The sequence below is a fragment of the SAR324 cluster bacterium genome, from assembly GCA_015232315.1.
GTDB lineage: Bacteria > SAR324 > SAR324 > SAR324 > NAC60-12 > JADFZZ01.
Genome location: JADFZZ010000003.1, coordinates 173,015 through 230,685, shown reverse-complemented (window position 1 = coordinate 230,685; position 57,671 = coordinate 173,015). Strand labels below are relative to the sequence as shown.

45 protein-coding genes (2 of these 45 running past the window's edge) are annotated in these 57,671 nt (G+C 45.3%); 7 read left to right on the top strand and 38 right to left on the bottom strand.

Going from position 1 to position 57,671, the window contains the following annotated elements; genetic code table 11:
- Both HQM11_03925 and odhB read left to right on the top strand, forming a co-directional pair.
- Nucleotides 1–2,561, top strand: partial view of a 2-oxoglutarate dehydrogenase E1 component gene (locus HQM11_03925; GenBank protein ID MBF0350150.1) — the 3' portion only. 160 nt of this gene lie to the left of the window's left edge; the window shows 2,561 of its 2,721 coding nt (coding positions 161–2,721); its start codon lies beyond the left edge, outside the window; the stop codon is at nucleotides 2,559–2,561.
- 26 nt (nucleotides 2,562–2,587) lie between these two features.
- On the top strand, nucleotides 2,588–3,808 hold the full coding sequence (odhB, locus tag HQM11_03920) for a 2-oxoglutarate dehydrogenase complex dihydrolipoyllysine-residue succinyltransferase (protein ID MBF0350149.1): 1,221 nt from the start codon (nucleotides 2,588–2,590) through the stop codon (nucleotides 3,806–3,808).
- Between the two features lie 302 nt (nucleotides 3,809–4,110).
- Here the strand turns inward: odhB and HQM11_03915 are convergent, their stop codons facing one another.
- The 10 genes from HQM11_03915 to HQM11_03870 all read right to left on the bottom strand — a co-directional run bounded on the left by HQM11_03915 (nucleotide 4,111) and on the right by HQM11_03870 (nucleotide 15,469).
- Complete coding sequence (locus HQM11_03915) at nucleotides 4,111–5,130, bottom strand: ABC transporter ATP-binding protein (protein ID MBF0350148.1); 1,020 nt, start codon at nucleotides 5,128–5,130, stop codon at nucleotides 4,111–4,113.
- Nucleotides 5,130–6,161 (bottom strand): iron ABC transporter permease, encoded by a 1,032-nt coding sequence (locus HQM11_03910; protein ID MBF0350147.1) that lies wholly within the window; start codon nucleotides 6,159–6,161, stop codon nucleotides 5,130–5,132. The genes HQM11_03915 and HQM11_03910 overlap by 1 nt, the downstream gene beginning before the upstream one ends.
- A complete protein-coding gene (locus HQM11_03905; protein ID MBF0350146.1) occupies nucleotides 6,148–7,011 on the bottom strand; it encodes a ferritin-like domain-containing protein in 864 nt (287 codons plus the stop codon). Before HQM11_03905 ends, HQM11_03910 begins: the two co-directional genes overlap by 14 nt.
- A 27-nt stretch (nucleotides 7,012–7,038) precedes the next feature.
- Entirely contained in the window at nucleotides 7,039–9,519 is a 2,481-nt protein-coding gene (locus tag HQM11_03900; protein ID MBF0350145.1) for a phenylalanine--tRNA ligase subunit beta, read from the bottom strand.
- A gap of 273 nt (nucleotides 9,520–9,792) precedes the next feature.
- The gene (locus HQM11_03895; protein MBF0350144.1) at nucleotides 9,793–11,034 is read right to left on the bottom strand and encodes an MFS transporter; all 1,242 of its coding nucleotides are present in this window, start codon (nucleotides 11,032–11,034) and stop codon (nucleotides 9,793–9,795) included.
- 28 nt (nucleotides 11,035–11,062) lie between these two features.
- A complete protein-coding gene (gene cmoA / locus HQM11_03890) occupies nucleotides 11,063–11,797 on the bottom strand; it encodes a carboxy-S-adenosyl-L-methionine synthase CmoA (GenBank protein MBF0350143.1) in 735 nt (244 codons plus the stop codon).
- Nucleotides 11,798–11,805: 8 nt separating this feature from the next.
- A complete protein-coding gene (gene cobD / locus HQM11_03885; GenBank protein ID MBF0350142.1) occupies nucleotides 11,806–12,765 on the bottom strand; it encodes a cobalamin biosynthesis protein CobD in 960 nt (319 codons plus the stop codon).
- Entirely contained in the window at nucleotides 12,762–13,913 is a 1,152-nt protein-coding gene (locus HQM11_03880; protein ID MBF0350141.1) for an adenosylcobinamide amidohydrolase, read from the bottom strand. The genes cobD and HQM11_03880 overlap by 4 nt, the downstream gene beginning before the upstream one ends.
- An 89-nt stretch (nucleotides 13,914–14,002) precedes the next feature.
- Entirely contained in the window at nucleotides 14,003–14,197 is a 195-nt protein-coding gene (locus HQM11_03875; GenBank protein ID MBF0350140.1) for a hypothetical protein, read from the bottom strand.
- Between the two features lie 117 nt (nucleotides 14,198–14,314).
- On the bottom strand, nucleotides 14,315–15,469 hold the full coding sequence (locus HQM11_03870; protein MBF0350139.1) for a cation transporter: 1,155 nt from the start codon (nucleotides 15,467–15,469) through the stop codon (nucleotides 14,315–14,317).
- On the opposite strand from HQM11_03870, the gene HQM11_03865 reads away from it, so the two are divergent.
- Nucleotides 15,460–15,678, top strand: coding sequence for a hypothetical protein (locus HQM11_03865; protein ID MBF0350138.1), 219 nt, complete (start codon nucleotides 15,460–15,462; stop codon nucleotides 15,676–15,678). The genes HQM11_03870 and HQM11_03865 overlap by 10 nt on opposite strands.
- A 226-nt stretch (nucleotides 15,679–15,904) precedes the next feature.
- Here the strand turns inward: HQM11_03865 and HQM11_03860 are convergent, their stop codons facing one another.
- From HQM11_03860 to HQM11_03815, 10 genes are all read right to left on the bottom strand, one after another.
- Nucleotides 15,905–17,029, bottom strand: coding sequence for a response regulator (locus HQM11_03860; GenBank protein ID MBF0350137.1), 1,125 nt, complete (start codon nucleotides 17,027–17,029; stop codon nucleotides 15,905–15,907).
- Nucleotides 17,030–17,312: 283 nt separating this feature from the next.
- Nucleotides 17,313–18,539: a HEAT repeat domain-containing protein gene (locus tag HQM11_03855; GenBank protein MBF0350136.1), complete on the bottom strand. Its 1,227-nt coding sequence runs from the start codon at nucleotides 18,537–18,539 to the stop codon at nucleotides 17,313–17,315.
- Between the two features lie 40 nt (nucleotides 18,540–18,579).
- The gene (locus HQM11_03850; GenBank protein MBF0350135.1) at nucleotides 18,580–19,083 is read right to left on the bottom strand and encodes a GNAT family N-acetyltransferase; all 504 of its coding nucleotides are present in this window, start codon (nucleotides 19,081–19,083) and stop codon (nucleotides 18,580–18,582) included.
- Nucleotides 19,064–19,363, bottom strand: a complete 300-nt coding sequence (locus tag HQM11_03845; GenBank protein ID MBF0350134.1) for a DUF1778 domain-containing protein — start codon at nucleotides 19,361–19,363, stop codon at nucleotides 19,064–19,066. The genes HQM11_03850 and HQM11_03845 overlap by 20 nt, the downstream gene beginning before the upstream one ends.
- 165 nt (nucleotides 19,364–19,528) lie before the next feature.
- Nucleotides 19,529–23,377 (bottom strand): HEAT repeat domain-containing protein, encoded by a 3,849-nt coding sequence (locus HQM11_03840; protein ID MBF0350133.1) that lies wholly within the window; start codon nucleotides 23,375–23,377, stop codon nucleotides 19,529–19,531.
- Between the two features lie 392 nt (nucleotides 23,378–23,769).
- Nucleotides 23,770–24,135, bottom strand: a complete 366-nt coding sequence (locus HQM11_03835) for a response regulator (protein ID MBF0350132.1) — start codon at nucleotides 24,133–24,135, stop codon at nucleotides 23,770–23,772.
- A 311-nt stretch (nucleotides 24,136–24,446) separates the two neighbouring features.
- Nucleotides 24,447–27,326 carry a hypothetical protein gene (locus HQM11_03830; protein MBF0350131.1) on the bottom strand — a complete coding sequence of 960 codons (2,880 nt, stop codon included), beginning with the start codon at nucleotides 27,324–27,326 and terminating at the stop codon, nucleotides 24,447–24,449.
- 597 nt (nucleotides 27,327–27,923) lie between these two features.
- Nucleotides 27,924–30,251: a response regulator gene (locus HQM11_03825; protein MBF0350130.1), complete on the bottom strand. Its 2,328-nt coding sequence runs from the start codon at nucleotides 30,249–30,251 to the stop codon at nucleotides 27,924–27,926.
- Nucleotides 30,252–30,261: 10 nt separating this feature from the next.
- On the bottom strand, nucleotides 30,262–32,529 hold the full coding sequence (locus HQM11_03820; protein ID MBF0350129.1) for a response regulator: 2,268 nt from the start codon (nucleotides 32,527–32,529) through the stop codon (nucleotides 30,262–30,264).
- A gap of 264 nt (nucleotides 32,530–32,793) precedes the next feature.
- Complete coding sequence (locus HQM11_03815) at nucleotides 32,794–34,203, bottom strand: response regulator (GenBank protein MBF0350128.1); 1,410 nt, start codon at nucleotides 34,201–34,203, stop codon at nucleotides 32,794–32,796.
- A gap of 235 nt (nucleotides 34,204–34,438) precedes the next feature.
- Between HQM11_03815 and HQM11_03810 the strand changes: the two genes are divergently transcribed.
- Nucleotides 34,439–35,275 carry a CZB domain-containing protein gene (locus tag HQM11_03810; protein ID MBF0350127.1) on the top strand — a complete coding sequence of 279 codons (837 nt, stop codon included), beginning with the start codon at nucleotides 34,439–34,441 and terminating at the stop codon, nucleotides 35,273–35,275.
- A gap of 423 nt (nucleotides 35,276–35,698) precedes the next feature.
- On the opposite strand, the gene HQM11_03805 is transcribed toward HQM11_03810, so the two are convergent.
- From HQM11_03805 to HQM11_03760, 10 genes are all read right to left on the bottom strand, one after another.
- Complete coding sequence (locus tag HQM11_03805; protein ID MBF0350126.1) at nucleotides 35,699–36,250, bottom strand: hypothetical protein; 552 nt, start codon at nucleotides 36,248–36,250, stop codon at nucleotides 35,699–35,701.
- 28 nt (nucleotides 36,251–36,278) lie between these two features.
- Entirely contained in the window at nucleotides 36,279–37,145 is an 867-nt protein-coding gene (mamB, locus tag HQM11_03800) for a magnetosome biogenesis CDF transporter MamB (GenBank protein MBF0350125.1), read from the bottom strand.
- Nucleotides 37,142–37,885, bottom strand: a complete 744-nt coding sequence (locus tag HQM11_03795; GenBank protein MBF0350124.1) for a LemA family protein — start codon at nucleotides 37,883–37,885, stop codon at nucleotides 37,142–37,144. Before HQM11_03795 ends, mamB begins: the two co-directional genes overlap by 4 nt.
- Before the next feature lie 6 nt (nucleotides 37,886–37,891).
- Nucleotides 37,892–38,554, bottom strand: a complete 663-nt coding sequence (locus tag HQM11_03790) for a tetratricopeptide repeat protein (GenBank protein ID MBF0350123.1) — start codon at nucleotides 38,552–38,554, stop codon at nucleotides 37,892–37,894.
- 328 nt (nucleotides 38,555–38,882) lie between these two features.
- A complete protein-coding gene (locus HQM11_03785) occupies nucleotides 38,883–40,730 on the bottom strand; it encodes a TSUP family transporter (protein ID MBF0350122.1) in 1,848 nt (615 codons plus the stop codon).
- Between the two features lie 2 nt (nucleotides 40,731–40,732).
- The gene (gene mamM / locus HQM11_03780) at nucleotides 40,733–41,635 is read right to left on the bottom strand and encodes a magnetosome biogenesis CDF transporter MamM (protein MBF0350121.1); all 903 of its coding nucleotides are present in this window, start codon (nucleotides 41,633–41,635) and stop codon (nucleotides 40,733–40,735) included.
- A 20-nt stretch (nucleotides 41,636–41,655) separates the two neighbouring features.
- On the bottom strand, nucleotides 41,656–41,883 hold the full coding sequence (locus HQM11_03775) for a DUF1049 domain-containing protein (protein ID MBF0350120.1): 228 nt from the start codon (nucleotides 41,881–41,883) through the stop codon (nucleotides 41,656–41,658).
- Nucleotides 41,884–41,887: 4 nt separating this feature from the next.
- A complete protein-coding gene (locus HQM11_03770) occupies nucleotides 41,888–42,925 on the bottom strand; it encodes a rod shape-determining protein (GenBank protein ID MBF0350119.1) in 1,038 nt (345 codons plus the stop codon).
- A 213-nt stretch (nucleotides 42,926–43,138) separates the two neighbouring features.
- Nucleotides 43,139–45,106, bottom strand: coding sequence for a hypothetical protein (locus HQM11_03765; GenBank protein ID MBF0350118.1), 1,968 nt, complete (start codon nucleotides 45,104–45,106; stop codon nucleotides 43,139–43,141).
- A 169-nt stretch (nucleotides 45,107–45,275) separates the two neighbouring features.
- Nucleotides 45,276–47,603: a trypsin-like peptidase domain-containing protein gene (locus tag HQM11_03760; GenBank protein ID MBF0350117.1), complete on the bottom strand. Its 2,328-nt coding sequence runs from the start codon at nucleotides 47,601–47,603 to the stop codon at nucleotides 45,276–45,278.
- A 104-nt stretch (nucleotides 47,604–47,707) separates the two neighbouring features.
- Here HQM11_03760 and HQM11_03755 point away from each other — a divergent pair, with 104 nt between their 5' ends.
- Nucleotides 47,708–47,902, top strand: coding sequence for a hypothetical protein (locus HQM11_03755; GenBank protein MBF0350116.1), 195 nt, complete (start codon nucleotides 47,708–47,710; stop codon nucleotides 47,900–47,902).
- A 1,045-nt stretch (nucleotides 47,903–48,947) separates the two neighbouring features.
- Here HQM11_03755 and HQM11_03750 read toward each other — a convergent pair.
- The 8 genes from HQM11_03750 to HQM11_03715 all read right to left on the bottom strand — a co-directional run bounded on the left by HQM11_03750 (nucleotide 48,948) and on the right by HQM11_03715 (nucleotide 55,656).
- Nucleotides 48,948–49,274 (bottom strand): hypothetical protein, encoded by a 327-nt coding sequence (locus HQM11_03750; protein MBF0350115.1) that lies wholly within the window; start codon nucleotides 49,272–49,274, stop codon nucleotides 48,948–48,950.
- A gap of 152 nt (nucleotides 49,275–49,426) precedes the next feature.
- Complete coding sequence (locus tag HQM11_03745) at nucleotides 49,427–49,669, bottom strand: hypothetical protein (protein ID MBF0350114.1); 243 nt, start codon at nucleotides 49,667–49,669, stop codon at nucleotides 49,427–49,429.
- Nucleotides 49,670–50,085: 416 nt separating this feature from the next.
- Nucleotides 50,086–51,411 carry a sodium:alanine symporter family protein gene (locus tag HQM11_03740; GenBank protein ID MBF0350113.1) on the bottom strand — a complete coding sequence of 442 codons (1,326 nt, stop codon included), beginning with the start codon at nucleotides 51,409–51,411 and terminating at the stop codon, nucleotides 50,086–50,088.
- A gap of 71 nt (nucleotides 51,412–51,482) precedes the next feature.
- Complete coding sequence (locus HQM11_03735) at nucleotides 51,483–51,950, bottom strand: hypothetical protein (protein MBF0350112.1); 468 nt, start codon at nucleotides 51,948–51,950, stop codon at nucleotides 51,483–51,485.
- A gap of 17 nt (nucleotides 51,951–51,967) precedes the next feature.
- On the bottom strand, nucleotides 51,968–52,738 hold the full coding sequence (locus HQM11_03730; protein MBF0350111.1) for a LemA family protein: 771 nt from the start codon (nucleotides 52,736–52,738) through the stop codon (nucleotides 51,968–51,970).
- 98 nt (nucleotides 52,739–52,836) lie between these two features.
- Entirely contained in the window at nucleotides 52,837–53,592 is a 756-nt protein-coding gene (locus tag HQM11_03725) for a magnetochrome domain-containing protein (protein ID MBF0350110.1), read from the bottom strand.
- A 271-nt stretch (nucleotides 53,593–53,863) separates the two neighbouring features.
- Nucleotides 53,864–55,396, bottom strand: coding sequence for a trypsin-like peptidase domain-containing protein (locus HQM11_03720; GenBank protein ID MBF0350109.1), 1,533 nt, complete (start codon nucleotides 55,394–55,396; stop codon nucleotides 53,864–53,866).
- 11 nt (nucleotides 55,397–55,407) lie between these two features.
- Nucleotides 55,408–55,656 (bottom strand): hypothetical protein, encoded by a 249-nt coding sequence (locus tag HQM11_03715; GenBank protein ID MBF0350108.1) that lies wholly within the window; start codon nucleotides 55,654–55,656, stop codon nucleotides 55,408–55,410.
- A gap of 327 nt (nucleotides 55,657–55,983) precedes the next feature.
- On the opposite strand from HQM11_03715, the gene HQM11_03710 reads away from it, so the two are divergent.
- Together HQM11_03710 and HQM11_03705 are read left to right on the top strand one after the other, a co-directional pair.
- Nucleotides 55,984–56,721, top strand: coding sequence for a ParA family protein (locus HQM11_03710; protein ID MBF0350107.1), 738 nt, complete (start codon nucleotides 55,984–55,986; stop codon nucleotides 56,719–56,721).
- A gap of 487 nt (nucleotides 56,722–57,208) precedes the next feature.
- Nucleotides 57,209–57,671, top strand: the start of a protein-coding gene (locus HQM11_03705) for a rod shape-determining protein (protein ID MBF0350106.1). It continues 575 nt past the right edge of the window; the window shows 463 of its 1,038 coding nt (coding positions 1–463); its start codon is at nucleotides 57,209–57,211; the stop codon falls past the right edge of the window.

The window sequence follows — 57,671 nt, the reverse complement described above, 5'->3', positions numbered from 1 at the left end:
ATCCAGAAAAACTGGATAAGGAATTTTGTGTGATCAACCTGATCAATGGATACCGCCAGCGAGGACATTTGTGGTCCAAAACCAATCCGATACGCCCCAGACGTGTGCATCCCGGATCTCTTGCGCTGGAAACTTATGGCTTGAGTGCCTCAGATCTGGACACTGTGTTTCAGGCGGGTAACAGAATTCCAGGATGTGGACCAGGCACACTGCGAAAAATCATTGATTGGCTGGATCAGACTTATTGCGGCTCTATTGGGGTTGAATACAAATTTGTGCGTGTTCCGAACATGATTGAATGGCTCGAAGAAAAGATGGAACGTTGCAAGAACACGCCTGAGTTGACCATCAGTCAAAAAAAACGTATTTTCCAGAAACTGAATCAGGCCACCGTCTTTGAAAATTTTCTGCATACGAAATATGTGGGACAAAAACGCTTTTCACTGGAAGGCTCTGAAACCATCATTCCCGCATTGGATGCCATTCTGGAATTTGGAGCGGAACTTGGTATCAGCGAATTTGTGTTTGGTATGGCACACCGTGGACGTTTGAATGTGCTGGCCAACATTTTGGGAAAAACCTACGACAGCATTTTTACCGAGTTTGAAGGGAAAGCCTTTGCTAACTCCTTGTTTGAAGGCGATGTCAAATACCATATGGGCTATTCCAGCACCCAATCCACGTCTACAGGAAAAAGCGTCAAACTGAACCTGCTCCCCAATCCTTCACATCTGGAAGCTGTCAATCCGGTGGTCGAGGGTTTGGTGCGTAGCAAACTGGATTTGCGCTACAAAAATGATGAAAACAAGATCTGCCCGATTCTGATTCATGGCGATGCTTCTGTCGCAGGACAGGGCATTGTGTATGAAGTCCTGCAAATGTCGCTACTGGATGGCTATCGGACTGGAGGCACCGTGCATGTGGTGCTCAACAATCAGATCGGCTTCACCACCAACTATCATGACGCACGATCCAGTACCTATTGTACTGATGTTGCCAAAACGACCCTGTCGCCGGTGTTTCATGTCAATGGCGATGATGTGGAAGCTGTCGTGTATGTCATTCAACTGGCACTATCCTTCCGGCAGACATTTCATCGGGATGTGTTTGTTGATATTTTGTCTTACCGTAAACATGGTCATAACGAAGGCGATGAGCCGCGATTCACGCAACCCCTGCTTTATAAATTGATTGCCAACCATCCCAACCCCAGGGAAGTTTATAATCAGAAATTGATTTCCAAAGGGAGTGTGGAAGCAAGTCTTGCTCTTGAAATGGAACAGGAATTCAAAAGCATGCTTCAGGAGCGACTGGAGGAAGCACGCCAGCGAGAAACATCTCAGGTGACATCATTTCTGCAAGGCAACTGGTCTGGACTTCGTCTGGCAACCCCAGAAGATTTTGAATTGTCGCCTGAAACAGGAGTTCCTCGTGAATTATTCCATGAATTGGGGGATCGAATCACGAACATTCCTGAAGATAAAAAGTTTTTTGACAAGACACGGAAATTGTATCAGGACCGCAAAAAGATGATTGGCGATGCCGGAAAACTGGATTGGGGGATGGGAGAAACCATGGCCTATGCCACATTGCTGCATCAGGGAAATCCTATTCGACTCAGCGGCGAAGATGTTGAACGGGGAACCTTTTCTCATCGTCATGCGGTATTGCTGGTGGAAGATTCTGAAGAGAAATATGTCCCGTTGAGAAATGTCAGTGAACATCAGGCAAGATTTGAAATTTATAATTCACTGTTGTCTGAGTATGGTGTGCTGGGATTCGAGTTTGGCTACGCCCTTTATTCACCACGAGTCCTGACGATCTGGGAAGCGCAGTTTGGCGATTTTGCCAATGGCGCGCAAATCATCATTGATCAGTTCATTTCATGCGCTGAAACCAAATGGCAACGAATGAACGGTTTGGTCATGCTCTTGCCTCATGGTTATGAAGGCCAGGGTCCTGAACATTCTTCAGCTCGCCCTGAACGCTTTCTCGCCTTGTGCGCTGACAACAACATGATTGTGGCCAACTGCACCACTCCAGCCAGTTTATTTCATCTTCTGCGTCGGCAAATGATCTGGCCGATTCGTAAACCTCTGGTGATTTTCACTCCGAAAAGTTTGCTGCGACATCCGGCCTGTGTCAGCCCGATTGACGATTTTATCGAAGGAACCCGATTCCATGAGGTGCTGGATGATTCTTATGTGGATGCGGACAAGGTGGGTCGGGTGTTGTTCTGCACCGGAAAAATTTATTATGAACTTCTCGAACGCCAGCAATCAACCGAACGAAAAGATGTCGCGATCGTGAGACTGGAGCAGTTGAATCCATTGCCGTCCAGGCAGATTCAACAGGTTCTTGATCGCTATTCTGCCGCAAAACAATGGCTCTGGGTTCAGGAAGAGCCTGAGAATATGGGATACCTGAACTTCATGTTGCGCCGTTTCAAATTTCGTCCGCTGGAAACCATTTCCCGCAAGGAAAACGCCACTCCCGCGACTGGTTTTTATAAAATTCACAATGCCCAGCAAAAAGAACTGATTGACCGGGCCTTTGCCTGATTATTAACCTTCAAGAGAAATGAAATATGCCTGTAGAAATTAAAATTCCTAGTCCTGGAGAATCCATCACTGAAGTTGAAATTGCCAACTGGCTCAAACAGGATGGCGAGATGGTGGCCGTTGATGAGGTGCTGTGTGAAATTGAAACTGAAAAGGCGACCTTGCCACTCATCACTGAACATGCTGGAAAACTAAAAATCATGATCCCGTCAGGCACACCTGCGAAAGTGGGCGATATCGCCGCGGTGATTGACACTGAAGCCTCTGGTTCTGTCACGTCACCACCTGTGGTTCCAGTCAGTGCCGCAGTTGGTGAGACACTGACGCCTGTTGAAAAATCAACCTATGCGACCGGACATCCCTCCGTGGCCGCTCAGAAAATTCTTGCGGAAAAAGGCCTAGCGCCTGAAGCGATACAGGGTTCCGGAAAAGATGGCAGAATCACCAAAGCGGATGCCCAAAACGCTTCGACTCCAGTGATTGCGCCTCCACAAGTTTCACCGACTGTAGCCACTCCAAAAACAGCAACGCCATCCACATCTGAAATTCTTAGAGAAAGCCGGAAACGAATGTCGCCCTTACGCCGGAAAATCGCAGAGCGGCTGGTGTCTGTCAAAAATGAAACAGCCATGCTGACCACCTTCAATGAAGTGGATATGAGCCAGATCATGCGTTTGCGTAAAACCCACAATGAAGCGTTTCAGAAACGGCATGGAATCAAACTGGGGTTCATGGGATTTTTTGTCAAGGCTGTGACCGAAGGTTTGAAGGAGTTTCCTGATGTGAACGCCATGATTGATGGTGATGATGTTGTCTATCACAATTATGTGGACATGGGCATTGCGGTCAGTGGCCCCAAAGGGCTGGTTGTCCCTGTCATCAGAAACGCGGACACCATGACAATCGCGGAAATTGAGCAGAAAATTGTGGAACTCGGACAAAAAGCGCGTGACAACCGCTTGAGTCTGGATGAAATGACCGGTGGAACCTTTTCCATTACGAATGGCGGCATTTTTGGTTCCATGTTGTCAACACCCATCATCAATCCACCACAAAGCGCCATTCTTGGCATGCACAATATTGTGGATCGGCCTGTCGCGATCAATGGAAATGTTGAGATACGCCCCATCATGTATGTTGCGTTGTCCTATGATCACCGTGTGATTGACGGACGTGAATCCGTGAGTTTTCTATACAGGGTAAAATCTTATCTGGAAGACCCTTCACGCCTGTTGCTTGGTGTCTGAATCAGAAATAAAACAGAAATTGGCACCTTTCAGAAATTGTGCGTAGAGACGGGTTTCAAACCCGTCTCTACAAATTGGATCAGATATGAAACCCGTCTCTACAAACCCAATGTAGTCAACTTAAGGCGTTTTTCGCCGGGGAATCCCCCTTTTCAAAGGGGGCATGGGGGATTTAACGCTCAGAATTACATCCCCCTAACCCCCTTGAACCAAGGGGGAATTAATACTCAGCACCATTCATAATGCTTAAGTTGATGACATTGTCTACAAACCGGATCAGAAGAGACAGGATCGCAACATTTTTATTTATGGATGGAAAGAATCCATTTCATGAGTTGCTCAATGGAATCAAATTCCTGCTCGTTGTCATGCAGGATAACTTTCCACGCAGGAACTGGCTGTTCGATAACGGTGATACAGGGAAATGTATGGTCATCCGAAGGTTGCAGATGCTCAACATGAAATCTGTTTCTTTCCAACGCGCGAGTCGTCCATAGTGCCGCAAGTCCTTCACCAACCAGACCGATTTTTTGCCGATCCTGATCAATGACCCTAAAATTTCCAGACCATGGATCAAAACGCATGTAGTCTCTGTCAAACACGGCCTGAATCCGGTTTTGCAGAATTAAATCCTCCGGTGTTCCCGATACACAATTTCCTGTTGAATCCATCAACCAGATACGATTGGCCAGATGAATGGCCAGCTCCAGATCATGTATGGAAAGCAGCACTGCCTTGTTTTGCTCATAAGCGAGTTCCCGCAACAATTGAAGAATCTCAATCCGATGCGGTAGATCGAGAAACGCCGTTGGTTCATCCAGAATAATAAGTTCAGGTGTTTGAGCCAGCGCACGGGCAATCATCACCCGTTGTTTTTCCCCATCGCTCAGTTCCTGAATGTCTTTTTTGCGCAGATGCTCAATACTGGTGACCTTTAAGGCCCATTCGATCTGTTGTTTGTCTTCAGCCGCGAGTGTCCCCCAACGGTTGGTATACGGAGTTCGTCCCAGTTCCACCAGTTTTTCCACAGAAAACGGGCCACCCTGCCAGGAAACGGTCAGGACTACCGCCAGCAGATGCGCACGTTGTTCCATGGACAAATCAGAGAGCAGAACGTCTCCGATTCTGATCTGCCCCCCCAAAGAATCCTGCATCCCCGTGAGGGTTCGAAGCAACGTTGATTTCCCACTGCCATTGGGGCCGAGAAGACAGATGAATTCTCCCGGAAAGATGTCCAGATTCAGATGGGAACTGATGATTTGTCTTTTTTTTCTGGAACCATAACCAGTGGTCACGTCAGCTATCTGAAGTATCGCCTGCATCACGCTCCTGAATATCGCTTTCTGCGCATTAAAATAAACACGACCATCGGTGCGCCAAGCAAGGATAAAACTGAATTCAGTGGTAGCGTTTCATGAAATCCGGGCAGTTGCGCGATCAATTCAGCCATGAGTGCCAGGCAGGAACCCATGGCCAGTGATGCCGGTAAAATCAGTCGATGATCGGATGTTCCGAAAAGTCCCCGGGCTAAATGTGGGGCCATGATGCCAATGAATCCCACGGGGCCGCAAAAAGCGGTCACTGTCCCTGACATCACCGCAGTCGCGGCAATGATCAAGGCCTGAATCTTTGAAACCGGAATTCCCATACTGGCGGCATAGTGCTCTCCAAGCAACAGCGAATTCAGTGGTTTTACCAGCAGGAAAGCCAGAACAATTCCCGCGAAAACCAACGGGCCCATGATCACCAGCTCACGCCACTGAACACCCCGGAAGCTACCCATGGTCCACAGCAGATATGTCTGGATCTGGTCTGGATTGCTGAAATAAATCAAAATACTGATCAGACCATTGGTGATGTGACTCAACAACAGACCAATGATGAGCAACAGCATGTCATTCCGGAGCTTGCGATTGAGTTGCATCACAACAATCAGCACGGCAGTGGCACCTGAGAGTGCGGCAATGACTCTTCCCCAGCCTGATAATACAAGATTAAACTGACTTCCGACCACCAATGTCACTCCCCACAGGGTTGAAATCGCTACACCCAGGCTGGCGCCTGAACTGATCCCCAAAACAAACGGACCCGCCAACGGATTCCGGAACATGGTCTGCATCAGCAAGCCGCTTGCCGCAAGGGCTGATCCGGCTATCAGCGCTGTCAAGGTTTTCGGCAGACGGAAATTAAGGAGGATATGGTAAGTCACCGGAGAAACGTCGTTCCCGATGATACTATTCCAGAGGTCTGTGAGGGAAATGGACACGGACCCGAGAAGCAGGGATGCGGCCATCAATAAACTGATGATCACAGAAAAGGCGTACCAGATGAACGATTCCTTACGAAAAGTCATTGATACCTGTGGAAGCTGAAGAAAATGTTCGGTTCTGCGGAGAACCATGCTCGATGAGGTTCAGTTCTTCCTGAGTGAAGCCAGCCTGCAATCTTGCCTTGCGTGTAATATCTGTTTTGTGGCCCAGATTGTTTTTGGGAAATAGACGCTGGATGATTTCAAAATAGACCGATTCCTCTTTTCCTTCCTGACGACAAGCATGGCGAAACCAGAACGAACCTTTGCTCACATGGCTGATTTCTTCAGTGGAAATGAGGTCCAGCGTTGACAAAATGTCAGGTGCCCAGGATTCATCAAGATAATGATCCCGAATTTTATGCATCATCCGGTCAGTGGCATCCAGTCCATTGGCTTCAAAATAGCGGGGAATGACAGCCATGCGACTCAGCAGATCAGGTGTTTTGACAGCCGCTTCAAACAGGGAACTGTGCACTGGCAAATCTCCATAAGACAATCCATAGTGCTTCAATAATTCTGTCAGCAGGAGAAAATGACGAACCTCATCAGCCGCGACTTCAAGCCAGTCTTCATAATATGTTACAGGCAAATGCCGAAATCGGTAAACGGCGTCCAAAGCAAGATCAATCGCGCTGTATTCGATATGTGCCAGCGCGTGCAAAAAAGCAATCCGTCCTTCAGGAGACTCGAGATTGCCGCGTTTCATCACTTTTTTGGGGGAAACAACCTTGCAGAATCCCTGATAGGAAGGCTCCGTCAGGGGTTTTATCGGGGAGTTGTGATCAGGAGTTTCCAAAAGTTTTTTCAACAATGGATACTCCTGCTGAAATCGCCGGGTTTTCAGGGCTGGAGAACCTGTCCATAGAACAGATTCCACGGTTTGAAAAAACATGGATATCTCCTTCCCTGTTGTCCCTGATTATCGGAGCACTGCATTCAATTCATGTTTCAGACGACTGATGATTTTGTTCCGCACGTCTTCAACATCCTTATCCGTAAGCGTCCGTTCAAACGATTGATAGGTCAGGGAATACGCCAGACTTTTCTTGTCTTTCTCAATTTGTTCACCTTCATACACATCAAACAGATCCACCTTATGCAAAAGCGGTCTGCCAATTCTTGCGATCAGAGAAGTGACCATTTCTGAAGGAATGTTGGCGTTGACTACAAACGCCAGATCCTCATAGATCGGAGAATAACTGGAAAGAGGAACCATCTGATAGTCTTCATTCCAGTGAGACAGCATTAAATCCAGATCAAATTCCAGCAGGCACACGGGTTGATCAGGAAGTTCAAGTTCATGTCTGATTTTCGGATGAAGTTCGCCCATATATCCCAGGGACTTGCCGCCAATAAGCAACTGTGCGCAACGACCGGGATGCAAGGACGGAATCGAACTTTTTTTCCACACGACATTGTTCAGGTGCAGATGCTGACACAACAATTCAACGATCCCTTTCAAATCAAAGAAATCCATGGGTTCATGCGGTGCCGGAATCCATGAAAGGGTCGATCGTGGACCTGTCAGCAAAATACTGAGTCGGCGTGGTTCCATCGGCAGGAGCGCATCGCCATTGGGAAGAAACACGGAGCCAATTTCAAACGTTGAGATTCGTTTGTTGGTCCGTAAATTTCTCCTGGCTGTTTCCAGAGCGCCCTGTATCAGACTGCGACGCAAATGGGCCTTGTCACTGGACAATGGATTTTTAACACTGAGGTATTCGGACTCATTCAGGTTCTCATTTTGCTGAAGCCGCTTTTCAAGACTCAGATCAATCAACGAATAGGTGATGATTTCATCCAGTCCCGCGGAAACAAGCAAATCACGAACCCGCTCACTCCCCGTGAGTTTCAGATTGATTTTCTGGGGCGGCAACGCGTCACTGATCAGTGTCGCAGGCAAATGATTGTAGCCATAAATTCTGGCAATTTCCTCAACCAGATCGGCTGGAATATGAACATCCATGCGATGACTGGGAATTTTAACCTGCATTGGGTCTGTTCCTGACACTTCAAATTCAAGTGCTGTTAAAATCCTCAAGACTTCCGTATGATGAATCTCAATTCCCAAAACCCGTTTGATATACGCTGATGACAACTCAATGGTCTTTGTTGGTTTTTGATTGAGATGCAGATCTCCATAAACCGGATCCAATTGTCCGCCGGCATATTCTTCCATCAGTTGTGCCGCTCTGACTGCCGCTGTTAACGTCAATTCCGGATCAATCCGTTTACCAAAACGTTCACTGGCTTCAGTTCGCAGTTTGAGCATCTGTGACGTTCTGCGGTTATTGAGAAACTCGAAACTGGCGGCCTCCAGCAGGATATCCACCGTCTTTTCGGAAACTTCGGTGTCTGCCCCACCCATCACACCGGCAATCGCTACCGCTCCTGCCGTATCAGTGATGAGCAACATTTGCGGATCAAGAGTTCTTTCAATTCCATCCAGTGTCGTTAATTTTTCATCAGGTTCCGCGGTTCGAATGATAATGGATGGAGTCTGACTGTTTGCCCGCTGACAGAGAAGTTGATAATCAAACGCGTGCAGGGGTTGTCCCAGTTCGAGCATGACATAATTGGTGATATCGACGATATTGTTGATCGGGCGCATTCCACAGCGCATCAACCGCTGTTGTACCCAGAACGGTGAGGGGCCAACCTTTACATTGCGGATCAACAAAGCCGAGTATCTTGGGCATAATTCAGGGGCCTTGATTTCCAGGCCAAGGAACCAGGGGGATGAGATACCCTGAGCAGGTTTCATCACTTCAGGGGGCAATGTTTCCAGTGGCGACACGCAAAGGGCCGAAGTTTCACGGGCAATCCCGTAAATGGAAAGCAAATGACTGAAACTGCCTTTGATGTCAAAATTCAGGATGTAATCTCCCAGATATTCTTTAAGCGACATCCCGGACGGCGCATCCGCATTGAACAGCAAAACACCTTCATGGCTGTCACCCAGTCCAAGTTCTTTCAAGGAGCACAGCATTCCAGCGGAATGAATGCCTCGTACAGAGGCAGGTTTCAAGGTTGTGAGTTTTGTGCCATCCCCCTCATACGGATCAAACAGACGGGCCCCGGCAAGTGCCAGTGGAACTTTGAGCGCTGTTTCTGGAAGTTTATTTTCATATTGTTTGAGATTGGGGGCTCCGCTGACAACCGTGAGGGGTTCTGCCGCTCCATATTCCACAGTCACCAGTGACAGACGATCCGCGTCAGGATGAGGTTTTATATCAATGACTTTGCCGACAAACAGATAGGGTTCATCCCATGAGGAACCAACCTGTTCCACTGATTCCACTTCCATTCCGGCTATGGTTAAACGTTCTGCCAGTTCCTCTGCGGAAGCTTCGATATTCACAAAATCCTTGAGCCAACTTACTGGAACTCGAAATGCCATAATGTCCTTTTTTCCCGGTTTGAAGGGTTATCCGTGTATTGCCTGAAGAAAGACGGTTTTTTCTCAAAGTCCAATCTGAAAGGCAAGCCAAGAGTATGGAGGGTTCGGATTCGTTGGTTATTACATCCCGTTATTTTTTCACAGGAGTTGCTGGAATGTTTTTTTTCACCGGAGCAGAAGGTGTGCTTTTTTTCACAGATGCGGCAGGTTCCTCTTTTTTCACCTGAGCAACAGTTGCGTTTTTTTGTACGGAGGCCTTTTTTTTGCCCGCAATTATTTGACAGGGTTTATCCTACTTTTTATTCGGGAACCGGGAATATACGGTTTCAGACGATAGACCATCACTGGCACCATGAAAAGGGTGATTACCCCGATCACCCCGATCCAGGGCATGCCTTCGAGGCGATTGTTTTCCATTTTGAGAAACAGGGTACTCCAGATTCCCCCCAGTCCCATGATCATGTTGGCCACAATCATGCTCATGGACATCAATCGGCCCCGTCGTGAAATATCTACAATCTCGGACAGGATGATCTGAAAGGCCGGCATACGGATGGTTCCGCCAAACATGATGCCGGCAAAGACCAATCCTGCGGTGGCCATGGTGAAAAACTCCAGGGTGAACATCATCATTGTAACTCCCATAATCAGGGATCCCGCGGTGATGAGTTCCAGTTTATAGCCTGCCCGCATCAATCTTCCGGCCAGAATATTGGAGATCACCGCCGCGACACCGCCCTGGGTATAAAGCAGTCCGATTTGAGTGGACGTCATCTGCCAGTTGGTGCCAAGCCAGGCGCTGAGATTGGGAACCATGCCAAACAATCCGATCATCATGAAAATCTGAAGATAAAATACCCGCCGGATATAAGGTTCTTTCCATAAGGATATCAATTCGACATATTGCCGGGATATTCTGCCGCGTTCAGCACCGGTCGGCACCGCCTGCAATTTCAATAAAATCAGACAACACAGGAATGAACCGGTTGAAACCGCATAGAAGGCGGCTTCCCAGCCAAACATATCCCCAAGTGCCGCACCAAAAGGGACACCCAGAATGGATGAAACAGAAAACGCCAGCATGAGATTGGTCAGTGCCCGGGTCCTCAGCGGACCTTCAAACGAATCTCCCGCAAAGGCCAGGGCGTTTGGCACAATCGGTCCGCCAAATACTCCGGCCAGAATTCTGAATAAAAAGACCAGGATGATGTTTTTCGAAAACGTGATCCCCAGGGTGGCAAAGGCAAATCCAAGGGTCAGGAACAACAACATGCGTTTACGGCCGATCCTGTCCGAGAAGGGGGCCAGTAACACCAGAGAAACGGCTGCGGCAAACGGATACGCCGAGACCAGCATCGCGCTGTTTTCGATGGACATGCCAATATCCCCGGCAATTTGCCCACTGAGCGGAATCATCATCAGATGATCCACAAACACACAAAAATTCAAACTGAACATTGGAATGATAAAATTCCAGTAAGACAACGGAGTGCCCGATTTTGGAGGGGTTTTCATAGAATGCCTGAGAAGGTTCAAGGACCGATCACATAGGATCTTTTACAGCCCAGAAGGTCGCGAAATTATGCCATTTGAAGGCGATACCCGAAGATTCAAAACCGGCGTTCCGCAACAGAGACAGGTTATCCTCCAGAGAGAAACTAACCAGAACATTTTCCAGAGCCTGTCGTTTTCTGGAAATTTCTATTTCTGAATATCCATGACGTCGTTTCAAACTTTCATAACATTCGGTTTCCAGTTCACGGACCACAAGCTGATCAGACCGTAATTTTTCACTCATGATCAACAGGCCGCCCGGTTCCAGTTCAGCATGGAGTTTTGTAACAAAAGCTTGACGGGTCTCTGGAGAAACGAACTGCAGGGTGTAATTCAGGATGATTACGGTCGGCTTGAGTATTGGTGTTGTCTGGATATCACCACAAATCCATTCGATGGCTAACGGTTCATGGCTTGAGTTACTTTGGCTTCTGGCCTTGTCCAGCATCGCCTGTGAGGAGTCAATTCCCTTGATGGTTACCGGAATCCGGAAGGGGGCGATGAGATCCGCCAGATAATGAATCAGGGTTCCAGTGGAACATCCCAGATCATAAATCACGCTGCCGGGATGACAGAATTTCAGGGTTAATTCCCCGGTGAGTCGAAGCACTTCCTGATAAAATGGAATTGAGCGCGACAGCATGTCCTCAAAAACATTGGCGACCGCTTCGTTGAATTCAAATTTTTTGGATGATTCCGGATGTTTGAATAATTCATCTCGCATGGTCTGTCTTATCCGACAATCCAGAAAATCGTAACTATTGAAATCATACAGAACACCAGGGAACTCAAGACGACCATAGCCATGGTTTTAAACACCTCACCATGAGAGCAGGCCTCAGGATCTTGAGAGTCTCCAATCCAGAGATCTGTGACCTTCACACCTTTTTTCCAGATAGGCCCCGCAATTCTGATACGCAGTGCTCCGGCCATTGCGGCTTCACTCCAGCCGGCATTGGGACCGGGGATCAGATGATGCTGAGACCAGCCGATTTTGAAAGCATACCGTCCTGAATAACCGGGTAACACCGAGGCAAGCAAGGTGATTAGAATAAAACTGAGTCGGGCAGGGATATAATTGAGGACATCATCAGCCCGTGCGCCAAACCAGCCGAATTTCAGGTACTTTTCCGTTTTATATCCCACCATGGAGTCCATCGTACTGATGATTTTAAACATCAGCATTCCGGGAATTCCCAGCAGAAAATAATAAAACAGGGGTGCGATGATTCCATCCGTCAAGCTTTCGCCCATGCTCTCAACCGCCGATCGTCTGCAATCATCCAGACTCATGGGTGCGGTATCCCGTCCTACCAGTTTCGCTGTTTCCTGATGGGCCAGATCCAGATTGCCTGAATCAGCGGCTTTCAGTATGTTCCAGGAATGTGCCAACAGGGAGTGTATCGCCAGCAGGAAAAATCCGGTTATAATCTGAAACAGCCAGCCAGCGATCGGCATTTCTCTGGCAAGCCAGATCATGATCCCTGTCACAGGCAGCACCCATGTCACAGCCAGACAAAAAAACAGGAGTATTCCGCCGATATAACCATTCCAGCCGATTTGACGCAGTTTTTCCTCAAAAAAACTCAAGGATCGGCCTATCAGACAAACAGGATGCCAGGCAACACGGGGATCTCCAAGCAAGGCGTCCAGCAACAACATTCCGATCAGAACAGTAAGGCAGGAAATCATGCGCTATTCTCCTTCTCAGACCATTTCAGTCTGGTTCCTTCCACAATGGCATACACAAACAGTTCAAGTGGCGGGAGTGAATTCTGTTTCAAGGTATGCAGATTTGCGGCAAATTGTTGGTGATTCTGCCCTAAAACACACATCAGCAAGGCAAGCTCATGAACAATCTGTTCAGCAACAACCGCTTCAGGGATGACGCCATAACGTTGTTTATCAAGCAAAACCGCAAGGGTGAAGGCACCGCAGGAAATTTGAGGATCGTAGATAAAAGCCTTTTGATTTGCTTTGAACAATCGAAGTTCCTGCTCTGTTGAAAAACGGGCAAGCATTTGGTTCCAGACTGCTTCAGTCAATCCATACCGTTGCAGGATGTGAAACACACTTCGGGTATAAGACATTTCCAGACCATTTTGCCAGCGCAAGGCTTCTCTGGTTGATAAAGTGACAGCTTTGCCGATCAACTCACCAATTTTTGTATGAGCGCCAGTCCATGTTTTTGAGTATTGTTCAGGGGCAATCGGTGAGGCAATACAAAACTGGTCTGTCCCGGTTCCTGTGGCCAAGCCTTGAGAATATCGGCTTCCCACAGACAGTTCTTCCAACGCCGCGCTTTTGGCTTCAGTCATTGTCACAACAGATCTGGTCACGGCGGCAGGAGTTAAGGGCACATTGATCAACAGCAATGTATTGATGGTTCCCTCTGGTGGGACTTCATTCCAGCCCTTGAAGGATTCATCATATTTGGCGGGGTCGCCACTGCGAGAAGCATTGCCCTGAACGCCTGCGGTCACACAAGCTGTTACAGTCATGTCACGAAATGTTTCCTGTTTGACAGCGGCATAGTGCATGTTGGCCGCGGTGCTCATCAGAGAAACCTGCTCCTCAGAAAACCCGAAGGAATCGCAAATGGTTGTGTGGTATCGGGCCTGTCCAAGTTCCGCGATTCTGGAATGTACCTCCTCATGAGCCGACGCTTCACAGCTTTGGTGATTGATCAGCCATTTCTGGTTTTCCCTGAAGCCCCCATTCACATAACTCGTGGTCAGGGTTTGATGCGCGGTCAATAACTCACACATTAAAAACCGGCCTTTTCGATTAATTCGGAACAAATCAGTTTCACTGAGAAGCTGACTCAGGTTGTCAGACATGTAGATCTCTTTTGGGGAAAACGAAGTGGAACGGAATGCAATCGGTAGGGGCGAATAATGATTTTGGCTTTTTTGGGGGCATTTAGTTTTTATTTTCGGGTGTTTGTGACGAGTTGACGTAATAAATCAACTGTTTCCTGGCGAGTTTGATCCATTTTTGAACTGAGTTCATGGAACCCTGAATGAAGCTCATGCTCTACATGAGCCAGACGTGTTTCCATTCGACTTAATCGTTCATTACCTGTTTTTTGTGCTTCAAGACATCTCGTCGGGAACCGTTCCATAACGCACCTCTGGTGCCCTTCCACGGCTCGTTGGCAAGCCACCGGAGGGGGATAAGGAGGGTTCCCCACCAGAGGTAGGGAACCAGAAAAAATGGTTAAAGATTTATGGTCGAGTACTTACCAGACACTGAGCCATTTGACAACATTACGGCCATAGCCACGATCCACGTTGTTGATTGTAGCCTGCTCCAGAAGTCCGGATTGTTGATCCTGCAAGGCCTGGTTGACAGTGACATTGTGACCGTCATAATACATCGCTGTCTTTTTTGATACCAGTTTATCAAACACTTCTTTGCCAACATGCGGCGCGATCACAACACCGACGTTGTACTCATCGATCACACCAATTAAGTTGTGGCTCACGTCCCCTTCGACATTCCGGTCTGTATTGATCACAGTGACAGCACTGTCAGTGCGAATATCGTAAATGATAAAATAGTTGGATCTTCCCAGCCTGGAATCTATTTTGCTATCGAGCGTTGTGCCTTCTGAAGGAATAAGAATCACATTGCGGCTATCAAGGACTTTGATGGTTGTAGCCGTCACAAAGAATATAATGATTGCGGCATGGAAGGCTATGACCAGATAAATCACCATCCTGGATTTCGGCGTAAAATTATCATCGGCCCCAAAGGTCTCTCGCAGGATGGACGAGGAAGCGAAAATCATGGTGAGAGCAATAAAAACGGCAAACAGGGGGTCAAAAAATACAAAACCAAGATCAGCCAGCAAAACGCCAGTCAGTGTCAATACCGCTGAAAAAAAATTGAGGGTGTTTTGAATCTTGCAGATGTTGACGCGCTGGTCTTTGTGATTTTCATAGACACATTTTGATAAATTCCACAGATACCAGTTGAGGCCGACTGAAATCGCCGCGACCGAAAGCCCCATGAGTCCGGGACGATAGGGGTCATTGATCACAAGAGCCGACACACTGCGGGCACATATCCAGGCCCCCGCGATGAACATGGTGACACCCATGAAAACATTGATGCCCGGATTCACCTTTTGTACGTTGGCTAAATGCCGCCGATCCTCAAAATAATTCAGGCCAAAAGTGGTGGTGTCTGACAGTGAATGCAGTGCGCCCGCGACCAGGGCATGACTACCGGCCATGATTCCAACAAACCCTTCTATCACCACAAAAATTACGTTCGCGAAAAAAGAAAGAGAGATTAAATAGCTACGGCAATCTGTGCATTGGTCAGCGGAAACAGGAGCAGGAGAAATACGGTCAAAGGAATAGGGATCTGAGGCGGTCTGTGTTTTCATTTTATTATCAGACAATCATTGAAAAAATAGATCATAATTCTTGGCTGGAACAATTCCCGAACCAGATTGATGTAAAAAAACTGACGAAAGATGAATCAGGAGACACACGCGTTACCCTCAAGGCTATTAAGTTAGAAATTACCTGCGAGAAAATCCCCCTTTTCAAAGGGGGCATGGGGGATTTAAAGCTCAGAATAACATCCCCCTAACCCCCTTAAACCAAGGGGGAATTGGTGCCAGTGCCTTCACAGTGCTTAACGTAACAAACGTGAACGTTACCCCGGAAATAATCAAGGGCGTCAGAATAATGATTGACGGCACATTCACAAGATTAAAATTCTGTCATAAAATCAATCATTGCCTTCAGGTTTAGGGGGCATAAAGAAATAACCGGTAGAGACGGGTTTCAAACCCGTCTCTACGTTTGGCGGCCCCTTAGTCTGTCTGTTCTCGATCCGTTGGTGTCGGTAAGGTGATGATGAAACAGGTTCCCTTATTGAGTTCCGACTCACAGACAATGGTTCCCCGATGGGCCTGGATGATGCCAAACGAGATGGATAGCCCGAGACCCGTCCCCTTTCCTACCGGTTTTTTCGTGAAGAACGGATCAAAAATGTGACCTAAATCCTTGGGTGAAATGCCGCTTCCATTGTCTGTAAAGCGTATCTCAATGACCTCCTTTTCAGGATGATGGTTGATTTGAACGGTGATGCGCCCATCGTTTCGATGTTCCAGAGCGTCAATGGCATTTTGGAACAAGTTGATCAACACCTGCTCCAACTGATGAGAATTTCCTTTGATCAAAGGCAGATTTTCACTGTGTTCAAATTTCAGTTCAATGCTTCTGAGGCGAATTTTTTCGTTGAGGAGTAGCAGACAGCTTTCGAAAACATCGACCAGATTTGTCTCACTGAATGTTGATCCGTGCTCACGACCAAAGAAGCGGAGATGGGATATTATGGAGTTGATTCGCCCGATGCGTTTTTCGAACTCTTTCATTAAAGCATAAACCTCCTTCAAGGTGACATCTTCCAGTTCAATATCTTCCAGAAGTGTTTGAACATGGCCGCTGATATAGGACAGTGGTTGATTTATTTCATGAGCAATTCCAGTGGCTAACTCCCCGATGGAAGCCAATTTGGCAGACTGGAGCAATTGTTCCTGTAGGTGCTTTTGTGTGGCTTCCTGCTCGATTTCAATCAAATTGCGTTTGATGGATGTCGAAAAAGTCCCCAAATTGAACGGTTTAATAAAAAAATCACTGGCAGACAACCTCAAGGCATCAATAATATCGCCTCCTTGAGCATGACCGGACATCAGAATAAAACGAAAGTCCGAGCGGATCTCTCTGGCTTTTTTCAGCATGGTAAAACCATCCATCCGGGGCATTTTATAATCAGTCACAATAAGTTTGACCTCAGGATGTTCAAGAATCAATTGGAGTCCACTGAGTCCATCGGTTGCCTGAAGCACCTCAATACCCTGATCTGATAATTTTTTTTCTATCATATGCCGGATGATCATTTCATCATCAACAATGATAATTTTGTGCTCAATCATAGGAAACAACTGTTAGGAACGTTCAAAAAATAACAGGGAAAACTTTCTGGTTAGGAACCACGGGACGTACACGTCTGTTAAGTTAAGCACTGTGAAGGCACTGGCACCAATTCCCCCTTGGTTTAAGGGGGTTAGGGGGATGTTATTCTGAGCTTTAAATCCCCCTGCCCCCTTTGAAAAGGGGGATTTTCTCGCAGGTAATTTCTTAACTTAACAGCCCTGAACGGGACGTAGGGCACGAGCAAACTTTTACAATTGATTCTTTTACAATTCCTTATTGTTTTCAAGGTAAAGTTGAAGAGGGAGATTTTACCTGAATCGTGATACAGAAATCACCACGATCCATGGTTCTGTCTACTGTCCAGCCAAGAAAAGAAACCGTTCTTTTCAGTTCCTGATACACGGGATGGGTTGAGATCAAACGTTCAAGTGAGGTTGGATCAACGGCGGTTCCTTTCATCGTGATAATAGTGGAAGTGCTAGGTTGATCCGCGTGTATGTCATTGATCCGGATCTGAACCTTCCGGTCTGGTCTCGCAATTGAATTTGCCAGGCTCATGAGGTGTTTCAGAAGCAACAGTAAGTTCTCAGCCATCGAAGGTTCGAGCTGTAGCGTTTTGGTAAAGGTTACCTTTTTCCTCACATTGTTACGGGTGTCTTCTTCAAGGACACTTTTGTTTGCCTGAATAATCACCTCCTTCAAACTCAAAAACTTTTGAGGTTGCACAGGGTACGGTTTTTCCTCAACAGGCGCGTCACTTTCCAAAACATCCCGGGCAGAAGGAACTTCCAGAAAACCCTGTAACTGCAAATGCTGGATTTTCATTTGGAATTTCATTGTTTCAAGGGCACGCTCATGTTGATCATGATGCGTATGTAATTCATTTTCGAGTGTGTTTATGGTCTGTTTTAATGTTTTTACATCAAAATCCGCACGTCGGATTTTTAAAAAATGTGGAAGCAGTTGATCCAGGAACATTCTGAATCCCCGGGGAGATAGTAATTGCTGATTTTCGGACGAGAGCATGTCCAGAAGTTCCATGGCAATCGTAATTCTGTTCAGATTTGGATCACTCCCCAAAAAATGAGAAAAGAACACATCGTCCACCAGCAGGCTCAGTGCTTTGAGAATCTCCTGCCTGAGTTCCGGGGATTCATGATCATAGGCGTTTTTCAAAGGCAGAACCGCAAAGTGATTCTTCAGCACGCCCAGGGCCTGAATTACACTTGCTTTCATTTCCGGGTCAGAATCACTCAGATAGGCAACCAGAAAGGGCACAGCTTCTGAAATCTGAGCCTGTGCCAGCAGATCGATCACTTTGATTCTGAGCTCCATTTCATAATGGTTGAATTCCAGAAACAGGGCTGGCAGGAGGCTCCTTAATCTCAAATGATCAAGGTTTGCCTGCTCCCGGGATTTTTGTGACCATTTCGACAAAAGCGTCAGGACAGTCTCCATGGTGGAGGATGGATCTCTGTAGTGGTACAGATCGATAACTTTATTAGTCATTGCGTTTTCCCTGTTGGCTTTCTCGAACAATTGCGATTGTTCATTTAAATGCTTCCAAGAGAGTTTTTATCGGAAGAAATAACGTCAGTGGTATTTGGGGTAATGGGATAAATCCATAGCGGATGTAATACTGTTGTGCCTGTTCATGTTTAGCATCAACTAATACTCCGGTAAGGCCAAAGACATGATGAACCAGAAGCGTTTGATTCATTGCATGAAGCATCAAGAGTTCTCCTAATCCTTGTCGTTGATGTTTTCGGGAGATGGCTAATCGACCAATCTTTGCGCCAGGAACTTTAGAGGGAAACTTCTTGGCGAACTGCGTTGGAAGTATTTGAGCGTTAATCTCACAGATGGACAGAGTGATAAACCCCAGGATATTCTCTGGTTCCTGAGGATGTACGAGAACAAAAGTTCTGGAAATTCCTTTAGTGGCATGTTGAGATGCCATTGATTGAAGGTAATGATTAAGTTCTTTCACACCACAATCAAATTTCTGTTTGTGATGTTTTGTTGTCAGTAGCTCAATCTTGAACGGGTTCATAGAGGCCTGAATCTTTATATTTTGTTATGGCTTTCCGTAAACGTTGATTGGGCTTGGGGGGATTTTCCAGTGCCTTAAAAAATACTTCCGCATCATGATAAGAGAGATGGATGATCCGTTCTTTTTCAAGGATTGTGTTGGCCTTTTCAATTGCGGCCTGGATTAAAAACTGGTTCAGGGTCGCTCCAGAAAACGCTGCGGCTTCTATCAGACGTTCGCGTATATCTGTAGGCACTCGTGCTGTAATACGGTCATTTTTTTTTTCAGTAGTGGGTAGCATATTTCTCCTATTGATTTGGTGTCAAACTGACACCTGAACAGAATATTGTTCGTAAGCGTTCAGCTTTCATTATTCAGCTTTCAGTGTTTATACGCTTCAGAAGCATTATAACTCAATAGCAAAAAATATCGTACTGATAACTGACGGCTGAACGCTTACTATTGTTCAGGCTTCAGTTACGATTTGATTTTCCTGCAAGGGGATTTGAAGAATGAAGGAACTGCCGATTCCGGCTTTTGATTCGATAGCGATCGTTCCACCCATGTCATTCAATTCTGATTTGATGATATCCATACCAACGCCTCGTCCGGAAACCTCAGAGGTGGTTTGAGCTGTGCTGAATTGAGACGCAAAAATAAACTCATACAGTTCATGGTGTCTGGCAGGGTCTGTCAGAAGAGCCGTTGCCTGAGCTTCAGTCAACAAATTTTTCTCAATACATTTTTTTGCGATTCTCTCAATTTGAAGTCCCTGGCCATCATCAGAAACAATGATCTGAAGGTTCCCGTTGTTTTCACCAATTCTCAACTGAATTTCACCAACCTCAGATTTCCCGGCCCGAAGACGGGCTTCACTCAGTTCCACACCATGGTCCACACTGTTTTTTAATAATTGAATAAGCATCTCATTCAAGGAATTCAGCAAATTCGGGTTCAGGTAAAACTCTTTTTCTTCGAGCAGGGTCAACGTTGCTTTTTTTCTCAGCATCGTTGTCAATTTATTGAAGAGGTGCTGCATTCTCGGGAAAACACTGTTGAGCGCGATTTTTTCACGCAGGAAGGAGTCGTCATGTTCAGCCAGACGCAAGATCCGTGAAGCGGCTTTTGTCACATCGAGCAAGCATTTATAGTGCTTTTTAAAAGTGTCCAACTCTGCCAAATCCATGTCGTCCCTGTTCAAGGTATGGGACCACAGATCTTCCACATAATGATAGAGTGCGACCAATATTTCCAGGTCCAGACTCAAGGCAATGCCTTTACTCATGTGAAGCATTCGATAAATCTCTTTTTCCTGATCTTCTGCCAGAGTCTCAGCTTCCAGCAATTCATCGGCCTGGACGATATGATCGAGTATTTCCTGCATTCCCTCCTGAACAAACATGCCCATGGCTTCCCAGCCTGATTTGATGTCTTTCACAAATCTTGCTTTGAAGACTTCGACCCAATGAGCGGGCTTGATCTGTTTCATCAACCATTTCAGCAGATCGGCCTTGGTGGACAGCAACAAACTCAAGGTGATTCGAGGCAAACGTCGCAGAACGTGCTGTTGTTCAAAATGGTTTTTGAGAATTTCTGTCTGTTCTTCAGCCAGATACGCCAGCGATTCCTGGGCCGCCAACGCAGTGTAAATCGATTCTTGTTCATAGGGCGCCGCCGCGTCCAGATAGCCGAACAGGAACGGAACCGATAGTTCAAAGGATTCATTGTACAACAGAACCTGAAAAAACGCCGAGCGTTCCTTTGGCGGAAGGCGTCTGAGGATATCGGTCTGTTTGATCGTCCGTGGCAGGTGGAAGGTACGGACAAAAGAATGCATCAACAGGTGCAGAAAAGACGCGTCAAAATGCTTGAGCAGAACCGACAGAACCCGATGCCGAACTTCTTCATCCTCGTCCCGGAGAACACTGATGATAAAGTACAGTCCTGCTTTGAGATCTTTTTCAGCAATGAAGGACAGTGTCCACAGCTTGTATTCCTTGTGCAGTTGAGGAAAACGCCGGATTAAATAGGGGATGATATCGACCCTGTCCAACTTCTGCAACATTTCTAAAATTTCCCGGTGAGCCTGTTCGAAATGGCCATCATGGAGATAGTCCAATACTGAAAACAACCGGAACGGTTCTTCCTCACAAAGTTTATGCAGGGAGGAGACAATTTTCTGGATATCGCTTCCGTCTTCTTCCAGATCGTCCAGTAAATCAAAGACTTCTTCATCATCGAAGTCTTCACTGGAGTGACGTCCATCTTTAGTGGATTGAATCATTCCCTGCTGTGAGAACGCCAGTGTGATCTGGATGAATTTTTGTCCCAGGGTATCCGTGTTCTGAACTTCTTTCAATTCTCCAGAGGCAACGTCCTCTAAATCATTGAATTGATTTTCCAGAGAAAGAAAAGTGTTCCCTTTGTCTGGAATAAAACTGGCGTTCAACTGGAATACTGAATCGCGGGATGAGTCCGTTGATTTGAAATGCAGAGTGACTGTTGAGCGGTTTACCGCGGAAACGATGCTGAATTCGATGAGTGTTTTAAAAATCTCCTGAAATCCGGGAATGCGTGTTGGCGCGGCACGAAGATCCTGAGGGAATTTGACAGACAGGGTGATGCGTTTTTTAGTGGTTTTACAAAACTGGACTTGACAGGTTTTAGCAAGATTGAGCAGTTCTTCTTTGGCCGCCTCCAGGGTCAGATTCGAAGCACTCAAGGCCTTTTCGGCGCCAGAATGGTGAATAACCCTGTCAACGAAGTTTTCAGGAATAAATAACCTTGGAAATACTTCGGCTGCTCCGGCTTTGTGGAGTTCATTGACTTTGTAGGTGTTGAGATCTTCAGTGATCATCAACACCGGACAGGGTTTCAAGCCGTCTTCCTGTTCAAACGATCGCACTTTGGTTAACAGTTCCAGACCGTTCATTTGCGGAATAGACCGTGCCGTCAGAATCAGGCTGATGGTATCATGGGATTGACGGATTGTTTCATAAGCAAGTCGGCCATCATGAAACACCACAATGTTGGAAAAGCCGGCATATCTCAACAAACTTTTGAGGTAGTCTGACGCATCATGATTTTGCTCGACCATCACAATTTTTTCAGACAACATCCGTTTGGCCGGTGCACTGGACTCAAGGGCTTGATCATTGAGTAGCAGATCGTCCAGGATTTCTTCATTAAAGATTACAATGCCCGGATCAAAATGTTCCGCTGTCAATTCGTTGTCGGAGGCTGAATCAAGAGCGCCTAAAGACTCTTCCAGCTCTAGTTCGTCATCCTCATTTTCTGTTTCATTTTCTTCGAGAGATGCGGTTAAGGCTTGCTCCAACCCGATTTCATCCGCCTCGGCTTCTGTTTCCCGGGTTGCCAGGGATGCCCTGTGTTGTGACCTTTGCTCTTCAAGCGTGGCCAGCAACTTTGAAATCTCAAGTTTGGCGTCAGCGTTTTCACGGGTAAGATCATCAAAACGTGTATGTAACTGCTCCAACTCATGACTTTGAGTGTCGATCACCCCCGGTAAGAGATGCCGCTCTTCGGTGTGGGACAAAATACTTTTCCTGAAAAGATCGAGTTCCAGTCTGGATTCAGAGTATTTCTGTTTCAACTGCTGTTGCAGTTCAAATAATTTTTGCGTTACCGCATCGGCTTCCCATTGCTTTTGCAGGAGTTTTTCTTCGGTTCGTCGGGCTTTCTCATGATTTTTACGGAAGAATTCAATAATTGACTTCATTGTGCCGGGAGACAAATTATGGAATTCTTCTTCATTGAAGATAGAAATCAGCTCAAAGAATGTTTCTTCTGTAGAAATTCCTGATTTTTCTTCTTCGTTGCTGACCATCGTCAACAAAAATTCATTGCTGATGAGTTTACTCAAGGCATTCCTGACAATTTTCTGAATGCGTTGATTTTTATCATTGAGCAAATCTTTCAAGGGCAGGATCGCCGACGGTTGCCCCAACAGTTCGAGCGACTTGACTGCCTGGGCTTTGAGATAGGGGTCTGGTTGAAAACAATAAGGAATGATGTGGGGAACGACTTCCGGCATTCCCATATTGCCAAGGATTTCCAGCACATGCTTCTGGATTGCCGGATTGCTTTTGTGCAGTAACTCAACCAATTGGGGAATGGCTTTAGCCAATTCAACTTTGGGCAAATTGATCGTCAGAGCGCAACTGCCTTCAGTCTTTTTGACAAACGCGACCAACTGTCTGGCCGTTGTCACTTCCTGAAAGCTGTCTTTGCCTAACGGCAAGTCGCCACTGTCACTATTGTCTTTGTAGTCTCTCAGTTCAATGACTATACCCATTTGTTTTCAGGTGTTAGAAGTTAAGCATTCTGAATGGTGCTGTGTTTCAATTCCCCCTTGTTTCAAGGGGGTTAGGGGGATGTAATTCTGAGCGTTAAATCCTCCAAGCCCCCTTTGAAAAGAGGGCTTCCCCGGCGCAGAACGCCTTAAGTTGACGACATTGCCCCCGGAGGTTCCCACGCAGAGCATCACGTCTGTTAAGTTAAGCCCTGTGAAGTCACTGGCACCAATTCCCCCTTGGTTTAAGGGGGGTTAGGGGGATGTAACTCTGAGCGTTAAATCCCCCATGCCCCCTTTGAAAAGGGGGATTTTCTCGCAGGTAATTTCTTAACTTAACAGCCTTGACGCAGAGCATGGGAACCAGAAGTCTGGCAATTGATGAATCAGCCTGATCACCCCTCCAGAAGTTGTTTCAACGCGGCTTCGATGGTATTTGGTTTGAACGGCTTTTTGAAAAAATCGGTTGCTCCTAAATCCAGACATTTTTGTTTGTAAACATCTTCTTTTTCCGAGGTAAGCATGAACACCGGGGTTGTGGTGTTGGTGCTACGGAACTTTTCAAGAAATTCTACCCCCGTCATGACCGGCATATTGATATCGGAAAAAATCAAATCAAACTCGTGTTGGGAGGTCTTTGTCAATCCATCCTGACCATTTTCGGCTTCAATGACCTCAAAGCCAAACGAACGGGTCAGGCCATGTGTCAACATTTTCCGGATAATCGGTGAATCATCCATTACCAAAGCTTTCTTGGACATATCGTTTTTATTGCAAAAGGTTATTCAATATTTCCGCATTCCAGTTGAAGAATGCTCAATACGTGGAGTCTGTCTCCTGCGTTTGTGATGTGATCAGGACTGGTTCGATGAGGTTTTTACAAAACATCGGGAATCAGAAACCCGGAACACATCATGTTAGCTATAACCTGTTTTATTGCATAAAAGCAATACAGGATATGAGATTCAGGACAACATCTGACCTTCAGGACAGAATATAACAAAGACCATGCCAAAAAATCTATTTTAGCCGGGAGGAAAAAAATTAATTACAATGGAGGAAAATGAGGGGTCTACAGCGCATTCCATTTTTGGATGTTTTGCATCCATTGGAACAAGGGCGGTGCCAGAAAGGTGTCCAGATGTTTTGCGGGAAGGCAGAGTGACATGCTTCTGAAGACCTGCCATTTAGGGTCAAAGAGAACTTCATCAGGTAACAGGATGATCATAAAGTTTTGCAACGCCAGTTGCATGCAAAACTCACCGACTTTCGCATGAAGTTCTTCATCGTCGGCCCGATCTGAAAGGTCGAGCAGGATGATCTGTTTGGAAAATGAGACATTGGTATGTTCAAACCGATCCCAGTTCAACGTGACGCCCTTTTGTTCATTGGCCTGAACCATGGACAGTAACTTGTTGGTGAAAACAGGATAATTCATCTTGTCCCCGATAAAAACGAGCGGAGCCTCCAGTTGTTCCAGTTGCGGCAAATGATAAAAAGTGAAATTTTTCTCCAGGGTCGCCATGACATCTGTTACCAGGGACTGGTCGGCATCCTGAATTTTCCGCAGAGTCATCAATTTATTGATCATCTCAATCAGTTCTTTAATTTCCCGCAAGCCCACATCGGCCTCGTTTCCCAGAGTGGAAAGCCCTTCGCCCAGTTCACTGATGTCCCCGATATTTCTGATCCAGTTCAGAATTTTTTGACCAAACGACTCAGCATGGCTCTTTTCCTGTTGGTAGGCCGATTCACGCCCCATCAGATCGGTGCTGAGTTTTTGATAGCGGAGGTTCAGTTTATTCAAGGCTTCCTGAACCAGATTCAAACGGCTTGTAACCTTCTCATGATGCAACAGAAACGCCTTCAAGGCCCGTTCATGTTTTCCCATGGTGACTTCCACTTTTTCGGATAACTGTTCCAGGGTATGCTTCTCATTTTTCAGACGCGTTTCGAGTTGAGCACATTTATTTTGTGTTCCGTTGAGTTGCTTCACCGCAACAGACAGTGTGTCGAGCATATTTTGAGTTGCCGCAATCTGGTCCTCCAGCGACTGTTTCCGTGCAGGGAATTTTTGAATCTGTTTTTTGATTCTTGCGACCTGCTCCGGCGTACCGAAAATCACTTTATTTTTTTCGTGCTGGAACAACAAATCATCATACTTTTTTTTAAGTTCTTCCAGTTGCAGAGTAGTTTGCTCACGATCCGCACGGTCGGCCTCGACTTCCAGTTTCAGTTTTTCCTGTTCCAGGATTGTCGCGCTGATTTGGTCTTTGAGATCATTCACGGTATGTTCCTGTTCAGCCATTTGATCCGTCAGGGCCTTTTTTTGCTGCAAAGCTCCATCCAGTTTTTTGATTTTTTGTTCCGCCTCAGTGATCGCAAGGTTTAATTTGGTAATCTCCGCGTTCAATTCTTTGATTTTAGCCTCTATTTTCAGTTTTAGATTCTTCTGTTCCTGAATTTTCCGGGCTTCCGCCTGAAACAGTCTGGATAAATTTCCAATAAAATGTTCCGTCTGTTTCTGCAGTTTGGCGATGATATCAGTGGTATTTTCCTCAAGCTGGTACATCATGAACAGATGAACGATTTTGAGGTAAAACGTCTGCAAGGGGTTGTTTTCAGCCTCTTGCAGGAGACTCTGAATCTTGTTTTCGACTTCATTTTTTAAAAGTTCCCGTTCCGCGTTTTGCCCGATATTTTTGGGATCAATGAGGTCAAACCCGGGAATTCCATAACATTGGATTGCCGGATATTGTTGTTTAATCTGCGCTTGTCGAGCCTGGGTCGTGATTAAGGTAGGAAACTTGACTGTGGTTGAAAACTCCTGATTTTCATTGAAGAGATGGCATTCATTCAGTGTCTGCCCGAGTTCATCATCATTGGTAATGATCCGTACATCCTTGAACCCGATGTTCCCGATCTGTTTCACCAGGATGGCCGCCAAATCCGCGTCAAGCGCGATCAAAACAGGACGTTCCTGAAGACTGAAGGTCCGGAATTCCATGTACTTGTCCCATTGTTGCGCTTCACACCGGCGGTTGACCCGCGAAAGAGCATGATTCAATCTGATCGGCAGATAGGAAGCCTCATCAATGACCAGGTCTTTGAAGGCTGTCGCGTCCAGACGTAACTGAAATGTCCCCGAAGCACATACTTTTTCCCGGATTTTCCACAATTCGAATAATTCCAGCGCCCAAACGTTGTGTTTCCCGGATTTCAAGGCCTGGATTGAATCAACGGGCAGGGACATCCTGCCCTGGCCTTTTTGCTTGAAAGTCAGGGAGGTGATATTTTGAAACGGAATATCCACACCCTTCAGTTCCGCAATCGTTTGGGCTCCTTCCTGATCTTTCAGGCGCACCGAATGAAACCGGGGCGATGATTCGTTCAAGGACGCCTTCTCATTATCCCCGTTTTCCTGAAACCGGACTGTATCGATTTCACTGACAGGGATACGGACATTCGTTGAGGCTTGACGCGTGTTTTTGGAGGAATCTGTCACAGAATGGATCTCGGGCATTTCAATCAAGTCCCTCTTATGGAACAAGAGTTCTATGCTGTCGACGATTTGCCATTCAGGGTTCTCCTGAAAATGAACAAACAGATCTATATCCATTTTTTTGATCTGGTTCAAATACTGTGGAATGTCTCCGATCAACAGATGGTGACAACCTCGTATCGTTTTCCGGACGCCATAAGAGGAGTAGTTCCGGAGTCCCCGGATCCATTTCATGGACGCTCTCGCCTGCTTTGAATCATGTTCCAGATGACTGACTGGCGACACATAAAACAATGCATCAATCAGCAATTCCTCTGCGGATTCCTCCGCTTCAATCACGGAAATGACAGCATTTGATCTGGAAAAAAAGGGGACTTTATTGGTGTTATGGATGGCCAGTAAGGTATCAATCTGTTTTTGAGATCCACCGATAATGCCTATATGCAGCATGTTTGAAACCTTTTAATGAAACGGATTGCGCCGACAGTACACCCGGGGTTGTTCTTATGATTTTAGGAACGGCAAAAGAATAAGTTGTAAACATTTTCCAATCCAGTCTCTCCTGTTCTGGTCTGTAGAGACGTGCTATAGCGCGTCTCTACGTGTGCCCGACAGGAAATATTGTTCGGAGAATTTATCTGTTTTATTTTTCGAATGTTCCTTAGCGTCAACCGGATGGTAAGTACCCGATCAAAAGTTTTTTAACACTACTCTGGTTCCTGACGTCTCGTCCACGTCTGTTAAGTTAAGCCCTGTGAAGGTGCTGGCACCAATTCCCCCTTGGTTTAAGGGTGCTGGGGCGGGGGATGTTATTCTGAGCTTTAAATCCCCCATGACCCCTTTGAAAAGGGGGATTCCACGGCGAAGAACGCCTTAAGTTGACGACATTGTGAAGGCGCTGGCACCAATTCCCCTTGGTTCAAGGGGGTTAGTGGGATGTTATTCTGAGCTTTAAATCCCCCATGACCCCTTTGAAAAGGGGATTCCACGGCGAAGAACGCCTTAAGTTGACGACATTGGTATCAGTTCGAACACACAGGTTCGCCCCTACAATTTGTGACAGAAAACAGGACCAACCCCCGACTTTTCAGGGACAGATTCAACAATGTTCAACGCATAGTATTCAGGCGGAACCAGTTCGCCATAAATACGTTCCAGGGGCAGAGCGATGGTCCAGATGGTTCCTTTACCAATCCCGGTTTGATAATCAATGGTGCCGCCAAGTTCCCTGCATGAGGCTCTCACATCACTCATCCCGACACCTCGACCGCTCACCAGATCAACTTCTTCTTTTGTGGATAGGCCATCCCAAAAAACCAGATGCCGGATTTCATCGTTGTTCAGCGTTGTGGCTTTTTCAGCCGAAATCAGGTTTTTTGAGACGGCATGCTTCAACAGTTTGTTTTGATCAATGCCTTGTCCATCATCTGAAACCCGGATGATCAGGTGAGTCGCATCACTTTCTAAATGAAGATCAATACGACCCATTTCATTTTTATCCAGCATGGTCCTGGTCTCAGTGGTTTCTATGCCATGATCGACCGCATTGCGAAAGAGATGACTCATGGAGTTTATTAAGTTATCCAATACCTTCGGTGGTACAAAAATGCCGGAATCGTCATTGATCATGAGAGGGTACAGACTTTTACCCCGAGCCACTGCCAAATCCTGCAGAACCGTTTCAAAATGCTTGAACAGAGATATCAACGGGATGAAGGTGATTTGCCGCAGAAGATGCTGAACCCTGTTCTGCGTGAAATCCGTTTGAACCTGAAACTGACGCTGGATATGTAAAAACCAGTTTTTGTCAACGGTGAAGGACCGGTCATCTTCCCCCAGAACCCAGTGTAAAACCTCTTTGTTGATGAAATCCTGAAGCCAGTCAGCAATGGATTGGATCAATTCGATCACAGAACTTCCCGGTGAAAGTGTCGGTTCAAGTTTTAACAGGGTTTCGGCATCATGACATTTTTGCTGGATGCCTTTCAGGTAAAAGACACCTGACATCCCTTTTGCGGTATGTAACGAACGAATCAGATCAGTATGCGGAACCGATAAGATTGCGTCCTGACTGGAAAAACTATCCATCACCAGGCGATAATAATTCAGGAATGCTGATCGATTTTTGATGACTTTCAGGGTTGCTAACTGCACATGTTGCTGGTGTTCAAGTTCAACCTGCTGTTCACGCAAGGCGGTGACGTCTTTAAATTTTATCAATATAAATTTCAAACTCTGATCCTTATCACGGATAGGGATCATCTCTATCTCCAGAATTTTGTGGTCCGGGGATTTCATTTCTGTCGGTTGCAACGCACGCATGTCCGAAAAATCCAGCGCCCCCTCAAAACATAAGCGAATCCATTCCTGAAAGTGTTCCGCGTCAGGGGTGTTTCCATACATCAGGGTTCCCGGTGTTGTTTGCAGAAACGTGGCCTTATCGGCAATATGGAACAACTTCAAACAAATATCAGTGAAGCCGGGTTCAATCTCTCCGAGACTGTTGATCAAGAGTACGGCTTCTTCAAACACCTCATGCATGATCCGTTTGCTGTCCTGGGCAATCGCGAAACCCAGGCGTGACGCCGCGGTAGAAACAAAGGTGTGGAGTTTGTCCTGGTCGAAATCATCCGGCGGATTTCTGATCAGGACATACAGGGGGCGTATCAGGCAGATGAGATAACCGCCTTCCCGAAAAATCAGTTCTCCTTCCGCTTCCGCATTGAGCAGTAGTTCTTTTTCCACGGTATTGAAGCTGTTCAGTTGTTGTCGGGAATCCAGAATTACCGCGACATCCAGACGCATTTCATCCCGCAGGAAACTTTCAATGGAGGCCAATATTTCTTCAGGGGACCTCTCCTCGAGATTTTCCAGCACAAAATAGAACACCGAACTGAAAAAGGCCGATATTTCCTGCTCGGCTTTCAGGCGGGCGGCTTCCTGTAATTGTTCCTGATAGAGACGCTGTAATTCCTGTTTTGAATGGTTTTGCGTTTGTTTTAAGTCAATATTTTGTTTGAGGATTCCCCGGAGTTCAAACACATTGAACGGCTTGCGAAGGAATCCCTGCGCGCCCAACTGATAAGCGGCTTTCACATCGTCATCATCCCCATGACCCGAGAGGACAAGAACAAAATACGGATCTTCCCGGTTTGGACGAAGCTTGTCCAGAAAGGCGAAACCGTCCATGACGGGCATGCGTAAGTCAAGCAGGACAGCGATGGGTTTCACTTCATAAAAACGCTCTAACCCTTCCCTGCCATTTTTGGCAAAGTGTAATTCATAAGGTTCCCGTTTCAAAGCATCCTGAATGGTTTCCCAGAGATCGGTTTCATCATCGAGTACCAGAATTTTCAGTTTTTCCAGATGTTCCATCTTTTCCTGATTAAAAATGGGGGATAGCAATTTCGAAGGTTGTTCCTTCGCCCAACGTGCTGATGATGCTGATGGACCCTCGCAGAGCCTCCACAGCGCTCTTGATGGCGCCCATTCCCACACCACGTCCGGAAATATCCGAAATTTCCTCTTTTGTAGAAAAACCAGCTGCGAAAATGAGTTGTAGCAAGTCCTGTTCTGTGGCGGCTTCGAGGGCTTCTTCGTTCATCAACTTTTTTTCCAGAGCGATTCTCGCAAGGGTTCTGACATCAATCCCTTTTCCATCATCCGCAATCGAAATTTTTAAGAGATTTCCTTCTTTAAAGGTTTTAATGGTGATTGTGCCGGTTTCGGGTTTACCGTTGCGGATTCTCGTTTCCGGTTCTTCAATCCCATGATCCACACAATTCCGGATCAAATGGACCAGGGTTCCCAAAAAGTATCTCAGGGGCTCTATATGAACTTCGAGGTCTGTCCCGACAAGTTTGACTTCCACCAGTTTATTGAAACGGGTGGAAAGTTCTTCCACCATGAAGACCAGTCTTTTGAAGCGTGAGCCAATCGGTTCCATCCGCAAACGATCCACTTCGATCAGTATCGGTTGTAACAGGGGAATCGGCAGAATTCTGGCGGCGGCCTCTTCAACCTTTTTAACTTTTAATTCAGAAACCTTATAGTTTTTTTCGCGGGATTTGCCGGGAGCCTGAGGGATAAAGGCGTTGAGGTATTCCAGGGTCTGGTTGTAAAGCGCCTGAACTTCGTTGGTGTTGTTGAGCATTTGGGAAATGAATATTAGATCAATAGACTGAAAGGAATCCTGAAAGAGGGTCAGTTGATTTTCAAGTTCATGGAACGCGGCGGCGACACGTTTCATGCCGTAACTGGCTGTTCCGCCTTTGAGAGTGTGAAAATAGCGAAACAGTTTCTGGATATTGAGTTCCTCCTCAGGCAGGCTCAATTCCCCGTAAATTTCCAGAAATAACATCTCCACCTCATCCAGTAACTGGAGAAAGCCTTCCTGATCGGAGGCGACTTTGATGATCATCGCATTGTGTTCTTCCTCTTCCGTGACTTTGGCACGTTGAAGTTTTTGTTCAGTGATGTCAGTCAATTTGAACAAAATGAAATGCAGTTGTCGATCATTATTATAGACCGGACTCATTTTCAAACTTAAGCATCTGCCCTCTTCAGTAAGAAGTTCAGAGGGTTGAACAGCCACCAAATCATCAAAATCCAGAAAACTGTTATAACATAACTGAAGCCATTCAAAGAATTGTTCCGCTTTAGCGTTTTTCCCGAACAACAATTCACCGGGAAGCATTTCAATAAACTGCTCCCGATCTTTGATTTGAAACATGGATAAACACACATCACTGAAACCCGGCTCGATTTTCCCCCTGGAATTGACCATGAAAATGGCCTCTTCCAGGATTCTGTTCATGATACGTTTGTTTTCTTCCGCAATGGCGAAGAGCAGTCGTGACGCGGCCGCTGAAACGAAAGTCTGAATTTTATCCTGATCAATATTGACTTGATCTCTCACCAGAACAGCCAACGGCGGGACATAGCAGATGAAGGCCTGTTCCAGACGAGTGATGGATTCTCCGGAAATGACAGCCCTTAGCAAAAGCTCCTGTTCTCCTTCCTGAAAAACACTGTTAGATTTTTCGGAGTCCAGCATCAATACGACATCGAGCTTCATCTCATTTTTTAAAAAGTCTTCAGCGGATTCGAGAATTTCATCCACCGACCGTTCTTCCAGGTTGGCCAGAACAAACAGATAAAACACAGAGCTGAAAAAACCGGAAATGTCTTGTTCATCGGCTAACCGATGCGATTCCTGATCTTTCTCAAGCTGGAGTTGCCGGAGTTGTTCAAACTGATTTTTTAAATCAACCTGTGCCTGTTTCAGTTCAATCGTCTGCAGGAGCAGTCCACGAAGTTCAAACACATTGATTGGTTTACGCAGAAATCCATGAACGCCCGATTGGTAACAGATTTTTACTTCTTCATCGTCCCCATGACCGGTTAAAACCAGCACAGAATAAGGGTCTGAATGTTTGGGTTGGAGCGTTTCCAGAAAGCGCATTCCGTTCATGACAGGCATGCGCAGATCAAGAAGCACCACAAGGGGCTTCCGTTCATAAAAAAGTTCCAGGCCTTCCTTCCCGTTTTTCGCGAAGATCAACTCAACAGACTCCCGTTTGAGGGCGTGCGAAATCACATCCCAAATATCGGTTTCATCGTCAATGATCAAAATGAGTGGCAGTTTTTTCATTTTATTTTCTGAAGATGTATTATCCGGCTAAGAAACGTTCAATAAATAACATCGAGCTGTGCAGGTACTTTTTCAGCCACGAAGTACACGAAGAACACAAAGTAAAAAAGGGAATATACACCGGAAAACTTGAAAATCAGGGTTTCACGGAGGACTTCATTTATATAAAAAACCTTTTTTTCGTGTTCTTAGCGTTCTTGGTGGCTCATTTTCAAACCACCTGCACAGGTGGAAACTTTTGATCGGGTTTCCGGACGCTGAGTTTCACAAGCCTAAGGAGGCCAGCAGGTCATCAACGTTTTCCTGTTGGCCCGACACGTCGGTATGACTCATTTGTCCGGGTGTTAGTTTTTCATTCAAATCCGTGTCACTGTAAAGGGATTTCAGTTTATTCAGATTCGTCAGAAAGGTCTGCTGGCCGGGTTGCAATTCGGTGAAACAGGACATTGCCTGTGTGAAGGACCGGGTCACTTGATCCACAGAATCCCTCCACATTGAAATTTGTTGATTTCGACTTCTAACCGTATTTTCAGTGGCCTCAAGGGCTTTATTGAAGGATTCTTTAACAGAGGCGAGCGCGTTTTCCCAAAGTTCCATCTGTTTTTCCTGATTGTCATTGCTGTCCTCAAAGATGACCTGAAATTCCTGCACAGAGAAAAGCACAATCTTTTTAGTTGTTTCCCGTTCATGTTCAAGTTCGGTTTTTTGTTTTTCCAGCAAAGCATTGGTTTCTTTCAGCTTTCTTTGGGTGTTGAGTTTTTCCATAACTTCAGAAACCCGTTCAAGCATCTTGGCCACAGCATTCTCAATGTCTTCCCTGATATTTTTCCTCGTTGCCAACTGAGTTTCATCAGAACATTCAAGCGATGGATAATTGCGTATGAGGACCGCCAGCCCACTTGAATCAGCAGGATCCCCCTCCAGTTCCCAGAAAATTGCCCAGGCGGCATGGACTGTGGGTGCATCCTTTGCCTGACCTTCTTTGGTTTCAACCGTATATTCATTCAATGTTTTTTTTAATATTTTCTGTTCCAAGGCACTCAGGTTCGTGACAGAATTTAAGTCTGTCCGCTCAAGTGCGGCACCATCTTTCACAACTGAGGTTTGGTCTGAAAGTCCAAAAACGCTCCCCTCATTCCTGGTAAGGATTGAAACGTTGAGTGAACCCCAGTTTTCAAAATAAAGGCGTTTGACAGCTTCGAAGAAGGTTTCAGTTAATTGTTCCGGTGTACGACAGTTGGAGCTGTTTACAATAAAATCGACGTAAGCATCTTTGTTGTTAGAACTTAATTCCCTGTTTTTAATGAGCTGAATGCTTCGTTTCAAGACTCCACGAAGCTCATGGATGTTGAAAGGTTTACGTAAAAACCCGTGAGCTCCTGCCGCATAACAAGCTTTAACATCTTCATTGTTTCCATGTCCTGTCAAAACATAAACAAAATATGGATCAGAGGGTTCTGGTTTGATGGTTTGCAGAAACTCCAGGCCGTTCATGCCCGGCATGCGTAAATCCAATAGAATGAGGCTGGGAGTTCTTTCATGAAAAAGCTCAAGACCCTGCTTTCCATTTTGAGCAAATACCAGTTCATAGGCTTCCCGCTTGAGAGCGTTTTTGATCGTCTCCCAAAGGTCTGGCTCATCATCTATGATTAATAGAACCGGTTGTTTTTCCATCAAGAGTCCCATGTTTGGTTCACGTTCATAAATTAATGCAAAATTGTTAACAATCAGATCACCAGCTTCACATATAAGATCATCAGGAATAAGTCAATTGAACTGAGATAAAAACTACTCTTGATTATGAAAATTTATGAGTGTATGGGAAAGCAGTTGTGGGCCATAGCCCGGTTGTGAGAATCTCAGGGAAATTTTGAAATTACTTTTGTGAAGTTGAATGGAGAATCGGTCTATGCGAAAAAATAGTGAAACTCTCGATGTGAATATTGCCAGAATCCTGCATTTGAAATGGATGTTTGATTTGAAACAGGCACTGACAAATGAGGAGACACTTTCTCCTGTCGATAACCATATGGAATGCGATTTGGGTTTATGGTTGAAGGCTTCAGGATTGAAAAAGTTTCATCAGTTTGACGCGGTTCAACGGCTGGATTCTGTTCATACTCAGTTTCATGACAAAGTTTCCGAACTTATGTCAAACCGGACGGATAAAACCACGGAGGAAATCAATCTGAAGCTGGAAAGTCTGACTGAAGTAAGTCGGGAGATTATCTATCTTTTGACAGAATTGGAACTTGCCTCAACGCAAATGCAGGAGCGCCAGGAAAAGATGTCGCATCCCTTGAGTTCTTTGCTGGATTATCTCATGAACACCAAGACTCAGCGTGATCCGGAACAGAACCTTGGTAGTCCACTTCAGGTCAGTCATGTGCGATTGAAGCATGTGCAATGGACAGAAAATATGCCTTCCGCCTTCAAAAATCGAGGACGACACACATCGCTGGCAACAGCAACTGAGTGCGATCTCGGGTTTTGGACTAAAAATCTCCAAGCACAACATTACAATTCAATCCAAGAGATTAAAAAACTGGATGAGTTGCATGTGTTTTTTCATGAAGTGGCCCAAAATACGGTGGAGGCTCTCAGGAAAAACGAGGATCAGCAGGCGGAATGGTATTATTCTGAGATGAAAGAGATGAGCAGGGAGATTGTTTATCTGTTATCGTTGATTGAATATATCATGAAAGATTCTGATGCGATCGAGAGTCTGTCAACGCATTTCATTTAGCTAAAAATGCCCCAAAACAGAGAACGCTTTTTCCCCAATCTGTTTTAATTTTTCTTCTCAAAAAGACTGCATTTTAGTTTACAGTTTGCCCTTCAATGTCCTACCTGCGAAGGCAGGTATCCAGTCAGGGCTGTTCATTTCTCCTTATTTTGAGCGTCAACCGGATGGTAGGCGGGGATTACATGCCAATGTCGTCAACTTAAGCATTTTGAATGGTCCTGTGTCTCCATTCCCCCTTGGTTCAAGGGGGTTAGGGGGATGTCATTCTGAGCGTTAAATCCCCCTGGCCCCCTTTGTAAAGGGGGATTTCCCAGCGAAAAATTTCTTAAGTTGACGACATTGGATTACAGGCCCCGCCAACACCAAAAATCGTATGTTTGACGGGCACGTAGTCCCGTCCTACCAGAGAACGGAACAGCCCTGCTATCTCAACCGATCAGACCAAAGCGCAAATCCTTCATCATTGCGGAATCGACAAACTCCTGTTGCCAGGCGAATTTTTTTCGCGTAAATCGACGCGTCACCATCCATTCTATCGAAAACAAAACCTTTCCCATCGACATACGTTCCAGTGGCTAAAGGGCAACCAATGAATACAAGATACCATGCTGGTGCCACAGATATTTCCTGTTCCAGACCCATGTCATTTTGAATAAACATATGCGTCATCCCACCTTGATCAACAATTTCATGCGCAGCCGTAATAGTCCCGCTGAACGTCACTATGAGGGGATCTCTGAACCTTGTTGGAGCTGCTTTCAAGGGAACTTGAGTAGGAATCGTTGACTGAGTTTGTGGAGCCATCTGCACTGGGATATCAGGTGTTTGCGGAACCCCTTGAACTGCTGGATGTAGTGTCGATTGAGTCAGATCCTGCTGATTCGGGTCGGTTGGCGGCAATGAATTTTCTTTGGTTAATTTATTATTATAACCAATCGCGAGAATCGATATAACAATCAGCACAACAATTCCCATGGGAACTGAAAACTCTTTTGGCCTCATTTCAAACTCCTACAAAAACTTGAACGTCCGTTTCATGCTCCATGGATTTGGAAACTTTTACCTTCACCGCCAGAGCAATTAAATCGCCTTCATAAACTCTCATATCCGGGGGAACTTTGATTCCAATATCAACCAGTGTTATTTCACCATGACGTCTCATTTTAAGGGATGAAATACCACGAACCCCTTCAATGCTTTCAGCAACACGATAAACTTCATGCAATTCAGTGATATCTGGTGAATGATCCATCAATCCATTGACCGCATCGATAAGAAGTTCAACAGCGATCTTGACGATTACGAGTGAAACAGCGATAGCCGCCAAGGGATCCGCGATCGGAAAACCTAAAACAGCCACAATGATTCCAAACAACACCGCCGCTGAGGAAAGCGCATCCGAACGATTGTCCCAGGCATTGGACATGATTGCCGGACTGTTGTTTTCCTGCCCGACACACTTTTGATAATGGAACAATAACTGATTCATGGTGATAGAAACGATGGCGCCAATCACGGCCAGCATATTGGGGCTTTCGATGAGACCACTGACGATGTTGATGGTGGCGTTTACAAATAAGTAAAGCGCACCTAACAACAGGATCATTCCAACAATTGCCGCGGAAATAAACTGAATATTTCCATAGCCATACGCATAGGATTTACTTGCCGGTTTTCCGGATATCCAAACGCTGACCATGGTCACACTGGTGGCGATCACATCGGCTGAAGAATGCAACCCGTCAGCGACCAGCGCCGCGCTTCCGGTTAAAACACCCAGCACCCCTTTAAAAAGGGCCATGAACAGATTGACTAAAAAGGAGTGGATCCCCTGTTCAGTTCGGCATTGTTTACAGGCTTCAAATCTCATGGGCTCTTCCTGGATTCAGGTAAAAGTCGCTTAAACATAGTTGGTTTCAACATTGGCACGTTATGGAGGGACTGTAGCTCCATTTCGAAATATTCATAGCGCTTAAACCCTGTTATTTTTGCGAGAAACGTTGAAGGAAACGTGGTAATCGCGGTATTGTAAATGCGGATTTGTTCAATTCGGGCATCTCGTTTTCTAAGCAGGAGATCTTCCAGATCAACCAGGTTGTTGATCAACCGGGAATAGTTGTCTGAAAATTTTATTTCCGGATATTGTTCCATCAGCGCAATCAGTTTGGAAAAAGAAGCCCCCTCGAGTGAGGATTTAAGAGCCTCCAGATTTTCCAGGTTGTCAACCACACCACTGAGTTCAGAATTTTGAGCAAAACCCGCACGGGAATCCGCGACATTTTTAACAATTTTATATTCCAGAATCCCTTGATTGAGTGTTGTGTTCACAATATTCTCAAATAAATTCATTCGTCTTTGCAACGCGACATCAATCTGTCCCACCGAGGCAAAAACTTCTTCTTCCAAACTAATGAACATATTGACACGGTATAAGACTGAAATCGCAAAAACAATAAATCCTATGAAATAAATTAAAACGATAGGACCTTGTTTTTTCTTGCGGGATGCTTTTTTGGGGTTGATTTCATCCTGAAACAAACGCTCCGCCAGTTCTCTTGTGCGGCGTATTCGTTCCTCTTGTTCCCTGTCAATTGTGGTTTCATCCCCCATAGGGCCTCACACTTTCTCTTCCATTTCCAGGGCTTTCTTGAAATACGCAACGGCCTCGTCCCGATTTCCCTGAGACTCATGCGCAAGTCCAAGAGCCTGGCAAACATTGACATTGTCGGGATCCAGATCAAGTGCTTTTTCAAAACATTGAATGGCCTTGTCATGTTTTTTCAGATTATCATACGCAAACCCCAGGCGATAATACAGCGCGGGATCCTTTTTTTCATAGGCAACCGCATTTTCAAGAACCGCGACCGCTTTTTCATAGTCCTTCTTTTTGCTATAGAGCAAACCAAGCAGGATCATTGTTTTTGTATGGGTTCCTTCAATTTTTGTCACTTTTTCCAAACAGGCGAGTCCCTTCTCTTCTTCACCTGTTTTCAGATAGGATAGTCCAAGATAGTGTAATACCTCAGCATCCTGGGGCATGCCCTGATGGACTGCGCTTAGTAAGGGAATCGCCTTTGCGTATTTTCCTTTCTTTGCGTGATCAATTCCTTTGGCATAAAAATAATCAGTTTTTTCCTCATTTTCGAGAGAAAAAATGTTCCGATACCACTCAATCGACGCATCAGAAATTTTCTGCGCTGTCTTCAATCCGGAATGCAGGTAAAAACTGAGGGTATCTGAAAAATCAACATCAACCTCTATTTTCTTTTTATTTGCCATGGTTTCTCCACATTAACGATTGTTTTTTGTACGAACCAGACACTCAATGGCATGCGTTCTGATTCGGTCTTTGTTATTTTTATACGGAGTTCCTCCGAACACATCGGGCTATGAGAGCCCAATGTCGTCAACTTAAAAAATTCTTCGCTGGATAATCCCCCTTTACAAAGGGGGTATGGGGGATTTAACACTCAGAATTACATCCCCCTATCCCCCTTAAACCAAGGGGGAATTAATGCTCAGCACCATTCAGAGTTGATGACATTGTATGAGAGCCCCGGTAATTACTTGATAATCAAGTCAGGGTTGCTCCCGAAATTATCCCGGATTAAAAAGTGAATAACATCATTCGTGCCGCAATTAAGAACATCAAGACACAGTAGATACTCTTGAGGAGGTTTATCGGCATTATTTTGGTAAGCCATGCTCCCACCATTCCACCGAAATACGCACCGGGTATTACAATCAATGCCAGGATCAGAGGGGTATCGATCTCAAACGCGCCAATCCCCGCACCATGCACCATGGAGATTACAGCACCCAGTGAAGATGTCCAGAAAACTAACACGGAGCTGTTGGCAATGGCCTCTTTCAAAGGAACTTTGGCAACATAACGCTGTAATGGAACCTCAATGACACCCCCGCTGATTCCCAAAATACCACTCATAACTCCCATCGGCAATCCCAGCCAGCTATTTTTGAAGCGATGACCTGTCTGGTTTTGAGAAATCCCTTCAAATTCAGGATATCCCATGGCGCTTCTTATAATTTCTGTGACCACTTTTATTCCAATCAATAACGCATATATCCCAAGCATCATTCTGATTGTTGAATTGTTTAAATAAATCCCTGTAAAATAGCCAAAAACGAAACCAAAAAGCGCAAATGGAATGAGCGGTTTTACGTTGTGCCAGGAAATCAGATTGTCTTTTTTGTAACGCAGGGCCGCGGCACTGTAGACAAATATATTAGTGATATAGGCCACAGGCCGGATGATGATCAGACCATAGCCAAAAATAATCATCAAGCCACTGACTTTAATGATCCCACCGCCCATTGTCACCATACCGGCACTGATACCGGAGACAAACCCGAGGAGCAGGAGTCCGATAACCCCACTGATATGGTAGCCGAAAAAATTGAGTTCAGGATCACTCACCGCATTGTTCAAGTAGTTGATCCCATCAGCCTTATTGTAGATTTCAGCCATTCGATCCGCGACAAATCTGGCTTGTTTCCAGAGATCCCCCTTATTCCCTTCGATGTAGACCATCAAGTCAGATGATGAACTGGATTCAATCGTATTTCGAATTTGAGTAGCGTATTCACTCGCTGTTTCTCTGGTGTTTTTCCAGAACTGACTGGTGAGGCCCCCGGCATAAACCTTAATATTTGTGATCGAATCAACGTGAACAATCTCTCGGAATTTTGAGCAAATAGTTGGTGCCGGTACAGCAAAACCCTGAATCGAATTCTGTGGGCCACTGATCGCGATGTTCAGTCCTACCATATTGCCGAAAACATTCATCAAGGGTCCACCGCTTTGAGCCCAGGTATAGATCGCGTCAGTTGTGATCAGGTCAGGATAGATCATGTCATTGATGGCCAGAGACACACCTGTATTCCGGGCAATGCCTTCTTTTGCTATGATCCCTTGATCCCTTCCAAACGCGTAAACAGGCGTACCAATTTCAATCATCGAACAATCAATGGAGGTAAAGGGAAAGGCTTTGAGTGATTCAATTTTCAAGAGGGCTATGTTGGACTTGGCAACTCTTTTGATGAGATGTGATTCATAACGAACATTGTTTTGCAGAACATGTAAACCGGATAAACCGGCAACCAAATGGTCAGCCGTCACAATATGCCCATCATCGCTGACAAGGACCCCCGAACCTAATATCGCAAGTGGAGTATCCTGGCCACTGTCAATTCCAATCGAGACAATCGTCTTTTCAAAATCGGCTGGAAATACAGGTTTTTGAGCAACTTCAGCTTTGACTGAAACTGCCTTGGCAGAATCCGGAGTCGATGTCTCTGGAACATAGGAGATGTTGTATTCGTGGTGCTCCGTAAGAATATGGACACCCCAGAAAAATAAGGAAACAGCGATAATTGTCAGAAATGCCGCTCCTATTTTCCACTGGCTTTCACAAAAAAATTGTTCTTTTTTCATGATTACAATCCTTGAGTAAGGAGTTTTCTGGAATCATGAGCTCCAAAACGTACATTCACAGCGGCCACATGCTCGATCGTTTCAAACAGCACAGCTTCAACCTGACACCCGACATCATAGGCTTCATCCACTCTCAAATCAGGATTCACTCCAATCACAATATCAATCCATATACCTTGTCCAACTTGCCTTGTTTTGAGGGTTTCTACCGTCTTTACCTCGTCAAAGTCCAATACTGTCTGTTGAATTTTTCTCAAAACATCGGCTGGAGCGGAATAATCCATCAAACCTTTAAACGATTCCCAGAATATCTCAACACCGAGATATAACAGATGGATCGTTTCAAAGACGGCTACCAGCGAATCCATCCAGATCAGGCCCATGTAATGCGCGCCGATGATACCCGCCGAAACAGCGACGGATGACAAGGCGTCAGCACCATGATGCTTGGATAAGGTTTTGACCATTGGACTGTTGATTTGAGTCGAAACACATCTGGTATATTTGAACAGGAACAGATTCGCGACGACGGAAAATACAGCGACAGCTAACGCGATAAGGTGAGGTGGTTTGTGGTAGCCCTGAAAAAAATGGTCCATGGTCAACAGGAGTATTAATCCCGTCAAACCGATAAAGACCACACTGACCACCAAGGTAAGGATAAATTCAACCTTGCCATGCCCGTAAGGGTGCTCAAGATCAACCGGTTTTAAGGAAATTTTCAATCCGATGATGATCAGAACCGACGAAATGAGATCTTTAAATGAATACATCGCGTCCGCAATCAGCGCCTGCGAGCCTGCGACGATCCCGACAAACAACTTCAAGCCTGACAGAAAAATATTGGAGACAAGCCCCGTCCAGCCAATTGTTTTATAACAAACAGTACATTTAGAAAATTGCATTTTTGACCGATCGTTCCGCTTTAATCATTATCTTCCAGTTCTCTGTCACGCTTGTATATTTTTATTCTTGTGCTGATTGCGGCAAGTAGATAACCGGCAACAAAGCCGATCACCAAAACAAACGCAAGGGGCATTTTCACAAGAGGCCCTGCAATAAATCGCACCTGGACAATATCAAAATTTTCCAGGGTAAAAACCAGGACCAATGCCCATAGAATGAATGAAAAAATGCGTTTTGCCATTACCATGAGTTTAAGATCCTATGACGTCTCCGATTTGATGCCAGTGCTCAATCGGCAGATCCACCGCGAGCTTCAAGGCCCCATTGCATCCTGCAAAATCAGGATCAGCCACACAGGACACCTTGACCTCACCACATTCCTTCAGTTTTTCCGCGATTGCTTTGTCCAGGCCCCTGATCAGAGATCCGTTTCCAGCAAGATAAATATTCAGTAATGCTTCTTCCTGATCTTCAGGATCAAACCGGACCAGTAAATATTCAACCTGCTCGACAATCGGCGCTATCAAAGATTCACAGGCGGCTTTTATTTCTTTAGACACATCATATTCCTTGGGTTTTCCATTGGCTCTGAACTGAACGATCACCGGTTCTTTGATGTCTCCAACGAAGGAGTATTTTTCTTTAATATTCTGAACAACGCGTTTGGTGATCTGAATATCAGGGTAATGTTCCTGTATCATCGCCTTCAACAGATGGTCAATATGATCTCCGCCTTTTGAGATTGTAACCTGATCCTCTGAATTGGGCACAACCCCTTTCAACGCGCAAATATCCGTTGTTCCGGCACCAATATCAATCATGATAGCCTTGTTCAGTTTGCCCATCCCATAGGCCACCATGAATGGTTCAGAAACGACCAGTGTCACTTCAGTCAGTTCTTTTGCCAAGCGAAGCAGAGTTTCCTTGTTGGAAAAGGAGGCTCTGGCAGGAACACCAATCACAGCACAAATCTCATCATGTTCTTCCGGTTGCGTAATCGCTATGGCATGTTCCAAAATATCTTTTGCCGCTTCCATATCGATTTCACTTGTTTCCTTGATCACGCCCAAATCCAGAGGATTGATCAGCGTCAAGTATGACCTTTTTTCAATGGCATCATCACCCACGGCTTTTGTTCCATTCAACAGCTTGGTTCCAATAATGTCTCGTGGATACCCGACCACCGATGGAAAAACGGCTTTTGCGCCACGGTCTGAACGAACTGCTGTTCTTGATGTGCCAAGATCAATACCTATTCTCAATTGTGTTTTTTTCATATACCCCCTCATGATTGGACTAATAATTTTTCCCGCTGTAAATTTTCTGACGATGGCATCCGGTTCAAACCTTTGCCCGGCGTCATTCCGTGCTTGACACGGAATCCATCGGCGCACTCCTGGTTCCCCGTTTTCACGGGGATGACATCGTGGGAAACCACAGGATTTCTTCACCAAATTATTGACAGCAGGAAATTTTTTACGATTACAAATTTTAGAAAATGATTATGCTTTTTTCTTTCTTTTTACTTCATAGGAAGTAAAAAGTTTTTTTCCAGAGTCCAGTGTATTCCCTGACCTGGCTTTGATTAAAGACGTTTCAGTTTCGGAAGTTGATGCTTCTTTAGTTCCTGAAACCTCAATACTGATTTTCTGTTTTGGTTTGGATGACGCTATTGAAAAATCCGGTAATTTGAAGGATTTCCCGAAATTTATTTTTTTAGGTGTTTGTGACCTGGCTTCAGAATTTTCAGTTTCTACCTTTTTACGAAAACCAAGTCGGCTTTGCAAAGCCGGTTTGATGACTGAATTTTCATTTTTGGTTTCGGTTTCTCCTTTTGCTTTAGCTCTAAAAAATCCGAAACCAACTTTTTTCCTGACAGTGTCTGTTTTATCAGAAGTCTCACGCACTTTTGGGAGAGACACACGTTTGCTTCCAACACCTGAAACCGCTATAGACCTTTTTTTCTTTTGCTTTGTATTAACAACAACCAGTGCTGTTTCATTTTCTACCTTTGTGGTTTTCTCCGGGGATACCCGTGGTTCAGATTCCACTTCACGGGCCTGACTTTCGCTGGTCGCAAGGGATGCGGTTCTTTCAGCCTCTGCTTTTTCTTTTGCCCGGTCTTCCCGGGCTACTTGAGAAGCTTTCAGTTCAGCCTCTGCCTTTTCTTTTGCCTGACGTTCCTGAACAGATTGGCGTTCCAGCATGATTTTAGGAATATTAAAACCCCGTCGGCTTGTATTTTCACCGGGAATTTCAAAGGCTTGTTTTTCTAATTCTGCTTCCTTTTCCAAACGGTCCTCCTCAGCTTCCTTTGCCAGACGTTCTTGTTCATACAGGGCAAATCTTCTTTCTTCTTCGGCCTTCTGTGCTGCGTGAAGTTCCTGCTCTACTTCCTTTAACTGACGTTCTTGCTCTGCAAGAGCCGCTTTTCTTGTTTCTGCTGCTTTCTGAGCAACTTGAAGTTCTAATGCGGCTTCTTTTGCCTGACGCTCCTGCTCTGCCATCGCGGCTCTTTTCTCGTCTTCGGCTTTCTCCGCAGCCAAACGCTTCAATTCGGTTTCTTTTGCCTGACGCTCCTGCTCTGCCATCGCGGCTCTTTTCTCGTCTTCGGTTTTCTCCGCGGCCAAACGCTTCAATTCGGTTTCTTTTGCCTGACGCTCCTGCTCAAGCAAAGCAATTTTTCTTTCTTCTTCGGCCTTCTCCGAAGCTAAAATTTTCAGTTCAGCTTCTTTTGCCTGAAGTTCCTGCTCATGTTCGGAATCCTGCGTTTCCGAATCTTCTTCAGTTGTCTGAATTTCCTGTTCGGCAAGGTACTCTTTTTCTTTTTCCTTCGAGGATTGCTGTTCAAGTTCCCGTTGTTTTGCCAGAAGTTCCTGTTCTACCAAGGCCAATCTTCCCGCCTCTGCCGCTTTTTGTTCAGTTAAGCGCTTCAGTTCAGCTTCTTTTGCCTGAAGCTCCTGCTCAGCCAACGCCGCTCTTCGGGCCTCAGTTTCTTTTTGTGCGGCCAAACGCTTCAGTTCAGCTTCTTTTGCCTGAAGCTCCTGTTCAGCCAAAGCCGCTCTTCGAGTCTCTTCTTTTTTCTGCTCAGTCAAACGTTTCAACTCGGCTTCTCTCAATTGTCGTTCCTGCCCGGCAATTGCCGCTTTTCTTTCATCCAAAGCCCGTTGAACTGTGATGCGTTCCAGTTCGGCTTCTCTCAATTGTCGTTCCTGCTCGGCAATTGCCGCTTTTGCTTCCTCTTCAGCCTTTTGCGCCGCAAGGCGTTGTTCCGCGGCTATACGCTCTCGCTCAGCGGCTCGATCCCATGGATTATTCGTTGCATGGTATACATGGGTCCTTTTAGTAATGTTCAGGGGTCCGACCTTTTCGGGTTGTTGGGTTTCAGCTTTTTTCCATGGATTTTCGTTTTCTGAAAATTTGACAAAGTTCCTTGGCTGGTCAGAATCTTCATTATTTGATCGAGGCAAGGTTCTTGTGATAATTGACGAAGAAATTCGTGAACTCTCCCCGGTATTTCTCCAGGGGTTTGTCTCAAGCCTGTTCAATTGCAGAACAGTCTCTGATGCATCTGCTTGTCTTGTAGACTGTCTTCTTATTTGATTACTTTCTCCACTAGCCATACTGGATCCCCCCTATTTATTTAAGAGTTAAAAATTGCTTACGATTATTTCTCGCAATTTCAACCAGATTATCGGGTTGTTTGACGTTGATCATTTCCTGCATCGTAGCAAGATCTTTTATTGGAACCTGATCAATTGAGACGATGATATCATTTTTTCGAATTCCCGCATTGTATGCCAGGGTATTGATATCAACATTTCTTACAAGCGCCCCGCCCTCTGGAGTGGGTTTAATTTCCATTCCTAATATTTCCAGTTCTGTGACTGCTGGTCCTGGTGCAGGATTCTGCATAGCTCCATTCACTGCCCCACCCCCTTGATTTGCCGACATACGGTTCTGCAAAGCGACATTTCCAGCCATTGCCTGTTGATTCTGTGGCATGGGGTTGTCGGTGAGTCTGATAAAAAATTGACGGTTACCCCGTACAATTTCAATAGCATTGTCCGGTTGGTTGATATTGATCAACTCATTGACGGTGGCAAGTGACTCAATGGGAACCTGATCAATTGAAAGAATCAGATCATTCATTCGAATGCCAGACCGGAATGCCACTGAATTACGTCCAATATCAGTGACTTGAGCTTGTCCGTTCATATTCGGGGTAAGCTCCATTCCTAATAATTCAAGTTCAGTCAGAGCTGGTCTGCGTCTGGGAGGACGCTGAATACCATTTCCCGCAAACGGTGGTTCAGCACCATTTCCAGCAAACGGTGGTTCAGCACCATTTCCAGCAATCGGTTGTTGAATACCATTTCCTACTGCCGCAGGTTGATCTGGTGGAGTTACTTCCGGTGGACCGACATTGTCAACAGGCGCGGGTTTGTTCTGCAGGTCCACAAAGATATCCTGCTTATTCCCATTCCTGATCACTGACACGCGTGCGGTATCATTGATATTCTTTGTAAACTCAATCAGATCTTTTGGATCCAGTATTTTTTTCCCCTCCACCCGAAAGATGATATCACCTGCTTGCAAACCAGCTTTCTGTGCCTTGGAATTCGGTGTAATCGCACTTAAAAACACACCGCCACCGACATCTTGAGTCATTTGTTTCAGGAAGGCCCCCATCCACTCCAAATCCATGTTTGGCACAGTGAACGCCACATTTGCTCCCTGTGGTTGGCCTGGAACCTGATTCCCCTGATAACGTCCGGGTGGCATGGCGAATTGATTCTGTTGCGCGACAACATTGGGGGAAGCAGCGAATTGCTGTCCAGGTGATTGATTGCCAATGATTTGATGACATTGTTCGCAAGGTCCCCTGTCACCATGTGGCATGGCGGCACCTGCCATGATGGGTGGCGCAATGATCGCGGCGACAGGCATGGCCGCATTAGACTGAGTTGGATTGATGATTTGATGACATTGTTCGCAAGGTCCCCTGTCGCCATGCGGCATGGCGGCACCTGCCATGATGGGTGGCGCAATGACCGCCGCGACAGGCATGGCATTGTTGAACTGTCCGGTGGATTGATTTCCGATAATCTGATGACATAGTTCACAGGGACCTCTATCACCATGCGGATTGGGCGTTCCGGCCACAATTGCCGGTGCGTTTACCGCCGCGACCCTAATTGCTTTTGCATGGGCATTCAGATTTGGCTGAATGCGTGGTAACCGAATCAAGTCCTCTAAAAATTCGATCGCATCCTTGGAAGAAACCGCAAAGCTGATCCCTGCAAAAGACGCGGATGGGACATAAATGGCTGTGTTTATCCCAATGACATAACCGGTCATATCAATCAATGGTCCTCCAGAATTCCCCCGATTGATGGCGGCATCTGTCTGGATCAGATTCTTATGGGTGATGTTGTCAATTCTGATTGATTTTTTTAAGCCGGAAATGATCCCTTTACTCACAGTCTGGTCCAGACCAAAAGGACTGCCAATCGCGACGACTTCTTCGCCCAGGCTGAGTCTGCGATCATTACTCAAGGGAGCTGGTTGAAGCATCATATTCGGTTCAATCTTTATCAACGCCAGATCAAGTCGTTCTGACATGGCAATGATCTCAGCAGGGTACTGGGATGTTCCATTGTCTGTGAAAACGATGACGTAAAGATCCGGTGATTTTTGCACAACATGATAATTGGTGACAATATACCCATCCTGGGTGACAATTACGCCTGATCCGATACTTTCCATTCCTTCACCACTATTAGGTGAAGTGAATCCAGCTTGCTGATTCGGATTTTGATTCTGTTTTTGGGTAGATATAGGGCGAATTGTACTGATGTTCACCACCGTTTGTTTGGCAAACTCGATTATCTGTACCAGGGGGCTTTGCTGGACAGGCATGGTTGCCATCGGAGTTTGAGTTTGCGCCACAGCAACAGCATTCACAGGATTTTGTGAACGGTATGGACCTCCTCCATTAGGATTCTGTGATCGGAGTGGGCCGTTATTGGGGGGGGAACGGTGACCTCCATTGGGGTTTGGTGAACGATATGGACCGCCATTACCATTGCCAGGCTGAGTATTTTGTTGAGACAGCGATGGACCAGGCACAGGGTTCCGAGGCTGATATTGATTTGCATCCGGTGTCGGGAAGATCGCATGATGGCTGGTATTTTTCTGTGAGCCATAGTATTCGTCATACAATTCGTATCGGACGACCGCAAATACAAAAATTAAAGAAATGATTGCAGTGATGACGATATATTTTTTATATCTTTGCGGACAAATCTTTTTATCGCCACAATCATCACTGTTCAAGCAAGTTTCTCGTTGAGGACAGGTATCTTTAATACTCATAAGTCATTATCCTTTTTGTCCTTTGTCCTGTTTTCCTTTGTGGACATTGATGCGCCTATGGCAATCAGTCCGAACAATATGAGAGCGATAGGTGTGAATCCCCGTAAAAATTCAGCCACAGACCACCACCAAATGAACAAACTCCACAATCCTAAAGCAAAAGACAATGTTCCTACAACTATACTTGGCATATCACAACTCCATTTTTTATACTTAGCACCGAAACATGACACAATTCTGAAATAAACCAAACCTAAGCAGAAATGTGTAGTTTTGTGGAATTTTCTGGATTCCGGGTCTTCGCCCGGAATGACACTGTGGAGTGATTGTCATGCCGGACTTGATCCGGCTTCCAGGGGCGCCAAAACTAACGTTTTCTGTCTGGGATTGGTTTAACTTTCAAAAAAGAATTTTTTCCTGCTCAGACTACACATTTATTACGCTGTTAAGGGGATATTGATTGTTAATGTCTGAATAAAAACACCTCTAACAAATTTTCAGCTATGACGCATGTATTCTCAGAACCATGCTCTCATGTTTTTTATGTAGAAAACTCCTGCTGTATCAGAAGAAGTGAACTACCGTGGTGACCGGTCACAGGATTTCATCCTCAAATTATTCGAGCTGTGCAGGTGGGTTTGAAAATGAGCCGCTAAGAACGCTAAGAACACGAAAAAAAAGGTTTTTTATATAAATGAAGTCCTCCGTGAAACCCTGATTTTCAAGTTTTCTGGTGCATATTCCCTTTTTTACTTTGTGTTCTTCGTGTACTTCGTGGCTAAAAAAGTACCTGCACAGCTCTAAAAATTGATTATCATGAGAATACATTATTGGATATGGACGAAAATCAGTTGATCCATAGTTTTTTCGACTAAAAACCAACTGACTTCAAGGGAGCATTTTGTGAGTTGAACTCCGATCTCATCTCTTTTTTTATAATTTTTCTGACCAATCACCAACAAACGGAAGTTTCCAGGCTTTGGCCAGCAATACGGAAGTTATCCCGACAAATGAATATATTAAGATGATAAAAGCAGATAAGCCGAAGAAGAATTGTCCAATGACAGGAATATAGAGTGCGAAAATCGCAATGACGCTCCATATCCACAATACTAATCCTTGCCGGGCATGGAAATAAACATATTCATCATCCTTATTCAACAGGATTGGCACCAAACATAAAATGCCAAGATAACTCATGAACGCTAATACATACGATTTCATCGTAAACTCACTTTCCAAAACCTTTGATTCAGGCATATCATTCCTCTAAATTTAGTTTTAATCACATCAAGGATTTTTGAACATGCCCTGTGACATAGGGCACGGTTCCTACTTACGAAGCTGGGCCTCGTTCCCGCAAACGCGGGTTTTACAAAGGTTTCCACCATAAAGAAACCTGTAGTTTGTTCCTATTCAACCTCACCGGGTTGATTGCTCAGATACCACCAATACACTCCACCTACAGCCAGCAAAAGCAAGATTGCCGGTCCAAGCACTGAAAAACCGATTCCCCCGATACCAAAAAACGCCGCGGCTTTTGTGCCAGTATAAAAACTATAAGAGTCACATCCGGCAACTGTTTTGCAACCCGTGCCAATATATTCGATCCCTTCTATACCATACTCAACAAGATCACCCAATTTATCAATCATATCGTCTCCTTATTATTCAACGATTACGGTACGTAAGTACCAATTTTCTCATCTGATTTTTCGACGAGAACAGTTACTGTTACTACTTCATGCAAATGAGCAAACGGGAGTTTTACGGAACTCCTGTTTTCTGATTGCACAAACAAAATCAGCATGAGCAACTTCCAAGCCACCCCCTGATGAGATCAAAGGAATAAAAAACAGTGCAATCTGTACCCACTGGGTAGATAGCCAATTGATGCAACAATTTCAACAATAAACTATATATTTAATATATTTTTATTCATGATAAAAAACATTTTTATGGACAAATCTTTTTACTACCCCCCCCAAAAAAAAACAGATTACATGAATGATTTCATGCCATTACACCGATGCTGAATGATTTTAACCGGATTTATCAACAGAGGTTTTTCTCAGTGATCGCCAACCAATTCTCTCAGTAAATCATCTCGATGCTGTAGAACCAGATAAACCAGAGGGAAGAGATGGATAATAATGACCAATCCAATCATGATATCCGCAACTGACCAAATCAGGCGAACTGGAAGAAAAGGACCGCAAAACGTGATGAACACAAAGAACCAACGGAATGCCCGGATTCTTGTTCCGCCAAGGTATTGATAACATCGTTCAGAATAATAGGCCCAACTGATCATGGTGGTGAACGCAAAGACGACCAAACAAGTCATGAGCATCACAACGCCCCAGTTTCCATAAAACGACTGAAAAGAGGAAGAGGTTAAATAGGCACCATTGAACCGGGTCCAGTTTCCAACAGTCAGGATGACCAGGCCTGTCACCGAACAGACAATCAAGGTATCTACAACGGGAACAAATGCGGCAAGATAGGCATTATCCTTTTTACTGGCATTATTCGTTGCATGAAGAAACGGGGCAACTCCGATTCCAGAGGCATGCGAAAAAATGCCTCTGGATGTTCCAAACTGGATGCTTTGCAGAACGCCATAACCAATCAGTCCACCAGTGGCGGAATAAGGTGTGAAAGCATGCTTAAAAACCAGACCAATAACCTGAACAGTGGCTGACAGGTTTGATAATAAAATGACCATTCCACCAATGAAATAAACCAGCACCATCCAGGGCGCCACTGTCACACTGAAATCTACGATTCTCTGCATCCCGCCAAGAATCACAAACGCCACCAGAGCAGACATGCAGATTGCAACCAGAAAACTGGAAATTCCCAATTCGTCCTGCAACGCATGAGCAACGGAGTTGGATTGAATCAGATTGGAGGTGATAAAGCCCTTAACCATCAACAGGGTGGCCAACGCCACAGGAATCCAGGCCCAACCCGGTTGTAATCGTTGCAAGTAGGACATGGGCGTTGCATAAGCCAGATCTGTGTGATCCTCGCTTTGATAACGCATTGCCAACCAGACAGAACACAAACGAAAACTCATCCCAACCAGTGCTGAAACCCACATCCAGAACAAGGCCCCCGGGCCTCCCAGATGAATGGCAGTACCGACACCCGCTAAATTACCAACGCCAACGCTTGCGGCCAGTGCGGCAAAAAATCCATGAACAGGTGAGATATAACGAGCATGGTCATCCTCTTGTTTTTTATGGAGGTTTCTTTGCGTCCAACTGTTCCTTAGAGCTGGAATCACGTTACGCCAGGCGGCAAATCCAGTGAGGACGAGTATCAGCACACCCAGTTCAATATATATAAAGCTGAGCAGAGGATTCCAGAGCCAGCTTGCGATCATTGACATGATTGATCTCTTTTATAAGTGCAACAGTTGACGACCAGATGATTTTGGAGAGGTGACACCATTGAGATGAATTAAGATTTACTACTGTCTATGACAATATCATGACACATGATACATCGCCCTGCGGCAGGATGGGGCATGAATGAATCAGGCCTGATGCGTGGACCTACTTTTTTAATGGATGAAACTTCTCCCAGTAACTTTCCTACTGGTGTCGCGCTATAATTGACCGTTTTATCACTGTACAAATGACATCTACTGCATTCCCCCCAGTAGGCATGAGGCATGCGCATATTGCTACTGATTTTAGGAATGCGTCTAATGAGAACTTTTTTAGGTTCTGTGCCCAGTACCCGATTGACGATGGGTTGCATCAAACGAGGTTCTGTGGGTTTCGGGAAATGTCCAAAAATCAAACCGGCCTCACGATGAGTCAGTTCATGCCTTAAAATAACACCTGTTCCACCGGAAATTACCAAGGCGATCAACACCAGTATAAGGATGATTTGATTCCTTCCTTTTTTCTTGTCTTTGGCCATTTTTATACAACCTTGATTTATTCGTTAACCGGTGGTTGGTTCGTGGAACGTGTTACGTCAGGCAATAATTCATTAAACATATCCGACTGTAAAACGGGAACAGTGTGCGACGTTTTGTCTTTCATTTCATAGTACTGATAATGATGAAAGCCAGTCATCTGCGCAAGATAATTCCAGGGGAATTGAGTGATTGCAGTGTTATACATCCGTATAGCTTCATTTTGAAGCACTCGCCTTCTGGTAATCTGGTTTTCCATTTCCATCAACTGATTAATCAATAAGGCGTAAGTCGATGAAAATTTTATTTGAGGGTATTGTTCCACCAACGCTGTCAGTTTGGTCATAGAAAATTCGGAGGGGGAACCTTTTTTCAGGTTTTCGATAGCCTCCAGCTTTAGCTTTGCCGTGTCGAGATCCTTCACTTTTGTAAGTTGAGATCGTGAATCCGCGACATACTGGATTAATTCATATTCCAGCACAGCCTGGTTGAGTGCCACATTGACAATATTCACAAACAAATCCGCCCGGCGTTGCAACGATGTTTGCACATTAGCCGTTGCCGCCAGCGCCTTCTCTTCATTAAGAATAAAAATATTGATCTCGATAAGGACCGTCACCAGCAACACGATGGCCGCTAAAATAGAAACCCAAATGACAGGTCCCTGGCGCTTGATCTGAAGTGGTTTTTTCTTGGGCTTTATCTCATGGAACAACCGTTCCGCCATCTCCTTCATGCGCTGGAAACGTTCTTTTTTGTCCTCTAACGGAGATTGGTATTCCTCCACCATAAAATTTAAATCCCGGGGGTTAATAGTAATAAAAATTTAAGGACGCATCGCATCACAAACATGAGAAAATCACAGAATACTATCTCAACACCTCAAAACTATCTCAATGTCTGTTTATTGGCTATTATCACATGGCAGGCCTCACAGGGACCTCGATCTCTATGCGGACTGACGGCCCCTACCCTGATAGTTGGTACAGGTAACGGAATCCCGTCAGGGTCAGGTGTGATATGCCCAATTGTTCCGATAGGATGGCAACTCACACACTCCCCACGATAGGGATGCGGCATGATATCACTGGGGAGAATCATCGGTGCGGTTTCAGATTGTGAAAACCCCAAAATATCTTTGCTTTTAAGTACAAATTCTAAAGTTCTGTTCTTTCTGACCACCGTTAATAAAACACTGCTTGATTCTCTTACCTGTTTTGAAAGTCGCTCTACATCTTCAATGGTTCTAACTTTATTCCGGGCAATCGCAACCAGGATATCACCAGCGACCACACCTGACTCGAAGGAACTCAGTGTCACTTCATCAATGAGAACGCCTTCCATTGACAGGGGAATATTCAGCTTTTTTTTAATTTCAACGGACAGGGGAATCGTTTCCATGCCCTGCCAATGCCCTTCCGCCAATTGTATCGTGGGGGAAATATAGGAAGGCACCGTGGGATTTGTGGTCATGGGAGCCGTCATGGCGACCGGCATGCCTACTACCTCTTTGGCGGTGACAGGCTCAGACTCGACCGGTTCCCTGACCTTCTCATAATCGGGTGAATCAAACAGGTTGACTAGGAGAATACCCGCAAAAATGAGCAACGCCATTGGCAAAAAATATTTACTTAAATCATTCATTGCTTTCCTGCCACGTTTTCTAATTTGGTGGATATTTCTAATCTAACGTGAGTTCGGGATTAAGAAATTAAAGCGAATTAAATCCGCATTGCCCCCCCAAGCCCCCCTCAAAGGGGATTATCTCGGTGGATTGCTTCATAATTCCCCCTTGGAAAGGGGTTAGGGGAATGTCTATTCCATGATAATCATTATCCCGAACTCACGCTAATCTATGTGAATCTAGAGTTGAGTCTGTGTCATTTTTGTATTGGTTTTTGAGGAACTGTATTCATCAAGGGGCTTTATTGTTGTCAATATCAATATCAATGTTGCGTTTTTGACCATTCCTGATGACTGACACACGAGCGGTACCGCCATTTTGATCAGCAAAATTGATCAGCTCATTGACATTTCCAACGGGCCTGCCATCAACCCTGAATATCACATCGCCAGGTTGCAATCCGGCCTTGTCGGCATTCGATCCGGAATACACATTGGTCAGAAACGCACCGCTATCCAGATTAAAATTCTTTTGTATGGCCGTTGTGATGTCGGTCAGTTCGGCGCCCATCCACTCCACAATGTTTCCATTGGGATTAAAGGCAACGTTCATCCCCTGCGAAGGAACATACGGAGGTATTGAAAAGCGATTTTCGCCAATAACTGAGGGTAGTTTTTGCCCTGCGACTCGAGTTGCTGTTGCAGGAGTGTTCAAGTTTGGCTGCACCGTGGGGAGTGTGATGAGACCTTCCAGAAATTCGATAACCTCGGTCGATGGGATGGCAAAACTGATTCCCACGAAAGAAGCGGTTGGAGTAAAAATCGCGGTGTTAACTCCGATCACATAACCGGCCATATCAACCAGCGGGCCTCCGGAGTTTCCACGATTAATCGCGGCATCAGTCTGGATCAGGTTTTTGTGGGTAATGTTATCAATCCGGATTGATTTTTTTAAGCCTGAAATGATTCCTTTGCTCACTGTTTGATCAAGACCAAAAGGACTGCCGATGGCCAACACTTCTTCGCCCACTCTGATGACGCGATTCTCATCACTCAAAGGTGCCGGTTGTAAAGGCGTCGCCGGCTCAATTTTGATGAGCGCGAGATCCAGCAGTTCAGATAATTGAATGACATCGGCATGATACTGGGTCGATCCATTATTTAAAAAAACTGTCGCAAAAATTTCATCAGCATTTTCAACAACATGAAAATTTGTAACAATATACCCATCTTGCGTAACAATCACCCCCGAACCGATACTTTCAACGGCCTGACCACTGAATGGTGCGGTGAACGTAGGTTGCTGAGTATCCGGTTGCATATTTTGTTGCGCACCGGTAAAACGCAACGCACTGATATTCACTACAGTTTGTTTAGCAAACTCAGCAACTCGAGTGAAGGGCGATTCAACAACCTGAACAGCATAGGGGGTTTGCGCAAAACTCATCTTATTCTGAGGGGCCTGGACTACAGGCACGACAAAGGGAGTTTGGGCAAGAGTCGTGGCATTTTGAGGCGAATTCGCAAAGGGCTGTTGTCCATATATCATCGTATTCTGAGGGGCTTGCGCCACAGGCACGGCAACAGGATTTTGGGCATAAGGCATTGGATTTTGACGTGCCTGTACAGAAGTCGTCGGATTATCACCTCCTGTCAACGCATTGAAGGCCACACTGAACATCTCTGCGGTCGTCCCTTTGTGAGTACGATTGTCAAAGAACATATCGTTCCAGTACAGGAAAAAAACAAGCGCGACTGAAGCGATTGGAATCATGTAAAAATATTTGCGCAATCTTCTGGGACAATTTCCAGTATCAGAACTCATAACAGCCTTTTTTATTTTTCATCGACCTGGTTATTGGTTTGTTTTTTAGAGATACCTGCGCCAATTGCAACCAAACCGAATAAAATAAGGATAATGGGCACAACTCCCCGTAACACTTCCGCAACAGACCACCACCAGACATAGAGTCCCCAAAAACCAAGGAGGCAGACCACCAATCCGACAAATAGATTCCCGTTGGGCATACTGTCTAGTTTCAGCTTATTTTTTATATCATTGGTTTCAAAATTTAAAATTTTCATTTTTCTCACTCAAAAAAAGATGACTGGAGACAGGTTTTCACTGAGATAAAGTGATGATCAGCGGCAAACTACACGGATTAAATGAGAATATCAAAGGAAAAAATAAAATAAAAATTGGGTATATTGACATGATTTTTGTCTTTAACTGCCCTGAAATGTTCTATAAAGGTTGTGTTTAAAATTCTTCAGCCAACTTATGAGTATGTGATGGCCGTTTCCACCTTTGATTCCTGTTTTCCAGAGGGCTTGCATCCTTTGTGGCAGCATGTTAAACGAACCTAGTTGGTAGATACATCAAGGAGGAAGTACCCTATTCGGAGATCAAGAATGAGAAAAATTGCCATATCATTGAGTAAGGGGGGGGTCGCAAAAACCACGACGGCAGTGAATCTCGCTGCCGGCCTTGCGAAAAAAGGGGCCAGGGTCTTGCTGTTGGACACTGATACACAGGGGCAGGTGTCTTTCATGTTTGGTTTGAAACCTAAAGTGAATCTGTCAGATGTGATCACTGGGGACTGTGGCGTGGATGAGGCAACCATTCAAGTCAGAGAAAATCTGTGGATTATCGCGGGAGGACGTGAAATAGCCGGGATCAAACGTTTGATTGACAGAACAGACCTCGGGGGGGAATACACCCTTTCAGAAGCGTTCACATCCATTGAAAAAAAGTTTGATTTTGTATTGGTCGATACCTCACCGGGGTGGGATTCAGTGACCTTGAATGTCCTGTTTTATGCTGAAGAAATTCTGTGCCCGATTTCACTGGAAGTCATGACCATTCATGGCCTTTCAAGCTTTATCAAGAGTGTGGAAGCTGTTCAGAAATACAATAAAAACTTAAAATTACGCTATATTGTCCCTACTTTTCTGGATGGACGCGTTAAAAAATCTGTAGAAATATTAAAACAGTTGGAAGAATTTTATCCTGATCGACTTTGTAATCCGATTCATTACAATGTTCGACTCTCTGAAGCACCGGGATATGCGCAAACCATCTATGAATTTGCTCCTCAATCTCAAGGCGCAATAGATTATGAACAACTTACCGAGAGGGTCTATGCGTAAAAACACACCAGACATCATGGGGATGTTATTAGGCAATCCTGACAAGATTGCTGGTCAACCAGATGCTGATGATCAGACTGAGGAAACCCTAACCGCCAAAGAACATGTTGTGGAAACGTTTAAGGCCTCTGAAAAAATTGATGAATCCGCATCTGCGGATGAGCCTGAAAAAAAAGATAAAACCTCTGCCGTATCCCTGGTGAAAAATGCCATACTGGGAACCACGGCCAGGAATGACAAGACAGGCCCAAAATCGCTCACAACAGAAGCAGACGCTCAATCAGGCAACAATAAAACAAAAAAGGAGCCCCTGAAACGTGAAGCAACTCATGAAAAAGAATCAACGAAATCATCCGTTGAATCACCAGCCGCACCGCAAAAACCCTCACACGGGAGCTTGCTCCGTAAAGTTGAGGAACTGGCACAAAACATCCAGGCCGCTAAAAAAATAATGACCACTGATTCAAAACAACCTGGGGGTTCCGCGATGAATAAAGATTCAAGCAATCAACTGAGAATCGGCATTGAACTGGGTACATCAAAAACCGCGGTTCAATCCAATAGAGGCGCAAAAGCCATGTTTCCTTCAGTCGTGGGTTATCCGAAGGATCTTATTGGAGCTCAGTTGTTGAATGGAACAAAAGCGATTGGCGAAGAGGCTCTTTCGAAACAATCATCGCTTGATATCCATTATCCACTGGAAGCTGGTGTGATCAAAGCAACAGAAATGGATTCTGCCAGATTAATTCTTGAGCATGCGGTGAAGCTGGCACAACCCGGGGAACACGACGACATTTCCCTTGTCATTGGTGTCCCCGCAAGAACATCATTCAACCACAAGGAAGATCTCCTCAAACTGGCCCGGGATTTGGCAGGGACAACACTTGTTGTTTCTGAGCCATTCATGGTGGCCTATGGATTAGGGAAATTGAATCATGCGATTGTGATCG

Excerpts from the sequence above, each read along its gene's own strand:
- odhB (MBF0350149.1), top strand. The coding sequence starts at position 2,588 with ATGCCTGTAGAAATTAAAATTCCTAGTCCTGGAGAATCCATCACTGAA.
- HQM11_03915 (MBF0350148.1), bottom strand. The coding sequence starts at position 5,130 with ATGCAGGCGATACTTCAGATAGCTGACGTGACCACTGGTTATGGTTCC.
- HQM11_03910 (MBF0350147.1), bottom strand. The coding sequence starts at position 6,161 with ATGACTTTTCGTAAGGAATCGTTCATCTGGTACGCCTTTTCTGTGATC.
- HQM11_03905 (MBF0350146.1), bottom strand. The coding sequence starts at position 7,011 with ATGTTTTTTCAAACCGTGGAATCTGTTCTATGGACAGGTTCTCCAGCC.
- HQM11_03900 (MBF0350145.1), bottom strand. The coding sequence starts at position 9,519 with ATGGCATTTCGAGTTCCAGTAAGTTGGCTCAAGGATTTTGTGAATATC.
- HQM11_03895 (MBF0350144.1), bottom strand. The coding sequence starts at position 11,034 with ATGAAAACCCCTCCAAAATCGGGCACTCCGTTGTCTTACTGGAATTTT.
- cmoA (MBF0350143.1), bottom strand. The coding sequence starts at position 11,797 with ATGCGAGATGAATTATTCAAACATCCGGAATCATCCAAAAAATTTGAA.
- cobD (MBF0350142.1), bottom strand. The coding sequence starts at position 12,765 with ATGATTTCCTGCCTTACTGTTCTGATCGGAATGTTGTTGCTGGACGCC.
- HQM11_03880 (MBF0350141.1), bottom strand. The coding sequence starts at position 13,913 with ATGTCTGACAACCTGAGTCAGCTTCTCAGTGAAACTGATTTGTTCCGA.
- HQM11_03875 (MBF0350140.1), bottom strand. The coding sequence starts at position 14,197 with ATGGAACGGTTCCCGACGAGATGTCTTGAAGCACAAAAAACAGGTAAT.
- HQM11_03870 (MBF0350139.1), bottom strand. The coding sequence starts at position 15,469 with ATGAAAACACAGACCGCCTCAGATCCCTATTCCTTTGACCGTATTTCT.
- HQM11_03860 (MBF0350137.1), bottom strand. The coding sequence starts at position 17,029 with ATGATTGAGCACAAAATTATCATTGTTGATGATGAAATGATCATCCGG.
- HQM11_03855 (MBF0350136.1), bottom strand. The coding sequence starts at position 18,539 with ATGACTAATAAAGTTATCGATCTGTACCACTACAGAGATCCATCCTCC.
- HQM11_03850 (MBF0350135.1), bottom strand. The coding sequence starts at position 19,083 with ATGAACCCGTTCAAGATTGAGCTACTGACAACAAAACATCACAAACAG.
- HQM11_03845 (MBF0350134.1), bottom strand. The coding sequence starts at position 19,363 with ATGCTACCCACTACTGAAAAAAAAAATGACCGTATTACAGCACGAGTG.
- HQM11_03840 (MBF0350133.1), bottom strand. The coding sequence starts at position 23,377 with ATGGGTATAGTCATTGAACTGAGAGACTACAAAGACAATAGTGACAGT.
- HQM11_03835 (MBF0350132.1), bottom strand. The coding sequence starts at position 24,135 with ATGTCCAAGAAAGCTTTGGTAATGGATGATTCACCGATTATCCGGAAA.
- HQM11_03830 (MBF0350131.1), bottom strand. The coding sequence starts at position 27,326 with ATGCTGCATATAGGCATTATCGGTGGATCTCAAAAACAGATTGATACC.
- HQM11_03825 (MBF0350130.1), bottom strand. The coding sequence starts at position 30,251 with ATGGAACATCTGGAAAAACTGAAAATTCTGGTACTCGATGATGAAACC.
- HQM11_03820 (MBF0350129.1), bottom strand. The coding sequence starts at position 32,529 with ATGAAAAAACTGCCACTCATTTTGATCATTGACGATGAAACCGATATT.
- HQM11_03815 (MBF0350128.1), bottom strand. The coding sequence starts at position 34,203 with ATGGAAAAACAACCGGTTCTATTAATCATAGATGATGAGCCAGACCTT.
- HQM11_03810 (MBF0350127.1), top strand. The coding sequence starts at position 34,439 with ATGCGAAAAAATAGTGAAACTCTCGATGTGAATATTGCCAGAATCCTG.
- HQM11_03805 (MBF0350126.1), bottom strand. The coding sequence starts at position 36,250 with ATGGGAATTGTTGTGCTGATTGTTATATCGATTCTCGCGATTGGTTAT.
- mamB (MBF0350125.1), bottom strand. The coding sequence starts at position 37,145 with ATGAGATTTGAAGCCTGTAAACAATGCCGAACTGAACAGGGGATCCAC.
- HQM11_03795 (MBF0350124.1), bottom strand. The coding sequence starts at position 37,885 with ATGGGGGATGAAACCACAATTGACAGGGAACAAGAGGAACGAATACGC.
- HQM11_03790 (MBF0350123.1), bottom strand. The coding sequence starts at position 38,554 with ATGGCAAATAAAAAGAAAATAGAGGTTGATGTTGATTTTTCAGATACC.
- HQM11_03785 (MBF0350122.1), bottom strand. The coding sequence starts at position 40,730 with ATGAAAAAAGAACAATTTTTTTGTGAAAGCCAGTGGAAAATAGGAGCG.
- mamM (MBF0350121.1), bottom strand. The coding sequence starts at position 41,635 with ATGCAATTTTCTAAATGTACTGTTTGTTATAAAACAATTGGCTGGACG.
- HQM11_03775 (MBF0350120.1), bottom strand. The coding sequence starts at position 41,883 with ATGGTAATGGCAAAACGCATTTTTTCATTCATTCTATGGGCATTGGTC.
- HQM11_03770 (MBF0350119.1), bottom strand. The coding sequence starts at position 42,925 with ATGAGGGGGTATATGAAAAAAACACAATTGAGAATAGGTATTGATCTT.
- HQM11_03755 (MBF0350116.1), top strand. The coding sequence starts at position 47,708 with ATGGACCGCCATTACCATTGCCAGGCTGAGTATTTTGTTGAGACAGCG.
- HQM11_03750 (MBF0350115.1), bottom strand. The coding sequence starts at position 49,274 with ATGCCTGAATCAAAGGTTTTGGAAAGTGAGTTTACGATGAAATCGTAT.
- HQM11_03745 (MBF0350114.1), bottom strand. The coding sequence starts at position 49,669 with ATGATTGATAAATTGGGTGATCTTGTTGAGTATGGTATAGAAGGGATC.
- HQM11_03740 (MBF0350113.1), bottom strand. The coding sequence starts at position 51,411 with ATGTCAATGATCGCAAGCTGGCTCTGGAATCCTCTGCTCAGCTTTATA.
- HQM11_03735 (MBF0350112.1), bottom strand. The coding sequence starts at position 51,950 with ATGGCCAAAGACAAGAAAAAAGGAAGGAATCAAATCATCCTTATACTG.
- HQM11_03730 (MBF0350111.1), bottom strand. The coding sequence starts at position 52,738 with ATGGTGGAGGAATACCAATCTCCGTTAGAGGACAAAAAAGAACGTTTC.
- HQM11_03725 (MBF0350110.1), bottom strand. The coding sequence starts at position 53,592 with ATGAATGATTTAAGTAAATATTTTTTGCCAATGGCGTTGCTCATTTTT.
- HQM11_03720 (MBF0350109.1), bottom strand. The coding sequence starts at position 55,396 with ATGAGTTCTGATACTGGAAATTGTCCCAGAAGATTGCGCAAATATTTT.
- HQM11_03715 (MBF0350108.1), bottom strand. The coding sequence starts at position 55,656 with ATGAAAATTTTAAATTTTGAAACCAATGATATAAAAAATAAGCTGAAA.
- HQM11_03710 (MBF0350107.1), top strand. The coding sequence starts at position 55,984 with ATGAGAAAAATTGCCATATCATTGAGTAAGGGGGGGGTCGCAAAAACC.